This window comes from Nocardioides sp. NPDC054178, assembly GCF_055585005.1.
The window spans coordinates 339,367-394,880 of record NZ_JBVJKY010000005.1 but is presented as its reverse complement, the minus strand read 5'-3'; the positions used below and the strand labels follow the sequence as shown (position 1 = coordinate 394,880).

General features: G+C 69.6%; 57 protein-coding genes, 1 other RNA gene and 1 riboswitch (2 of these 59 only partly in view). Of the genes, 37 read left to right on the top strand and 21 right to left on the bottom strand.

Annotation, left to right across the window (positions count from 1 at the left end):
- Both ACZ6WN_RS20400 and metX read right to left on the bottom strand, forming a co-directional pair.
- Positions 1-232, bottom strand: partial view of an O-acetylhomoserine aminocarboxypropyltransferase/cysteine synthase family protein gene (locus ACZ6WN_RS20400; RefSeq protein WP_465867118.1) — the beginning only. 1,064 nt of this gene lie to the left of the window's left edge; only the first 232 of its 1,296 coding nucleotides appear in the window; it begins with the start codon at positions 230-232; the stop codon falls past the left edge of the window.
- 7 nt (positions 233-239) lie between these two features.
- Positions 240-1,304 (bottom strand): homoserine O-acetyltransferase MetX, encoded by a 1,065-nt coding sequence (gene metX, locus ACZ6WN_RS20395; RefSeq protein ID WP_465867117.1) that lies wholly within the window; start codon positions 1,302-1,304, stop codon positions 240-242.
- A gap of 122 nt (positions 1,305-1,426) precedes the next feature.
- Here metX and dapE point away from each other — a divergent pair, with 122 nt between their 5' ends.
- The 6 genes from dapE (at position 1,427) to ACZ6WN_RS20365 (ending at position 7,260) form a co-directional block, all read left to right on the top strand.
- The gene (gene dapE, locus ACZ6WN_RS20390; protein WP_465867115.1) at positions 1,427-2,512 is read left to right on the top strand and encodes a succinyl-diaminopimelate desuccinylase; all 1,086 of its coding nucleotides are present in this window, start codon (positions 1,427-1,429) and stop codon (positions 2,510-2,512) included.
- Positions 2,509-3,228, top strand: coding sequence for an LOG family protein (locus tag ACZ6WN_RS20385; protein ID WP_357338850.1), 720 nt, complete (start codon positions 2,509-2,511; stop codon positions 3,226-3,228). The genes dapE and ACZ6WN_RS20385 overlap by 4 nt, the downstream gene beginning before the upstream one ends.
- Complete coding sequence (locus ACZ6WN_RS20380; protein WP_465867113.1) at positions 3,221-3,571, top strand: DivIVA domain-containing protein; 351 nt, start codon at positions 3,221-3,223, stop codon at positions 3,569-3,571. The genes ACZ6WN_RS20385 and ACZ6WN_RS20380 overlap by 8 nt, the downstream gene beginning before the upstream one ends.
- A gap of 15 nt (positions 3,572-3,586) precedes the next feature.
- Positions 3,587-5,416 carry a hypothetical protein gene (locus ACZ6WN_RS20375; RefSeq protein ID WP_465867111.1) on the top strand — a complete coding sequence of 610 codons (1,830 nt, stop codon included), beginning with the start codon at positions 3,587-3,589 and terminating at the stop codon, positions 5,414-5,416.
- 146 nt (positions 5,417-5,562) lie between these two features.
- Entirely contained in the window at positions 5,563-5,736 is a 174-nt protein-coding gene (locus tag ACZ6WN_RS20370) for a DUF3117 domain-containing protein (protein ID WP_008358749.1), read from the top strand.
- Entirely contained in the window at positions 5,737-7,260 is a 1,524-nt protein-coding gene (locus ACZ6WN_RS20365) for a leucyl aminopeptidase family protein (protein WP_465867109.1), read from the top strand.
- A gap of 132 nt (positions 7,261-7,392) precedes the next feature.
- On the opposite strand, the gene ACZ6WN_RS20360 is transcribed toward ACZ6WN_RS20365, so the two are convergent.
- A complete protein-coding gene (locus ACZ6WN_RS20360) occupies positions 7,393-7,644 on the bottom strand; it encodes a hypothetical protein (RefSeq protein ID WP_465867247.1) in 252 nt (83 codons plus the stop codon).
- A gap of 261 nt (positions 7,645-7,905) precedes the next feature.
- Positions 7,906-8,541, bottom strand: a complete 636-nt coding sequence (locus ACZ6WN_RS20355) for an O-methyltransferase (RefSeq protein ID WP_465867108.1) — start codon at positions 8,539-8,541, stop codon at positions 7,906-7,908.
- Between the two features lie 178 nt (positions 8,542-8,719).
- Here ACZ6WN_RS20355 and sigE point away from each other — a divergent pair, with 178 nt between their 5' ends.
- The 3 genes from sigE (at position 8,720) to ACZ6WN_RS20340 (ending at position 11,281) form a co-directional block, all read left to right on the top strand.
- Complete coding sequence (gene sigE / locus ACZ6WN_RS20350) at positions 8,720-9,316, top strand: RNA polymerase sigma factor SigE (protein ID WP_222118728.1); 597 nt, start codon at positions 8,720-8,722, stop codon at positions 9,314-9,316.
- The gene (locus ACZ6WN_RS20345) at positions 9,313-9,804 is read left to right on the top strand and encodes a hypothetical protein (RefSeq protein ID WP_465867106.1); all 492 of its coding nucleotides are present in this window, start codon (positions 9,313-9,315) and stop codon (positions 9,802-9,804) included. Before sigE ends, ACZ6WN_RS20345 begins: the two co-directional genes overlap by 4 nt.
- A 70-nt stretch (positions 9,805-9,874) precedes the next feature.
- Positions 9,875-11,281: a S1C family serine protease gene (locus tag ACZ6WN_RS20340; protein WP_465867105.1), complete on the top strand. Its 1,407-nt coding sequence runs from the start codon at positions 9,875-9,877 to the stop codon at positions 11,279-11,281.
- A 102-nt stretch (positions 11,282-11,383) separates the two neighbouring features.
- Here the strand turns inward: ACZ6WN_RS20340 and ACZ6WN_RS20335 are convergent, their stop codons facing one another.
- The 3 genes from ACZ6WN_RS20335 to ACZ6WN_RS20325 all read right to left on the bottom strand — a co-directional run bounded on the left by ACZ6WN_RS20335 (position 11,384) and on the right by ACZ6WN_RS20325 (position 13,482).
- Entirely contained in the window at positions 11,384-11,644 is a 261-nt protein-coding gene (locus ACZ6WN_RS20335; protein WP_465867104.1) for a helix-turn-helix domain-containing protein, read from the bottom strand.
- 123 nt (positions 11,645-11,767) lie between these two features.
- A complete protein-coding gene (locus tag ACZ6WN_RS20330; RefSeq protein WP_465867102.1) occupies positions 11,768-13,111 on the bottom strand; it encodes a hypothetical protein in 1,344 nt (447 codons plus the stop codon).
- Positions 13,108-13,482 carry a hypothetical protein gene (locus ACZ6WN_RS20325; protein WP_465867100.1) on the bottom strand — a complete coding sequence of 125 codons (375 nt, stop codon included), beginning with the start codon at positions 13,480-13,482 and terminating at the stop codon, positions 13,108-13,110. The genes ACZ6WN_RS20330 and ACZ6WN_RS20325 overlap by 4 nt, the downstream gene beginning before the upstream one ends.
- A 162-nt stretch (positions 13,483-13,644) precedes the next feature.
- On the opposite strand from ACZ6WN_RS20325, the gene ACZ6WN_RS20320 reads away from it, so the two are divergent.
- Together ACZ6WN_RS20320 and ACZ6WN_RS20315 are read left to right on the top strand one after the other, a co-directional pair.
- Positions 13,645-15,129, top strand: a complete 1,485-nt coding sequence (locus ACZ6WN_RS20320; RefSeq protein ID WP_465867098.1) for a wax ester/triacylglycerol synthase family O-acyltransferase — start codon at positions 13,645-13,647, stop codon at positions 15,127-15,129.
- A gap of 4 nt (positions 15,130-15,133) precedes the next feature.
- A complete protein-coding gene (locus ACZ6WN_RS20315) occupies positions 15,134-15,475 on the top strand; it encodes a DUF6912 family protein (protein ID WP_465867097.1) in 342 nt (113 codons plus the stop codon).
- A gap of 1 nt (position 15,476) precedes the next feature.
- On the opposite strand, the gene ACZ6WN_RS20310 is transcribed toward ACZ6WN_RS20315, so the two are convergent.
- From ACZ6WN_RS20310 to ACZ6WN_RS20300, 3 genes are all read right to left on the bottom strand, one after another.
- The gene (locus ACZ6WN_RS20310) at positions 15,477-17,054 is read right to left on the bottom strand and encodes a lysyl oxidase family protein (protein ID WP_465867095.1); all 1,578 of its coding nucleotides are present in this window, start codon (positions 17,052-17,054) and stop codon (positions 15,477-15,479) included.
- A 122-nt stretch (positions 17,055-17,176) separates the two neighbouring features.
- A complete protein-coding gene (locus ACZ6WN_RS20305; RefSeq protein ID WP_465867093.1) occupies positions 17,177-17,653 on the bottom strand; it encodes a DUF2505 domain-containing protein in 477 nt (158 codons plus the stop codon).
- A gap of 50 nt (positions 17,654-17,703) precedes the next feature.
- Positions 17,704-18,177, bottom strand: coding sequence for a DUF2505 domain-containing protein (locus ACZ6WN_RS20300; RefSeq protein ID WP_465867091.1), 474 nt, complete (start codon positions 18,175-18,177; stop codon positions 17,704-17,706).
- Between the two features lie 185 nt (positions 18,178-18,362).
- On the opposite strand from ACZ6WN_RS20300, the gene ACZ6WN_RS20295 reads away from it, so the two are divergent.
- Positions 18,363-22,313, top strand: coding sequence for an NAD-glutamate dehydrogenase (locus ACZ6WN_RS20295; protein WP_465867090.1), 3,951 nt, complete (start codon positions 18,363-18,365; stop codon positions 22,311-22,313).
- Here ACZ6WN_RS20295 and ACZ6WN_RS20290 read toward each other — a convergent pair.
- Positions 22,273-24,261, bottom strand: a complete 1,989-nt coding sequence (locus ACZ6WN_RS20290) for an MSCRAMM family protein (RefSeq protein WP_465867089.1) — start codon at positions 24,259-24,261, stop codon at positions 22,273-22,275. The two genes, ACZ6WN_RS20295 and ACZ6WN_RS20290, sit on opposite strands and share 41 nt — an antisense overlap.
- 138 nt (positions 24,262-24,399) lie before the next feature.
- Complete coding sequence (locus tag ACZ6WN_RS20285; RefSeq protein WP_465867088.1) at positions 24,400-25,698, bottom strand: MFS transporter; 1,299 nt, start codon at positions 25,696-25,698, stop codon at positions 24,400-24,402.
- Between the two features lie 82 nt (positions 25,699-25,780).
- Here ACZ6WN_RS20285 and ACZ6WN_RS20280 point away from each other — a divergent pair, with 82 nt between their 5' ends.
- From ACZ6WN_RS20280 to ACZ6WN_RS20270, 3 genes are all read left to right on the top strand, one after another.
- Complete coding sequence (locus tag ACZ6WN_RS20280) at positions 25,781-26,368, top strand: helix-turn-helix domain-containing protein (RefSeq protein WP_465867086.1); 588 nt, start codon at positions 25,781-25,783, stop codon at positions 26,366-26,368.
- 108 nt (positions 26,369-26,476) lie between these two features.
- A complete protein-coding gene (locus ACZ6WN_RS20275) occupies positions 26,477-27,385 on the top strand; it encodes an HpcH/HpaI aldolase/citrate lyase family protein (protein WP_465867084.1) in 909 nt (302 codons plus the stop codon).
- Positions 27,386-27,498: 113 nt separating this feature from the next.
- Complete coding sequence (locus ACZ6WN_RS20270) at positions 27,499-28,419, top strand: methylenetetrahydrofolate reductase (RefSeq protein ID WP_465867082.1); 921 nt, start codon at positions 27,499-27,501, stop codon at positions 28,417-28,419.
- A 102-nt stretch (positions 28,420-28,521) separates the two neighbouring features.
- On the opposite strand, the gene ACZ6WN_RS20265 is transcribed toward ACZ6WN_RS20270, so the two are convergent.
- The 7 genes from ACZ6WN_RS20265 to ku form a co-directional block, all read right to left on the bottom strand.
- Positions 28,522-29,322 carry a tryptophan 2,3-dioxygenase gene (locus ACZ6WN_RS20265; RefSeq protein WP_465867080.1) on the bottom strand — a complete coding sequence of 267 codons (801 nt, stop codon included), beginning with the start codon at positions 29,320-29,322 and terminating at the stop codon, positions 28,522-28,524.
- Entirely contained in the window at positions 29,319-30,575 is a 1,257-nt protein-coding gene (gene kynU, locus ACZ6WN_RS20260) for a kynureninase (protein WP_465867079.1), read from the bottom strand. Before kynU ends, ACZ6WN_RS20265 begins: the two co-directional genes overlap by 4 nt.
- The gene (gene kynB, locus ACZ6WN_RS20255) at positions 30,572-31,213 is read right to left on the bottom strand and encodes an arylformamidase (protein ID WP_465867078.1); all 642 of its coding nucleotides are present in this window, start codon (positions 31,211-31,213) and stop codon (positions 30,572-30,574) included. Before kynB ends, kynU begins: the two co-directional genes overlap by 4 nt.
- Positions 31,214-31,341: 128 nt before the next feature.
- Positions 31,342-32,157 carry an alpha/beta fold hydrolase gene (locus tag ACZ6WN_RS20250; RefSeq protein WP_465867076.1) on the bottom strand — a complete coding sequence of 272 codons (816 nt, stop codon included), beginning with the start codon at positions 32,155-32,157 and terminating at the stop codon, positions 31,342-31,344.
- Positions 32,154-33,479 (bottom strand): RNA polymerase sigma factor, encoded by a 1,326-nt coding sequence (locus ACZ6WN_RS20245; RefSeq protein WP_465867074.1) that lies wholly within the window; start codon positions 33,477-33,479, stop codon positions 32,154-32,156. The genes ACZ6WN_RS20250 and ACZ6WN_RS20245 overlap by 4 nt, the downstream gene beginning before the upstream one ends.
- Positions 33,476-33,835 carry a YciI family protein gene (locus ACZ6WN_RS20240; RefSeq protein ID WP_465867072.1) on the bottom strand — a complete coding sequence of 120 codons (360 nt, stop codon included), beginning with the start codon at positions 33,833-33,835 and terminating at the stop codon, positions 33,476-33,478. The genes ACZ6WN_RS20245 and ACZ6WN_RS20240 overlap by 4 nt, the downstream gene beginning before the upstream one ends.
- A gap of 188 nt (positions 33,836-34,023) precedes the next feature.
- Positions 34,024-34,866, bottom strand: coding sequence for a non-homologous end joining protein Ku (gene ku, locus ACZ6WN_RS20235; RefSeq protein ID WP_357338884.1), 843 nt, complete (start codon positions 34,864-34,866; stop codon positions 34,024-34,026).
- Between the two features lie 155 nt (positions 34,867-35,021).
- Here ku and ACZ6WN_RS20230 point away from each other — a divergent pair, with 155 nt between their 5' ends.
- The 6 genes from ACZ6WN_RS20230 to ACZ6WN_RS20205 all read left to right on the top strand — a co-directional run bounded on the left by ACZ6WN_RS20230 (position 35,022) and on the right by ACZ6WN_RS20205 (position 40,855).
- Positions 35,022-35,990 (top strand): ATP-dependent DNA ligase, encoded by a 969-nt coding sequence (locus tag ACZ6WN_RS20230; RefSeq protein ID WP_465867070.1) that lies wholly within the window; start codon positions 35,022-35,024, stop codon positions 35,988-35,990.
- Positions 35,990-36,907 carry a non-homologous end-joining DNA ligase gene (gene ligD / locus ACZ6WN_RS20225; protein ID WP_465867068.1) on the top strand — a complete coding sequence of 306 codons (918 nt, stop codon included), beginning with the start codon at positions 35,990-35,992 and terminating at the stop codon, positions 36,905-36,907. The genes ACZ6WN_RS20230 and ligD overlap by 1 nt, the downstream gene beginning before the upstream one ends.
- A gap of 14 nt (positions 36,908-36,921) precedes the next feature.
- Positions 36,922-37,602 (top strand): response regulator transcription factor, encoded by a 681-nt coding sequence (locus ACZ6WN_RS20220; RefSeq protein ID WP_176884042.1) that lies wholly within the window; start codon positions 36,922-36,924, stop codon positions 37,600-37,602.
- A 232-nt stretch (positions 37,603-37,834) separates the two neighbouring features.
- Positions 37,835-37,991: riboswitch (cyclic di-AMP (ydaO/yuaA leader) on the top strand.
- 2 nt (positions 37,992-37,993) lie between these two features.
- Positions 37,994-38,812 carry a C40 family peptidase gene (locus tag ACZ6WN_RS20215; protein WP_465867067.1) on the top strand — a complete coding sequence of 273 codons (819 nt, stop codon included), beginning with the start codon at positions 37,994-37,996 and terminating at the stop codon, positions 38,810-38,812.
- 140 nt (positions 38,813-38,952) lie between these two features.
- Positions 38,953-40,071, top strand: a complete 1,119-nt coding sequence (prfB, locus tag ACZ6WN_RS20210; RefSeq protein WP_465867066.1) for a peptide chain release factor 2 — start codon at positions 38,953-38,955, stop codon at positions 40,069-40,071.
- Between the two features lie 4 nt (positions 40,072-40,075).
- On the top strand, positions 40,076-40,855 hold the full coding sequence (locus tag ACZ6WN_RS20205; RefSeq protein WP_465867064.1) for an alpha/beta fold hydrolase: 780 nt from the start codon (positions 40,076-40,078) through the stop codon (positions 40,853-40,855).
- 136 nt (positions 40,856-40,991) lie between these two features.
- Here the strand turns inward: ACZ6WN_RS20205 and ACZ6WN_RS20200 are convergent, their stop codons facing one another.
- Positions 40,992-41,609 (bottom strand): hypothetical protein, encoded by a 618-nt coding sequence (locus ACZ6WN_RS20200; protein WP_465867062.1) that lies wholly within the window; start codon positions 41,607-41,609, stop codon positions 40,992-40,994.
- Between the two features lie 75 nt (positions 41,610-41,684).
- Between ACZ6WN_RS20200 and ftsE the strand changes: the two genes are divergently transcribed.
- From ftsE to ACZ6WN_RS20140, 12 genes are all read left to right on the top strand, one after another.
- Positions 41,685-42,374: a cell division ATP-binding protein FtsE gene (gene ftsE / locus ACZ6WN_RS20195; protein WP_357338891.1), complete on the top strand. Its 690-nt coding sequence runs from the start codon at positions 41,685-41,687 to the stop codon at positions 42,372-42,374.
- A gap of 56 nt (positions 42,375-42,430) precedes the next feature.
- On the top strand, positions 42,431-43,339 hold the full coding sequence (gene ftsX / locus ACZ6WN_RS20190; protein WP_465867061.1) for a permease-like cell division protein FtsX: 909 nt from the start codon (positions 42,431-42,433) through the stop codon (positions 43,337-43,339).
- Positions 43,340-43,392: 53 nt separating this feature from the next.
- Entirely contained in the window at positions 43,393-44,658 is a 1,266-nt protein-coding gene (locus ACZ6WN_RS20185; protein ID WP_465867059.1) for a peptidoglycan DD-metalloendopeptidase family protein, read from the top strand.
- Positions 44,659-44,715: 57 nt separating this feature from the next.
- Positions 44,716-45,195, top strand: a complete 480-nt coding sequence (gene smpB / locus ACZ6WN_RS20180) for an SsrA-binding protein SmpB (protein WP_008358688.1) — start codon at positions 44,716-44,718, stop codon at positions 45,193-45,195.
- A 95-nt stretch (positions 45,196-45,290) separates the two neighbouring features.
- Positions 45,291-45,661: a transfer-messenger RNA gene (gene ssrA, locus ACZ6WN_RS20175) on the top strand.
- A gap of 323 nt (positions 45,662-45,984) precedes the next feature.
- On the top strand, positions 45,985-46,866 hold the full coding sequence (locus tag ACZ6WN_RS20170) for a phenylalanine 4-monooxygenase (RefSeq protein WP_465867058.1): 882 nt from the start codon (positions 45,985-45,987) through the stop codon (positions 46,864-46,866).
- Positions 46,867-46,903: 37 nt separating this feature from the next.
- Positions 46,904-47,731, top strand: a complete 828-nt coding sequence (locus ACZ6WN_RS20165; RefSeq protein WP_465867057.1) for a hypothetical protein — start codon at positions 46,904-46,906, stop codon at positions 47,729-47,731.
- Positions 47,728-48,135, top strand: coding sequence for an HIT family protein (locus tag ACZ6WN_RS20160; protein WP_465867056.1), 408 nt, complete (start codon positions 47,728-47,730; stop codon positions 48,133-48,135). The genes ACZ6WN_RS20165 and ACZ6WN_RS20160 overlap by 4 nt, the downstream gene beginning before the upstream one ends.
- A gap of 117 nt (positions 48,136-48,252) precedes the next feature.
- Positions 48,253-49,164: a glycerophosphodiester phosphodiesterase gene (locus ACZ6WN_RS20155; RefSeq protein ID WP_465867054.1), complete on the top strand. Its 912-nt coding sequence runs from the start codon at positions 48,253-48,255 to the stop codon at positions 49,162-49,164.
- A 76-nt stretch (positions 49,165-49,240) separates the two neighbouring features.
- The gene (locus ACZ6WN_RS20150; RefSeq protein ID WP_465867053.1) at positions 49,241-50,392 is read left to right on the top strand and encodes a glycerophosphodiester phosphodiesterase; all 1,152 of its coding nucleotides are present in this window, start codon (positions 49,241-49,243) and stop codon (positions 50,390-50,392) included.
- Positions 50,393-50,499: 107 nt separating this feature from the next.
- A complete protein-coding gene (locus tag ACZ6WN_RS20145; RefSeq protein WP_465867052.1) occupies positions 50,500-51,267 on the top strand; it encodes an SDR family NAD(P)-dependent oxidoreductase in 768 nt (255 codons plus the stop codon).
- Positions 51,268-51,366: 99 nt separating this feature from the next.
- Positions 51,367-52,407 (top strand): DUF3048 domain-containing protein, encoded by a 1,041-nt coding sequence (locus ACZ6WN_RS20140; protein WP_465867051.1) that lies wholly within the window; start codon positions 51,367-51,369, stop codon positions 52,405-52,407.
- Between the two features lie 9 nt (positions 52,408-52,416).
- On the opposite strand, the gene ACZ6WN_RS20135 is transcribed toward ACZ6WN_RS20140, so the two are convergent.
- Positions 52,417-53,106 carry a TetR/AcrR family transcriptional regulator gene (locus ACZ6WN_RS20135; RefSeq protein ID WP_350664140.1) on the bottom strand — a complete coding sequence of 230 codons (690 nt, stop codon included), beginning with the start codon at positions 53,104-53,106 and terminating at the stop codon, positions 52,417-52,419.
- A gap of 124 nt (positions 53,107-53,230) precedes the next feature.
- Here ACZ6WN_RS20135 and ACZ6WN_RS20130 point away from each other — a divergent pair, with 124 nt between their 5' ends.
- The 4 genes from ACZ6WN_RS20130 to ACZ6WN_RS20115 all read left to right on the top strand — a co-directional run.
- The gene (locus ACZ6WN_RS20130) at positions 53,231-53,761 is read left to right on the top strand and encodes a hypothetical protein (RefSeq protein ID WP_465867049.1); all 531 of its coding nucleotides are present in this window, start codon (positions 53,231-53,233) and stop codon (positions 53,759-53,761) included.
- A gap of 154 nt (positions 53,762-53,915) precedes the next feature.
- The gene (locus ACZ6WN_RS20125; protein WP_465867047.1) at positions 53,916-54,482 is read left to right on the top strand and encodes a YqgE/AlgH family protein; all 567 of its coding nucleotides are present in this window, start codon (positions 53,916-53,918) and stop codon (positions 54,480-54,482) included.
- Positions 54,483-54,503: 21 nt separating this feature from the next.
- Entirely contained in the window at positions 54,504-54,782 is a 279-nt protein-coding gene (locus ACZ6WN_RS20120; protein ID WP_465867045.1) for a DUF3039 domain-containing protein, read from the top strand.
- A protein-coding gene (locus ACZ6WN_RS20115; RefSeq protein ID WP_465867043.1) for a DEAD/DEAH box helicase crosses the window boundary here: on the top strand, positions 54,779-55,514 show its 5' end (the start). It continues 1,046 nt past the right edge of the window; the window shows 736 of its 1,782 coding nt (coding positions 1-736); it begins with the start codon at positions 54,779-54,781; its stop codon lies off the right edge, out of view. Before ACZ6WN_RS20120 ends, ACZ6WN_RS20115 begins: the two co-directional genes overlap by 4 nt.

Genomic DNA, 55,514 nt, shown 5'->3' with positions numbered 1-55,514 from the left:
CGCCTTCCAGGGAGGCCACACGCTCCTCGAACGCGGCCACGGTCGGGTTGCCGACACGGGTGTAGATGTTGCCGTACTTCTGCAGTGCGAACCGCGCCGCGGCGTCGGCGGTGTCGTCGAAGACGAACGACGCCGACTGGTAGATCGGCAGCGCCCGGGCGCCCTGGGCGGCGTCGGGGATGTTGCCGGCGTGGATCGCACGGGTGTTGAAGCCGTACGCGTGGTCGGTCATGAATCTCCTAGGCGGTATCGGACAGGAAGGTTCGGACGAGATCGAGGTAGCCCGGTGGGTCGAGCAGGAAGGAGTCGTGACCCCAGGTCGAGGCGATCTCGTGACGCTCGACGTCGACACCGGCGCGACGCAGCTCCTTCTCGATCAGGACCGAGTGGGAGGTGCCGAAGCGCCAGTCGGAGTCGAAGGAGATCACCTGGAATCGGGTGTCCCGGATCGCCTGCGCGAAGCCGTGGTCGGCGAAGGGATCGAAGTAGTCGAGGAGTCGGGAGAGGTAGAGGTATGAGAGCGCGTCGAAGCGGTCGACGAACGAGGTGGCCTGGTGGTCGAGGTAGCTCTCGATCTCGAAGTCGATCCCGAAGCCCGGAGCCGAACCCTCCCGCCGGGACCGGCCGAACTTCGCCTCCAGCCCGGGCTCGGAGACGTAGGTGACATGGCCGAGCATGCGTGCCACCGAGAGCCCGTTGACGGGGACGACGCCGTCGTCCGGGTAGCGCCCGCCGCGGAAGTCGGGGTCGCGCAGGATCGCCTGCCGGGCGATGTGCGAGAGCGCGATGTTCTGCGTGCTCAGCCGGGCGGAGGCGGCGACCAGAACCGCTCGCTCGATCTGGCCGGGCGCGTCGGCGGCCCACTGCAGGACCTGCATGCCGCCGAGCGACCCGCCGACGGCGGCGTACAGCTTCTCGATGCCGAGGTGGGACAGCAGCCGGCGGTGGACGGTGACCAGGTCGGCGGCCGAGATCATCGGGAAGTCGAGACCCCGAGCCCGGCCGGTGGCGGGGTCGACCGAGGCCGGTCCGGTGGTGCCGCGGCAGCCACCGAGGAGGTTGGCGCAGACGACGAAGAACCGGTCCGTGTCGACCGGCCTGCCCGGCCCCACCATCGTCGGCCACCACTGCGCGGCCTCGGCGTCGCCGGTGAGCGCATGGGCGATGAAGACGACGTTGTCGCGCGCGGGGGCGAGCTCGCCGTAGGTCGCGTAGGCGACCTCGACGGGCGCCAGCGTGCCGCCACCGGAGAGACGCAGCGGGTCGGACTCGTCGAAGAGGAGCGTACGCAGCACCACGCTCATCAACCCCTCTCTCCATTAAGTCGAGTCGTTAACTCCAGAATCTAGCGTGTGAGTCGAGCGTCCGGGCGGATGTCCGGGATCCAGGCGTCGAGTTCTCATGGAGGGCTGGTTGACTAACGCCTGTGACAACCAGTCCTGACACTCCCGAGATCGACCTGACGACCGACGTGGTAACGCTGACCCGGCAGCTGATGGACATCAACTCGGTGAGCCTCGACGAGCTGGAACTGGCCGACGCGGTGGAGCGCGCGCTGACGGCGTACGACCACCTCGTCGTCGAGCGGCGGGGCAACTCGATCGTGGCGCGCACCGACCTCGGCCTCCCCGAGCGGGTGGTCATCGCGGGTCACCTCGACACCGTGCCGGTGAACGGCAACTTCCCGAGCCGCCTCGACGAGGCCGCCGGCATCCTGCACGGCCTCGGCGCCTGCGACATGAAGTCCGGCGACGCGGTCATCCTCAAGCTCGCCGCCACCCTTCAGGCGCCCAACCGCGACGTGACGTACGTCTTCTACGACGCGGAGGAGATCGAGGCCGTCCACAACGGTCTCGGCAAGCTCGCGGCGAGCGAGCCCGACCTCCTCGCGGGAGACTTCGCGATCCTGATGGAGCCCTCCAACGCCGGCGTCGAGGCCGGCTGCCAGGGCACGCTGCGGGTCGAGGTGCGCACCACCGGCGAGCGCTCCCACAGCGCCCGCTCCTGGCGCGGCGTCAACGCCATCCACAAGGCCGGCGAGGTGCTGCGCCGCCTGGAGTCGTACGTCCCGCGCAAGCCGGTCATCGACGGGCTGGAGTATCACGAGGGCCTCAACGCGGTCTTCGTCGCCGGGGGAGTGGCGGGCAACGTGATCCCCGACGAGTGCGTCGTCACGGTCAACTACCGCTTCGCGCCGGACCGGAGCGAGGAGGAGGCGCTGGCGTTCGTGACCGAGTTCTTCGAGGGCTACGACGTGACCCTGACCGACTCCGCGCCCGGGGCGCTGCCGGGCCTGGACCGGCCGGCGGCCAAGGCCTTCATCGAAGCGGTCGGAGGCGAGGTCGGGCCCAAGTTCGGCTGGACCGATGTGGCGCGGTTCACGGTTCTCGGCATACCGGCGGTCAACTATGGTCCAGGGGACCCGATGTTCGCCCACAAGGCCGACGAGCACGTGCGGATCTCCGAGATCACCACCTGCGAGCAGGCCCTTCGTGATTGGTTGACCGCATGACCCGACGCAGCGGCTCCGGCCCACGCCCCACCAAGTGGCGCCCGGCCGGAAGCACCACCGACCAGCGACTGCTGGACAGCTCCGGCCACGGCGACTGGGTCCACACCGATCCGTGGCGGGTCATGAAGATCCAGGCCGAGTTCGTCGAGGGGTTCAACGACCTCTCCGAGATCGGCCCGGCGATCAGCGTCTTCGGGTCGGCGCGCACGCCCCAGGACCACCCGACCTACGCCCAGGCCGAGGCGATCGGCCGCGGCCTGGCCGAGGCCGGCTTCGTGGTGATCACCGGCGGCGGGCCGGGCACGATGGAGGCGGCCAACAAGGGCGCTCTGGAGGCCGGTGGCGAGTCGATCGGCCTCGGCATCGAGCTGCCCTTCGAGGCCAGGCTCAACGACTACGTCAGCTTCGGGCTCAACTTCCGCTACTTCTTCGTGCGGAAGATGATGTTCGTGAAGTACTCCCAGGGCTACGTCGTCATGCCCGGCGGTCTCGGCACCATGGACGAGCTCTTCGAGGCGATGACGCTGTCCCAGACCAAGAAGATCACCCAGTTCCCGATCGTGCTCATGGGCGTTGAGCACTGGCAGGGGCTGCTCGACTGGATGCGCGAGACGATGCTGGCCGACGGCCGGATCAAGCAGAGCGATCTGGACATGATCACCCTCACCGACGACGTGGACGAGGCGGTCGAGCTGATGTTGAAGGCGCGTGACTGAGGCGATGGGTTGGATCTTCGCGGCACTCATCGTGCTGGCTCTCGGCGGAGTCGCGCTCGTAGCCGCCGGCGCGGGCGCGCCGATGGGGGAGGAGTACGGCGACCAGCCCGACGCTCTGGTGCCCCGCGACCGCGTCCTGGAGGCGGCAGACCTACGCCGCGTACGTTTCTCGGTGGCCCTCCGCGGCTACCGGATGGACGAGGTGGACGCACTGATCGCCCGCCTTGCCGAGGAGGCAGAATGGCGTGAGTCGACCGCGGCCGGCGATGCCGGTGCCGAGGTCGGAGTCGGGGGACTCACATCACAAACGCCCGAGCCCGATTCGGGCTCGCCCGACGTCTAGGACAGAATCGCTGCCGTGAGCTTCGCTGCCGTACTCGTCTACGCCGTGACCGCCCTGGTCGCGGTCATCGTCGCGCTCACCTACCTCAAGCCACATCTTCTGCAGCCGCAGGAGCCGGGGCTGCCGCCCAAGATCCACCTGTACGCCGGCGCGGCCGGTCTGCTCGTCTGGGTCCTCTTCCTCGCCTCGCCGTCGTCGTTCTTCCTCGGCGGCGACGTCCCGGGCGTGATCGGTCTCTTCGGGATCTGGCTCGCCGCGATCGCGGGCATCTACCTGCTCGCGCGTCGGCTCAAGGAGCAGCGCGCCGCAGCCGGCGCCCATGACGACTACGGCTACGACGAGGGTTACGAGGAGAGCTACGACGACGGCTACGGCTACGGCGACGAGGAGTACGCCCAGGGATATGCCCAGGGATACGCGGAGGACGGCTACGGCTACGACGAGACCGGCTACGCCGACTCGGCCGAGTATCCCGAGCCCGGTGGCCGGTCGGGCTACGCCGACCCGCGCCGACCGGTCCAGCAGCCTGTTCAGCAGCCCGTCGTCCCGCCCGCGGCTCCATCCGTGGCCCCGCGCGTCGCCCAGCCCGCTCAGCCCGCCGCCCGGCCCGCCGCTCAGCCCGCCGCTCAGCAGGGACGCCCGGCCGAACGCCGGCCCGAGCCTCGGCGAGCAGCGTCCGGTGTCGACGAGACCGCCGTGATGGCGCCGGTCGAGCGTGACCCCTCACCTGCTCCGGCGCCCGCACCTGCCCCGGCACCCGCCCCTGCACCCGCCCCGGGGCGCGAGGGGCAGATCGGTCGACGGGTGGCCGGCCGCCAGACACCGCCGCCGCCCGCCCCGCAGCCTCAGCCTTCCCCGCAGCGACCCCCGCGACGGGCGGCCGCACCTCAGCCGCCGGCACCTCAGCAGCCCGTACGTCACCAGCCCGAGCCTGCGCCTGAGCCTCCGGCTCGGCCGAGGCAGGACCGTGCGGCTCCGGCGCGACCCGCGCAGGAGCGGCGAGCCCCGGAGCAGCCGATGCGCGAGCGTCCGGCATCGCAGCGTCCGGCTCCCCAGCGTCCGGCCCCGCAGCGTCCCGCCCCGCAGCCTCCCGCGCCCGAGCAGCCTCAGCCGGGTCAGGGTGGTCCGGGCCGCAGCCAGGGCGGCCAGGACCCGTGGGGCCGCCGCCAGGAGCCGCCGCAGCGCCGCTCACGGGGCTACGACGATCGCTATGACGACCGTCGCAACGAGAGCCACGACGAGTTCGCCGACCGTCGCTTCCGGCGTGACAGCAGCTACTCGGACTACCCGGGTCAGCAGCAGCCGAGCCCGCCGCGCGCCCCGCGCCCCGCGCCCCGGCCCGCCCCTCAACCCGCACCCCAGCCTGCGCCGGCTCCCGCGCCGGCTCCCGCGCCGAGCCGAGAGTCCGGCCGGCGGGTGGAGCAGCGGCCCGAGACGTACGATCCCTACTCCTTCGAGTCCTACGGCCCGCAGGACCGGGACCGGGCCGAGCCCCCTGCCCAGACCCCGCCCGCGCCCGAGGCGCGGCCGCGTCGACGTCAGCGGGACGCAGGCTACGACGAGCCAGCCTACGCGGGCTACGACCAGGGCCACGACCAGGGGTACGACCCGGCGTACCCGCAGGGTTATGACTACCCTCCGGTAGGCTCGGGTCATCGCGACGAGGCGTACGACCGAGGCTATGACGAGCGCTACGACGACGCCTACGATCGGCCCGTCGAAGGTGGCCATCGCGACCACGACGGCGCGTTCCACGAGTCTTCCGGAGCGGCCATCGTGGTGCACATCACGCTGGTGATCCTCGCGATCTGGCTGACCTGGGCCTACGGGACCTCGGTCATCTGACAGGTTCGAAGGCAGGTCAACCCGCCGAAACTCCCACCTTGCCGTCAGGTCTGCTGACCTGATGAGGGATAATGGACGTGCAATGCGCGCTCCGAGGCCATCCGGCAGGTGAGCGCCGACACGCGAGACACGGAAGAAGGTGCCGCATGGCGGCGATGAAGCCGCGGACGGGAGACGGTCCGCTGGAGGTCACCAAGGAGGGTCGGGGCATCGTGATGCGGGTCCCGCTCGAGGGTGGTGGCCGGTTGGTCGTCGAACTGAACGCCGAAGAGGCCGCTGCGCTCGGCGAAGAGATCAAAGGTCTTGGGCTGAACGCGTAGATGACCACAACGCTGCCGTCACCGGCTCTGCCGTCCCAGGTCACGCCGCCCACCTTCACGCTCAGCCCGCTCGGTCCGGAGAGCCTCGATGCCGAGATCATCGCGCTGCCGGTCATCCCCGGCGAGGACGCGTTGGTCATCGGCCCCGGGGCCGCCGCCCTCGGCGACCACCACGACCTCCTGGGTCATCTCGAGTTCGAAGGTGCCACCGGCAGTGCCGGTGAGGTGACGACGTACGCCGTCACCGGCTCCGGCACCCTGCGACAGATCCTCCTGATCGGCGTCGGCGCGCAACGGCGCGACGACTTCCGGCGGGCGGGGGCGGCGCTGGCACGCGCCGTGAGGGATCGGTCCGAGGTGGTCACGACCGTTCCGGCGGTCGACCCGGAGGTCGGGCTGGAGCCGTTCGTGGCCGGCGCGACGCTGGGGTCCTTCCTCTTCCACTGGCGCTCCGAAGGCGCGCCGTGGACACCGGTGGAGACGATCACTCTGGCCGACCTCGGCGATGACCAGGCGGCAGCGTTGGCCCGGGCCCAGGCGATCGCGCGCGCCAGCTGGCGCGCGCGGTTCTTCTCCTCGGTCCCGAGCAACCTGAAGAACCCTGCCTGGCTCGCCGAGCAGGCGACGTCCCTGGCTGCCGAGAGCGCCTTGAAGGTCACCGTCTGGGACGAGAACGAGCTCGCGGCGGAGGGCTTCGGCGGCATCGTCGCGGTCGGTCAGGGCTCGGCGACCCCGCCGAGACTGATCCGGCTCGACTACACCCCGCGCAAGTCCGGGCGGAAGACCCCGACGGTGGTGCTGGTCGGCAAGGGCATCACCTTCGACACCGGCGGGCTCAACATCAAGCCCGGTGACGGCATGCTCAACATGAAGCGCGACATGACCGGGGGCGCGGTGGTGCTCGCGGTGATGTCGGCGCTGGCCGAGATCGGCTGCCCGGTCAAGGTGGTCGGGCTCATCGCCGCCGCGGAGAACGCCATCTCCGGCTCGGCGCTGCGCCCCGGCGACGTGGTCATCCACTACGGCGGCCGCACCTCCGAGGTCACCAACACCGACGCCGAGGGTCGCCTCGTGCTGGCCGACGCGATGGCGTACGCCGTGGACAAGCTCAAACCGGCCGCCCTGGTCGACATCGCCACCCTCACCGGTGCGATGCGGGTCGCGCTCGGGCAGACGATGGCGGGTTACTTCGCCGACGACGACGCGCTGGCCACACTGCTGGCCGAGGCCTCCGAGGTCTCCGGCGAGACGTTGTGGCGGATGCCGTTGGTCGCCGACTACGAGGACAAGCTCGCCTCGAAGGTGGCCGACGCCGACAATGCCCCCGGTGGGCCCGGTGCCATCACCGCCGCGCTCTTCCTGCACCACTTCACCGGTGGCATCCCGTGGGCCCACATCGACGTCGCCTGCGGTGATGCGTACGCCGACGTCCACGACCTCACCCCCGGCCCCACCGGCTTCGGTGCCCGGGTCCTCCTCACCTGGCTCGCCGACGCCGACCCTCTGGCCGGCGTCAGCTCCTGACGAGCCGTCACCCCCGTCGGCCGAGCCGTCACCTAGGTCGGTCGAGGGGTCGCCTAGGTCGGCCGAGCCGTCACTAGGTCGGTCGAGGGGTCGCCTAGGTCGGTCGAGGGGTCACCTAGGTCGGCCGAGGGGTCACCCATCGGTCGAACCGTCGCATGGGTCGGTCGAGCCGTCACCTGGGTTGGCCGACAGGTCGCCTAGGTTGGTCGAGCCGTCACTTAGGTCGGCCGAGCCGTCACTTAGGTCGGCCGAGCCGTCACTTAGGTCGGCCGAGCCGTCACTTGCGCTGACCGAGAGGTCACTCGCACTGGCCGAGTTGGCAGGTACGTGACGTCTCGGCCAGCGCGGTTGACGTCTCGGTCGACGGGGCGACGTCTCGGCCAGCGCGGTTGACGTCTCGATTGACGGGGGCGACGTCTCGGCCAGCGCGGGTGACGTATCGGCCGGCGCGGTTGACGTCTCGGCCGACGGGGCTGACGCCTCGACCGACAGGGCTGACGCCTCGGCCGACGGGGGCGACTTCTCGGCCGACGGGGCTGACGTCTCGGTCGACGCGGGTGACGCCTCGGCGGATCGGGCGGCTACTCACGTGCTCGACGCGCACGGACGAGCAAGCGACCGTGGACTCTGCTGCGGTCGACTCGGCTAGCTCTTGCGGGCGAGCAGGAGGCCGTCGCCGACGGGGAGAAGCAGCGGGATCAGGCCGTCGTGGTCGGCGACCTGCTGGTTGAGCTCGCGGATGGTGGCGGTCTCCTCGTCGCGTACGGACGGGTCTGCCACGCGGTCGTGCCACAGCGCGTTGTCGAAGGCGACGACGCCGCCGGGGCGGAGCAGGCGCAGCGCCTCCTTGAGGTAGGCGGAGTACTCGGTCTTGTCGCCGTCGACGAAGACGATGTCGTAGTGGTTGTCCGTCAACCGGGGGAGGACGTCGAGGGCGGCGCCGGCGATGCACCGAGCCTGGCGCTGGCCGAAGCCGGCCTCGGTAAAGCTCTGGCGGGCCAGCCGCTGGTGCTCGGTCTCGATGTCGACGGTGGTCAGGACGCCGTCGGGACGCATGCCGCGCAGCAGCCACAGCCCGGAGACACCGGTGCCGGTGCCGACCTCGACGACGTTCTTGGCATCGAGGACGGAGGCGAGGAAGCGCAGCGCGGCGCCGCCGCCCGACCCGATCGGCGCGACGCCGACCTCCTCGGCCCGGGATCGGGCGGCAGCGAGGAGGTCGTCCTCCGCGACGAACTCGTCGGCGTAGGTCCAACTTGCGGTCGAGACAGGGCTGGTCACACCGCAAAACCTAACCTGTTTCGCGCAACGGTGCGGGAACGCCTGATCCAACTTGTGCGTTGGAAGAGCACAGGAAGAGGAAAAATAGGAGCCTCACAGGCAACTCTCAGCCCTTCCGGTCCCAGGCGATCTACCGTAGGAGATGTCAGCGATCAGCGAGACAGTCGACAGGAGCACCATGACCGCGGAACCCACGCAGGCCCCGACCGTAGAGCCGGGTGTTCCGACGTGGGACGAGATCGTGGAGAAGCACTCCGACCGGGTCTACCGGCTCGCTTACCGTCTCACCGGCAACCGCCACGACGCGGAGGACCTCACCCAAGAGGTCTTCGTACGCGTCTTCCGCTCTCTCGACACCTACAGCCCCGGCACCTTCGAGGGCTGGCTGCACCGGATCACCACCAACCTCTTCCTCGACCAGGCCCGTCGTAAGCAGCGGATCCGCTTCGATGCCCTCTCCGACGAGCGCGCCTCGCGCTTGACGAGCAGCGGCCCGACGCCGGACGTGGCCTACACCGACCAGCGCTTCGACGACGACATCGAGCGCGCGCTGGCTACGCTGCCGCCCGACTTCCGGGCCGCGGTCGTGCTCTGTGACGTGGAGGGGCTCTCCTACGAGGAGATCTCCGAGATCCTCGGTGCCAAGCTCGGCACCGTCCGCTCGCGTATCCACCGCGGCCGGGCGATGCTCCGTGACGCTCTCGCCCACCGCGCCCCGCGCGGCGGACGGCTGCGTCACTCCGGGCCCAAGGTGTTGTGGGGCGGGGCTTCATGAGTCTTCTGGGCAACCACCTCGGCGCACGCACCAGCGCCCTTCTCGACGGACAGCTCCCTGCGGCGGAGGAAGAGCGGGCCTGGTCGCACGTGCACGAGTGCTGCGCCTGCCGCCGCGCCGTGGAGCGCGAGGGCTGGCTCAAGCGACGCCTCGCGGGTCTCGGTGTCGACCCCGGGGTCACCGCACCGGCCGACCTGAAGGGCTCGCTCCGTGGCGGCGCCCTGGCCGCCTCGATGCAACGTCCTGAGCTTGTCGACGGGTGGCCGGCCGACGACCTCGACCAGCCCTACCCCGACCCCCGGTCGATGCGGCGTACGTTGGTGATGGTCGCCGCCGGTGGTGGTGCCGTCGGCGCCGCTGTCTTCGGCATGTTCACCTTCGCCGCCGCGCCGGCCGACGCGCCGGTGCCCAGGAACCTTCCGGTCACCGCGGTCACCCAGCTCCCGGGCGCCCCGGGCGCTCCCGTCGTCGCCCACGTACGCCGCTGAGCCTCGGCCCGGCGACGCGACACGAGACCCGGGCTGCCCATTGTTGGGGCGAGTGGGAAGAATGGGTGTCGTGACGCAGGAACCACAAGACGACCAGTCGCGGCCGATCTCCCGCTGGGCACCACCGTCCAACGTGCCCCCGGCCGGACAGTCGTCCCCTGACGACCTTGTCGAGGACGAGCGGGACACGGCCGAGGTGCCGTTGCCGGGGATGCCCGGGCCTGCCGCCGCGCCGGCTCCGGCCGCCGACACCGCCCCACTGCCGCCCACGGCGCCGCCCATGGTGCCGCCACCACCGGGCGGGTCCCTGCCCGGGTTCGAGGGCCCGCCTGCGCCACCACCGTCCTCACCCCGGACCGACTCCTCGCAGCGACGCCGCGTCCCCGGCCCGATCTGGGCGCTCGCGGCCGCGGTCGCGTTCCTGCTCGGAGTGCTGGGAGGCTACGCGGGCGGAGTGCTCGAGGACCAGGACGACATGTCGAGCCTGGCCGGCGGTGGGCTCGACCCCGGCTCGATCGAGACCGACGCGCCCCTGGCGGGCGACGACGCCAGCATCGTGAAGGTGGCCGCGACGCTGCTGCCCTCGACGGTCCAGATCTTCGCCGAGTACCAGGGTGTGGAGGACGCCGCGACCGGCTCTGGTTTCGTCTTCGACCGAAACGGCCACGTGGTGACCAACAACCACGTGGTCGCCGACGCGGCCAAGGCCAAGGGCAGCATCGAGGTGGTCGACCACAAGGGTCGCCGCTACCAGGCCGACGTGATCGGGCGCAGCGCCGTCTACGACCTCGCGGTCCTCGACGTTCCCGAGGTCAAGGAGCTCGAGCCGGCCTCGCTCGGCAGCACAGCACGGCTGAGGATCGGTGAGGGCGTCGTCGCCATCGGCTCGCCGCTGGGCCTCAGCTCCACGGTGACCTCGGGCATCGTCAGCGCGCTCCAGCGTCCGGTGAGCACCGGGCAGACCGAGGACGACACCTCCTACATCAACGCCGTCCAGACCGACGCGGCGATCAACCCCGGCAACTCCGGCGGTCCGTTGGTCAATCTCGTCGGCCAGGTGATCGGGGTCAACTCGGCCATCGCGACCGCGGGCGGCGGCGAAGGCGGAGAGAGCGGCAGCATCGGCGTCGGCTTCGCGATCCCGATCGACCAGGTCAAGGTGACCGCTGCGCAGATCCTGAAGACCGGCAAGGCCACCTACCCGATCGTCGGCGCCTCCGTCGACGTGCAGGCCGTCGACCACAACGGGGCTCTGATCTCGGTGGTCGATGCCGGCTCGCCCGCGGCCGCCGGTGGGCTCAAGGACGGCGACCGGGTCACCAAGGTCGGAGATGTCACCGTCACCGACGGGATCGGCATGATCGTCGCCATCCGCGCCCACCAGCCCGGGGAGACGGTCGAGTTCACGGTGATGCGCAACGGCGCCCGTCATCAGCTCAAGATCAAGCTGGAGGCGCAGACCGAGAACCTCGCCTGACAGACACGGAAAAGACGCGAAGAGCTGCTCGGCACCATGCCTGGCAGCTCTTCGCGTTGTTGTGGGGAAGGTTTAGTTGTGGGGGTTTGAGGTTGCTGTGACTCAAGAAGCGTCCGGCGTGGCAGCGGGCGCAGCGGCCTCTGCCTCGACGAACGGGTGGTCGGCCACGAAGGCCTTGGTCTGCGAGTACATGTCATCGATGAACTTCTCGAGGACGCTGGACTCAACGCGCCACTGGCCGCGTCCGCCGATCTTGATGGCAGGGAGCTCACCACGGCGGACAAGGGCATAGACCTGTGCGCTCGAGGTGTTGAGCACCTCGGCGACGTCGGCAAGAGTCAGGAAGCGGGGGGTACCAGACATAAGGATCAGTCTCCCAGACTCTGCAAGCGGCCGTAAACCATCGAGCCAACCTGTTAGTCCGCATTAGGTACTGTTGCGCTGCTTTGTGGATGCGTGGTGGGTGAACCGTGAAGCAGTGAGGCGCTAGGCGGCGAAGAGCAGGTACAACCCACCGACAGTGAAGCCGACCATCGTGAGCAGAAGCGGGATCTGCCCGGTCACGAGGTGCTGCTTGGGGAGCACCTGGAGCGCCCGGATGTGCGCCGACCAGACTCCCAGCACGTGTCCGGTGATCACCGCGGCCACCTTGATGACGGCCAGCAGCGTGGCGTGGAAGGCGAAGAAGTAGGAGACCGGCAGGTCGGCGGTTCCGAACCAGTCGCTTCCGTTTCCGAACGGATCCGAGGCGTTGCGCAGCGTCGCAAGCCCGCTCTCCCAGAAGTAGCTGAGGTAGTGGGCCACGACGTAGCCGACGATGATCGGCACCAGCGAGGGCGCCAGCTCCCCGGGCAGCGCCCGGCGGGGCACGTCACCGACGCCGGTCAGCATCGTGCCCGCGCAGTAGAACCCGGCCACGAGCAGCGGGAACGCGATCAGGGCGATGTTGCTGATCAGGTAGGCGGTGCCGGCTGACATCTCCGGGTTCTGCACGAACTGGAGCCACGTCGGCGACTCCCGGTACGAGTCGTAGACGATGGTGCCGAAGAGCACCGAGACGACCGCGACCAGCCCCGGGGTCGGACGCAGGGTGTCCAGGTTGCCGAGCGGGGTCCGCAGGACCAGGTTGCCGGCCGGCGTACGTCCCCACACCGACAGGCGCGCGGTCAGCGAGGAGTAGACCTCGAACGGGTCGCAGCGCTCCAGGAACTCCTCGCCGAAGAGCACGCCGCCGAGGATCATCACGGCCAGGTAGACCGCCAGCCACAGGCGTACGGGGCCGAGGTAGTTGTTCTCCGGGTAGACGAGCTCGAGCCAGGCGAAGGCGAGCAGCGCCAACGCTGCGGGCCAGTAGCCGAGGCGCTCGGGCAGGCGCAGCGGCGGGTCGCCGGCACCGCGCAGCCAGGTCAGTCCGGCCACGATCGTGCGCGCCGGGCTGATCGCCCTCCAGACCCGCCCGAAGAGCAGGGAGAACGGGACGATGCCGACCCACAGCCAGACGTACGTCATCCCGAAGATGGGGTTGTTGGCGTTGTCCGAGCCGGCGAAGGCGACCAGCACGAAATAGGCGAAGATCAGCAGGCCGACGACGCGCCACAGGGCGATCCAGGCGGGGGAGTCGACGACACGCCCGAGACGGGGCAGCGGCCAGCCGCGTGGATTGCGTACGCCAACCACTTGGCCCTCGGCGGCGCGCTTGGTGGTCAGCACCAGCAGCCCGAAGGAGAGGAGGAGGGCGAGGACCGCGCCCGCGATGACGTACTCGAGTGGCAGGGGGAGGTCCTGGCGACCACCCACTCCGTGGGTGAGGAGCCCCGAGAAATGGTTCACTGCACCTCGAGGGTGACGATGGTCTTGCCGAGGGTGTGGGACTCCACCTCGTACTGACCAGGGATCTCGAACGAGCCCAGGCTGATCCGGGTGGTGCCCACGCCGTAGGCGGCGGACTGCTCGGGGTCGGAGTGCACGTGGATCTCGCCGGCGGCGTCGGCGGTCACGTCGAGCTCGACCCCGTGGCCGACGGGGACGTCGATCTGGGTCCCGTGCGGGTCGACCGAGTCGCCGGAGAAGTTGATCTCGACGACCACCGGGTCGCTGTCTTTGCTGGGCTCGGTGGCGACGTCGTTTCCGCAGGCTGTCGCGATGGACGCGATCCCGCAGATTGCTGCCACGACCGCGATGATCCGGGTCGTGAGGCGCATTACTCCCCCGTTTCGTGGGCTAAGTTCAAGCTGGCTTCTGCCACAATCGCACATGAACCAAAGAGGGGGCTGAGAGGGCATGAGCGAGCGCCAGCGAGCGAATCATGGGACCGACACGGCGCTGCGTCCGGACCTCGGCGCCAGCGCTACGGAGGTGGCGGCATGAGCGATCGGCTGAAGGCGCGTGATGTGGCCTTCCTGGACGGTGAGACGCTGTCGGTGCCGCACCAGGTGGCGAGCATCGAGCTGCTCGAGCCGAAGCGGAGCTCGAGGCAGCCGGCGGATCCGAAGGCGGAGGGCTTCGACTACGGCGCCTTCCTCGAGCACGTCGAGGACCGGCTCGCGTTCGTGCCGCGCTACCGCCAGCGGGTCCGTGTCGTTCCCGGCCGCATCGCCTACCCCGTCTGGGCCGACGACGACCGGTTCGACCTCACCTACCACGTACGCCGCTCCGCGCTGCCCCGCCCGGGCTCGATGGATCAGCTCCTCGACCTCGCCGGCAGGATCGTCTCCCGGCCCCTGGACCGCTCCCGGCCGTTGTGGGAGCTCTACGTCATCGAGGGCCTGGCCGGGGACCGGGTCGCGCTGATCACCAAGACCCACCAGGCGCTGGTGGACGGCGCCGAGACCGTCGACCTGGTCCAGCTGCTGCTCGACGACAAGCCCGAGGTCGGACCGGTCGTGCCCGACCTGTGGGAGCCGCCCGAGCCGCAGTCGAGCGCGCGCCTGGTCGCGGGCGCGGTCTTCGACGCGGTCACCTCGGTCAGCGGCCTGAGCGGCACGGCACGCAGCCTGGGCGGCTTCGCCCTGGGGCGGGTCACCGGTGTGGCCAAGGACGTCCAGAACGCGGGCGCCGGCATCGCCCGCGCGCTCACCCGCCGGGCCCCGGAGCGGCCGACGCCGCTGAAGGGGACGCTCTCCCAGCAGCGGCTCGTGGTCACGCTCCAGGCCGACCTGGCCGACTTCCGCCGCATCCGGGACACCCACGGCGGCACCGTCAACGACGTCATCCTCGCCGCCGTCACCGGCGGTCTGCGCGCCTGGCTGATGACCCGGCAGCAGTCGCTGTCCGGCGTACGCCAGGTGCCGGCGCTGGTGCCGGTCTCGGTGATCGACGAGGAGCTCGACCCGACCCAGCTCGGCTCCGCGGTGGCGCCCCACTTCGTGGTGCTCCCGGTCGCGGAGCCGTCGCCGGTGGTCCGTCTCCACCAGGTGTCCTACTCCTTCGAGCAGCACCAGGCCAACGCCCGCACGGTCAGTGCGCAGCGGCTGGCCGGGATCAGCGGCTTCGCCCCGGCGACCTTCCACATGGTCGGCTCCCGGCTGGCCGCCGAGAGCGAGCACGACTACCTGCTCTCGGTGTGCAACGTGCCCGGCCCGCAGGAGCCGCGCTACGCGGCCGGCTCGCGGCTGGTGGCGTCCTACCCCATCCATCCGCTGGCCGAGGGGCACACCCTCGCGATCGGGATGACCTCCTACGACGGCCAGGTCTTCTTCGCGATCACTGCCGACCGTGACCTGGTGCCCGACGCGTCGCTGGTCGGACAGTGCATCACCGAGGCCCTCGACGAGCTGCTCGACACCGCCTCGGGACGCCGCTTCCGTGCGCCCCGAGGTCTGCGTGTCGTCAAGAACACCGGAGAATGAACCCGTGACCCGCATCTACGTACCCGCCACGCTCGAGCTGCTCGCTGACTGGTACGCCGCGGGCGAGCTGCCCGGCACCGCCGACGGCTACGCGGCCCCCGACGACAGCGAGGAGGCCGAGTACGCCGCGCTGATGAGTGCCGCCGACGACTCGGCGGCACTCCTGGCCGGCCCCGGGCGACGGGTCGTGGTCGTCGTCGACGCTCCCGCTGCCCTGGGCGACCAGGTCGTGCCGCTCAAGCTCGTCGCCGCGGTCCACGCCGACCTGGCGGATCGCCCGGCCGGCGCGGACCCCGATGAGGATCTGGGCTGGTTCGCGACCCAGGAGATCCCGAACCTGATCTAGGTCACTCCTCGTTCCACCAGGTCTCGGTGTCGATGCCCTGGTAGGGAGGGACCTTGACCGTGCGGGCGCCGGCCTTGCCGCCGATGGTGATGGTGCGGTAGCTGATGTTGTTCGACCGGGTCCGCTCGTAGAGGTTGCCGTCGGGGTTGACGGTGACTTTGATCCGGTAGGTGCCGTTCTTGACCTTGCTCAGGTCGAAGGCCTGGGTCTGGGACTGGTTGTAGGTGTCGCCCCAGCCCGTCGGCATGCTCTCCCGCAGCCAGAGCGCGGACTTCTCGCCACAGGCCGACTCCAGACCGGTCTGGCCGGGCCGCATCGTCGCGCCGGGCACGGTCAGGTCCACGGGGTCGGTGGGCGCGAGGCACCACGACTGCTTGCCGCTGGTCGAGACCACCTTGTCCTTGGCGTCGACCAGCTCGTACTTGGCGAAGTCGAGGAAGTGCCAATGGTTGTGCTCGGGCGCCTCGTGGAACTCCATGGTGCCGGTCTTCTTGACCCCGACCTGCTTACCGTCGCGGTAGAACATCTGGTAGGCGTCCATCACCGGCGTGGTGCCGCGGCGGAAGCCCTCGACGATCATCGGTGCGGGGCCGGCGTTCCACTCGTTGGCGGCGAAGTTGAGACGGTCGGTGCCGCCCTCGTCGACCTCGGTCGTGATCTGCCAGGCGGGCAGCGAGATCAGGTCGGGCAGGGTGTCCTTCGTGGGCTTGCCCGGCTTGATCACGCCGAGAGCGCCGCCCAGGGGGAGTCGGCCGCGGCCGTTCTCGCCGCCCTCCAGCGACTCTCGGGGCACCACGGTGCGGGCACCCTGGTCCTCCTCGGCTCCGTGGGCCGAGCGAGCGCCCATCCCGCCCTCACCCTCGCAGCCGCCCTCCGGGCACCCGTCGACGATGACCAGGTTCTGCTTGGCGCTGCGGCTCGCCTTGGGCAGGCCGAGGAAGTCGGCGACGGGCTTGCTGACGCTCATCGTCATGGTGAGCGCGGTCTCGCCCTTGGTCTCGAACTCGAGGTCGGAGACGGTCGGGACCGCCATGCCCCGCTCGATCCCGTACAGGACGCCCTTGGTGAACCAGTTGCCGCCGCAGAACTCGGGATAGACGGGGCCGGTCGCGCCGTCGGTCTGCACCCGCTGCCGGTCGTAGCCGCCGGGACACAGCGGCCGGCGCTCGTCGAGGACCACCTTGCCGGCCTTGTTCTTGAGCGTGACCCGGAGGCCGTCCTTGAAGCCCTTCATCCCGTCGACGATCGAGCCGGGCGCGGTCGTGGTGGTGCGCTTCTTGCCCCGGATCACGGTCTTGGTCAGCTTGACCGGCTTGTCGTAGGCCGCGTGGCTGGCCCGGAACTCGAAGGCCGCGTCATAGGCGGCCAGCCAGACCGAGGGCTGGACGTACGCCACCCCTTCGTAGGCCTCCACCTCGACGGTGTCGGCAGCGGCGACGAGCTTCAACGTTCCCTTGCCGGTGGTGCCGCTGGCGGCACCGTAGTTCGCCGTCACCGTCGTGGTGACGAGGAGCGCGGCTGCGACCAGTCCGATGCCGGCCGAGACCAGCTGCCGGGCGCGAGTGCGAGGTTTGACCATCGAGTTCCCCTTTGAACGGCCTGGATCCCTCCCGATCCGAGGCGCCGAGTGGCCGGCAAAAGTGGTGCCCGCCGCATAGGGGACGGCTGGTTCTCCGGTTCGGTTGCACCGAACCAGAAAGATCAGCGAGAAAGGTACGCCGCGCCGACCGCCTGCTCGAGGTCGAAGGCCTTGAGCATCAGCTCCTCGACGTACGCCTCGAGCTTGGCCCCGACCAGCGGCACGGGCACCTTGATGTTCAGCCGCACGCTCTCGGTGGTGCGTCCGTCGGACTCGGACAGCGAGATGTTGCCGCGCAGGGTCGCCAGGCCGCCGGGGACGGTGATGTCGACGACGGCGACGGTGTCGGAGGACCAGACCTCGCTCTGGTGGACGGTGAGGTCGCCGGAGACGATGCGCTTCGCGAAGGAGGGTACGCCGACCGTCGACTGCACCCGGTCGATGCGGACCTCCCGCGGTGCACCGCCGATGGTCACCCGGCGGCGGAGCGCGCCCTGGGCGTCGGCGACGCGCTCGCGGAAGCCCGGATCAGCGAGCATCGCGGACACCTCACCCATGCGGGCGTCGTAGACGAGCTCGTGCTGAAGGGTCGTCGTCATTGCCGAATCCTTTGGGGCTCTTCTGCGGGTTGGGACGGGGATGAGGTGGCTCAGGCGGCGAGCCAGCGGGTGCCCACCTCATGCTCCTTCTCGAGTGCCTTCTTGAAGATCGAGAGGATGAGATCCTCCAGCTTTCCGCTGACCAGGGGCACATTCACCGTAGCGGTCAGGGTGACCGTCTCGATGGTCTTCGTGCCGTTCTCGGCCAGTCGGGCGATGCCGGAGAGCGAGCCCGGCTTGCCCGGCAGGGTGAGCTTGAGGTCGCCGGAGGTGAAGTCGGCCGACCAGATCTCGTCCTGGTGCACCTCGATGGTGTCGCCGACGAACTTCTTCGCGAACCCGGGCACCCCGTTGACCTTCTGGGCGTAGCGGATGCTCACCGTGGACCCGGTGATCGCCACGCTCCTGGACAGCGCGTGCTGGGCGTCGCAGACCTGCTCGCGGAACGCCGCGTCGGCGAGCATCCCGGAGACGGCTGCGATCGGGGCGTCGTAGGCGAGGTCGACCGACAGCTTTTTGCTCATGACCACACATCATGACGCCTAGGTGGGCCGGAGTCATCAGTGAAGCGGCCGAGAGAACCGACACATTCTTTGAGTATGCTCTTTACCGCGGCGCGTGCGGCTGGGCGATCGGCCTATGACTCACATCGGCGATTCCTTCGGATGGGGCCGCCTATCCGGTGCCCTGCCGGGATACCGTGACAGGCGTGTCAACGGAGACGCATATCAAACCTGTCCAAGCTCAGCAGAACGTCCAGCAGAACCGCCTGCCGAGCACCACCTACTTCCGCCACGTAGCCCCCGAGGAGCTCACCGGCCGCAGCGAGGCTGATCTCGCCGGCGCGGTGGGATCGCATCTTGCGCTGGCGGCGAGCCGCCCGCAGGGCACCGCCGCCGTGCGCATCCTCACCCCGACCACCGCCGCAGACGGCTGGTCCGCCGGAGGCCGCAGCGTCGTCGAGATCGTCGTCGACGACATGCCCTACCTCGTGGACTCGGTCAAGACCGAGCTCTACCGCCGTGGCCTCGACGTCCACCTCGTCGTCCACCCCGTGATCGACGTCGCCCGTGACGTGACCGGTGCGCTCGAGGGGGTGAACGAAGGCGACATCCGCGAGTCGTGGATGCACATCGAGATCGACCGTCTCGCCCCCGACGCCGCCAAGGAGATCGTCGCGGGTCTGGAGGGAGTCCTCGAGGACGTACGCGAGGTCGTCGAGGACGAGCCGAGGCTGCACCGCCGGCTCGCGGAGATCGCGGCCGGCCTGCGCTACACCCCGCCCAACAGCGTGCCGCGCGAGGAGGCCGCCGAGGCCGCCGAGCTGCTGGCCTGGCTGGCCGAGGACCACTTCCTGCTGACCGGCTACCGCGAGTACCGCCTCGATGGCGACTACCTGCGCGGTCGCTCCGGCACCGGGCTGGGCATCCTGCGCGCCGACCCGCCGCAGGCCCCCGACCACGGCAAGATGCCGCCCAAGGTCGCCGCCCACGCCCGCGACAAGGTGATGCTCGTCCTGGCCAAGGCCAACTCCCGCTCGACCGTCGGGGAGCCCGCCTACCTCGACCACGTCGGCATCAAGATCTTCAACGGCGCCGGTGAGGTGATCGGCGAGCACCGTTTCCTCGGGCTCTTCACCACGAAGGCGGCCCGGGAGTCGGTGACCCGGATCCCGGTCGTACGCGGCAAGGTCGCCGCGGTCCTCGACCACACCGGCTACGACACCCGCAGCCACACCGGCAAGGCGATGCTCGACGCGATGGAGTCCTACCCGCGCGAGGAGCTCTTCCACGCCTCCACCGAGGAGCTGACCGCGCTCGCCGAGGCCGCGCTGGGATCGATCGAGCGTCGCATCCTGCGCGTGGCCGTCCGGCCCGACACGTACGGACGCTACGTCTCGGTGCTCGTCTCGCTCCCGCGTGACCGCTACAACACAACGGTCCGCGAGCGGTTCTCGAAGGTGCTTCTCGACGCGCTCGGCGGCACCGACCTGGAGTTCACCGTACGCATCAGCGAGTCGACCACCGCCCGGGTGCACTTCGTCGTCCATGGCACCACCGAGTCGCTGGGGAAGGCCCTGGACACCCCGGGGCTGGTCGACAGCCTCGAGTCGCGGCTGCGCAAGGCGGCCCGGAGCTGGCGCGACGACCTGGTCAGCGCGGTCATCGCCCACGCCGGCGAGGAGGGCGCGGCCCGCCTCTCGCACGTGCTGGACGCGTTCCCGGAGGCCTACAAGGAGGACTTCGACGCCGACACCGGCGCCGCCGACCTGACCCGGCTCGAGATGCTCTCGCACCAGGGCGAGGCGGTCGACTTCTCCTTCTACAAGGACCCGGAGAGCGCCGGCGGGTTCCGGATCAAGATCTACCGCACCGGTGGACCGCTGTCGCTGTCCCTGATGCTGCCGATCCTGTCCTCGTTCGGCTTCGAGGTCACCGACGAGCGGCCCTACGACCTCGAGGGCGTCGGTGCGTCGGGTTCGGAGGAGTGGTTCATCTACGACTTCGGCCTCGCCTACGCCGGCACCCCGGTGGGCACGCCCACCCAGCTGGTCGCCGCGCTGCACCAGGCCTGGTCCGGCCGCAGCGAGATCGACGGGCTGAACGCGCTCGTCCTCGAGGGGCTCGACCACGGTCAGGTCAGCATGCTGCGTGCCTACGCCCGCTACCTTCGCCAGGCCGGCACCCCGAACTCGTTCTTCTCGATCGGCAACGCGCTGTGCACCAACCCGGGCATCGCCCGGCAGATCGTGGAGCTGTTCGAGACCCGTTTCGACCCCTCGCTCACCACCCGTGACGAGACGAAGCGGGCCGAGGCGATCATCGAGGCTCTCGACGACGTGGCGAGCCTGGACCAGGACCGGATCCTGCGCAGCTACGTCACCGCGATCCTGGCGACGACCCGGACCAACTACTTCCGCGGGCGTGACTACCTGTCGTTCAAGTTCGACCCGCAGCAGCTGCCCGACCTGCCGCTGCCGCGGCCGGCGTACGAGATCTTCGTCTACTCGCCCGACGTCGAGGGCGTGCACCTGCGCTTCGACGCCGTGGCCCGTGGCGGGCTGCGGTGGAGCGACCGGCGCGACGACTTCCGCACCGAGGTGCTCGGGCTGGCGAAGGCGCAGCAGGTCAAGAACACCGTGATCGTGCCGGGTGGCGCGAAGGGCGGCTTCGTCCCCAAGGGGGTGGCCGGTTCGGACGCGTACGTCACCTTCCTGCGTGGCCTCCTCGACATCACCGACAACCGGGTGGACGGCGAGATCGTGCCGCCGGCCGACGTGGTGCGCCACGACGGCGACGACTCCTACCTCGTCGTCGCCGCCGACAAGGGCACCGCGACCTTCTCCGACCTGGCCAACTCGGTCGCGGCGGAGTACGACTTCTGGCTCGGCGACGCGTTCGCCTCCGGTGGTTCGGCGGGCTATGACCACAAGGCCATGGGCATCACCTCGCGGGGCGCCTGGGTCTCGGTGCAGCACCACTTCAAGCGGCTGGGCATCGACCCGCAGACCGACGAGATCACGGCGGTCGGCGTCGGGGACATGTCCGGTGACGTCTTCGGCAACGGCATGCTGCGCTCGGATCGCATCCGGCTCGTCGCCGCCTTCGACCACCGGCACATCTTCATCGACCCGACGCCCGACGCGGCGGTGGGTTTCCAGGAGCGGAAGCGGCTCTTCGAGATGCCCCGTTCGACCTGGGAGTCCTACGACACCTCACTGATCTCGGCGGGCGGCGGCGTCTGGTCGCGGCAGCTGAAGTGGGTGCCGATCAGCCCCGAGGTGCGGCAGGCGCTCGGTCTGGCGACCGACGTCAAGCGGCTCACCCCGCAGGAGCTGATCAGCGCGATCCTGCGCGCGCCGGTCGATCTGCTGTGGAACGGCGGGATCGGGACGTACGTCAAGGCGTCCAGCGAGACCGACGCCGATGCCGGTGACCACGCCAACGACGGGGTCCGGGTGGACGCCGCCGACCTGCGGGTGCGGGTCGTCGGTGAGGGCGGCAACCTGGGCATCACCCAGGCCGGCCGCGTCGAGTTCGCCCGCAAGGGTGGGCTGATCAACACCGACGCGATCGACAACTCCGCCGGCGTCGACACCTCCGACCACGAGGTCAACCTCAAGATCCTGCTGGCTCGGGAGGTGCGTGCGGGCTCGCTGACGCTGGCCGCGCGTGACGAGCTCCTCGAGGAGATGACCGACGAGGTCGCCGCGCTGGTGCTGGCCGACAACGAGGCCCACAACGAGACGCTGACCCGGGCGGTCGCCTCGGCTCCGCAGCTCCTGGAGGCTCACGAGCGCCAGATCTCGGAATGGGTCACGGCCGGCCTGCTCGACCGTGAGGTGGAGGGCCTGCCCTCCTCGGCCGAGGTTGCACGCCGTCTGGAGGCGGGGGAGGGTCTGACCGCCCCCGAGCTCGCCGTCGTGCTCGCCTGGACCAAGATCGAGCGCCGGCGCGAGCTGGTCGCCGAGGGCGTTCCCGACCCCGCCGCGGACCCGGAGATGAGGAAGCGCCTGGTGGCGTACTTCCCCACCCCGATCCGCGAGCGGTTCCCCGAGGCCATCCTGGATCACCCGCTGCGGTGGGAGATCTGGGCGACCTCGGTGGTCAACGAGGAGGTCAACCGCGAGTTCGGGACGCTCGACGCGCGGTCACGGTGAGCACGGTGCCGGCGAGCAGGAGCGAGACTCCGAGCGCGGCGAACACCCACGACGGTCCGCCGGTGTCGGGGAGCGAGCTCTGAGGTGAGATGTCCGTCGGCGGTCCCGGGTTCGGGGCCGTCGGCGGATTCTCGTCTCCGCCGGGCGTCGGCACGACGGTGGGCTCCGGCGTGGGCTCCGGTGTGGGCTCGGGCGTCGGAGTCGGCGTCGGCGTGGGAGTCGGCGTCGGAGTCGGTGTGGGCGTCGGGGTCGGGGTCGGAGAGGTGACCTCGTCGATCCGGAAGTCCTGCCCGCCGCGGATCTCGCCGGCCGAGGTGATCGTGACCGTACGCGAGGCCTCACCCACCACCTGCGTCCCGTCGGGCGCGGTGACCGTGATGGTGTAGTCGCCCGGCGGGAGGTCCTCGACGAAGTAGGCGCCCGCGTCGTCGGTGGTGGCGGTCACCGGACCGTCGGGCCCGTCGACGGTGATGGTCACGCCGGCGACCGGGTCGCCGGTGGAGGCGTCGGTGACCCGCCCGCCGATGGCGCCGGGGCGAGTGAGGTCGAAGTCGACCCCGGTCACGTCGCCGGTGGCCACGGTGACCGGCCGCGTGGTCGGGCCCGTGTAGCCCTCGGGCGCGTCGATCTCGGCGGTGTAGTCGCCGGGAGGTACGCCGTCGAACGTGTAGTTGCCGTCACCGTCGGTGACGGTGGTGATCGGGTCGCCGCCGTCGGCGGGGATCAGGCGCACCTGGACGCCGCCGAGACCGTCGCCGCCGCCGGTCACCGTGCCCGAGACACCGGCCAGCTGGTCCACCACGAAGTCCTGGTCGGTGACCGGAGTGTCGTCGACGGTGATGTCGGAGCGGGTCGTCCCGTCGGGGCCGGCGGTGTAGCCGTCGGGCACCGTCAGGGTCACCGAGTAGCCCGTGCCGGGCTCGTTGTCGTCGAAGAGATAGCCGCCCTCGGTGTCGGTGGTCGTGGTCGCGGTGGATCCGTCGGGCCGGGTGAGGGTCACGGTGGCGCCGGGCACCGGCGTACCGGCGCCGTCGCGTACGGTCCCGCTGATGGCCTGCGGGATCACCTGCCGGACCTCGAAGTCGGCCCGGGAGGCGGGGTCGTCGTCGTTGCCGCGGTTGCTGACGCTCGCCTCGGTCTGCCCGACGGTCGCGCACCCCTCGGGCCGGCTCAGCCGGACGGTGTAGCCGTCCTGGGTGGCGAGCTCGCCGAAGGAGTAGGTGCCGTCGGGGGCGGGGCTGGTGGTGGCCAGCGTCTCCCCGTAGGGCGAGACGAGGGTGAGCACCGAGCCCTCGACCGGGCACGACCCGGAGGTGGACACGTCGGTGACCGTGCCGCCGATCGGTCGCGCCCTGCTCACGAACCAGGTCTGGTAGACCGGGAACCCGGCCCGGCGGGTGAAGACGAAGCTCAGGCTGGTGAGCCGGATGTCCGGCTCGTACCAGCCGCTGGCGCCGTTGGTGTCGGTGGCCGTCGGGTTGCCCGTCAGCGTCGAGGTGACCGGGTTCCAGGTCGGCTGGTCGGCGCCGCCGGCGTAGTTGAACGAACCCTGGAACCACGAGGAGATCTCCGTCGCCGAAACGGCCTCGCCGTTCTCGTCGGTCGCCTGGATCTGGACCTGGTCGGAGTCGATGTCACCGAGCACGAACGCCCAGCCGGTGTCGGGCGTGGGGTTCTCGAAGGCGTACGTCGTGGTCGAGGCGCCGCTGGGGGTGTCGGCCTTCGGACGCAGGTTGATGTAGGCCGACCCGCGGCTCGAGCCGTACTTCGCACCCGGTGGCGTGCCGGCGTCGAGGAACGTGCTCGCGCCGCTCGGCAGGGCGACGTTGGCGCGGGAGTCGCTGGCCATCTGAGCCGCGGGGAAGCCCGCCGACCGCTGGGTCATCGTCGTGGAGTAGTCGTTGGACGTCCCCGAGACGGGCGCCCACTCGGCCCACGAGTCGGTCATTGCGTGAGCCGGTGCCGGCGACAGCACCGTGACGAACACTCCGGCCAGAAGTGCCAACGCCAGACAGGCCCGCTTGAACATGGGAGGGGATCCTTTGCTTCCGAGGAGCAAAACGTTGCGTTGGGGGACTTCAGAAGGTTATCCCTGCGGAACTGCATTTTTACGCTCTGAAGCGCGTGTGTGGCCGAGGTTGTCGCCGTTCGAGGGCGCCGACTGCCAGTCCGTGGGGCGCGGGATCGACCGCACCGACCGGGCGAGGGTCGGGATGAGGGCCGCTGCGGCGGTCAGCGCGGCGACCGCCAGAACCGCCACGGCGCCGTCGACGCCGGCGAGCAGGGCCCCGGCCAGTGCCGGCGCCAGCGGGATCGAGAGCATCGCGACGAACTGCGCGGCGGCCTGCACCCGCCCGATCAGCTCCGGTGGGGTGGTCGCCATCCGATAGGCGGCGATGCCGGCGTTGCCCGCCGGGTTCAGGAAGAGCCCGACCGAGGCGGCCAGAGCCATGACCGCAGGGTGGGTCCAGAACGCCAGCGGGATCGAGAGCGGCACGAAGCTCCAGGCGACGAGGATCGTCAGCCACCCGGTCGGCAGCCGGTCGATCAGCCAGGGCGCGGCCAGGGCCCCGAGGATCCCGCAGGCACCGATGGCCGCCTCCGCCAGCCCGATCTGCCAGGCAGGGAAGCCTGCCTCGACCAGCCGCAGCAGCGCGAGGAAGAAGAGCGCGTTGATGGTGAGGTTGATGGCGGGACTGAAGAGGAGCAGCGTACGCAGGAACGGCTGCCGCCAGCTGTAGCTCAGCCCCGCCAGCAGGTCGGCCAGAGGCTTCCGGGCCTCCGGTGTCGTCGTCAGCGGCGCCGAGAGGTCGGCGCGGACACGTGCGAGCAGCAACCAGCCGGCTGCGTACGCGATCGCGTTCCCGGCGAAGGGCGCCCATCGGGAGATGCCGAGAAGTACGCCGCCCAGCGGTCCGCCGAGCAGGCCGGCGATGTGCTGGCGGGCCTGCTGCTGGGAGAGCGCCGTGGGCAGGTCCTCGGCCGGGACCACCGATCGGATCGCCGAGTTCTCGGCGGGCACGAAGAGTCCGTTGAGCGCGCCGGTGAGCAGGGCGACGAGGAGCAGGTGGGGGAGGGTGAGTGAGCCGAGCAGGCCGGCGATCGCGAGGGAGGCGTACAGCATTGCGCCTGAGCCGTGGGCGAGCCGCATGATCCGCAGCCGATGACGGCGGTCGGCGATCACCCCCGCGGGGAGCAGCATGCCGACCATGCCGACGAGGTGGGCCGCCTCGGCCGTGGCCGCCCAGAAGGCCGACCCGGTCATCGCATAGGCGACCAAGGGCATCGCGAAGAGGCTCACCCGGGTCCCGAGCTCGGCGACGGTGGCACCGACCCACAGCGCGGTGAAGTCGTGGTTGCGGGCGAGAGCGCGATAGGAGGGCATATCCGCACCGTATGATGCGCAACATATATTGCGCAATAGTTCTTGCGCACCAAATGGTGCGAGATTCGACTAGGGTGGCGCCATGGCCACCTACGACGACCCGCGGATCCTGCGGGCGATCGCCCACCCGACGCGCAACCGGGTGCTGCACGAGCTGTCCGCGGCCGGCTCCCTCCGCGCCGCCGACATCGCCAAGCGCACCGGCATCCCGGCCAACCAGGCCAGCTTCCACCTGCGCCAGCTCGCGAAGTACGGCCTGGTGGAGGTCGCGCCCGATGCCGGTCGCGACAAGCGCGACCGTGTCTGGAAGCTCGTCGACGACGACATCACCCTCAGCCCCAGGGAGATCGTCGAACAGCCCGGGGGCGAGGCCGCCTACACCGTGTTCCAGCGCAGCTCCGTCGCCTGGGGCCATCACCTGGTCGACCAGGCGTTCCAGCTCGCCGCGCCGGACGATCCGGCCAAGCGGATCGTCTCGGAGACGTCATTGCGGCTGTCCAAGGACGATGCCGAGCAGCTGCAGCGCGACCTGAACGAGGTCGTCGCCCGCTACCGGGAGGCCGGTCGTCGGTCCGGCGGCGACCTGGACCTCTACTCGGTCTACCAGCTCATCCAGCCGATGCCGGACCTGGCCGGCGAGCACGACCCGGTCGAGCCCGATGTGGGTTAGGTCTCAACACCCGCGGCCCGCTGCCTCCCTACTCGCGAGTCACCGGCGCGTTGGTTTACCGTCCAAATCGCGCCCAGCCCAGGACGCCAGTAGGGAGATACGCGAACGATGAGCACAACCCAGATCGCCGAGAAGCGCGAGGCGCGCGAAGCCAACCGAGTCGAGGGTCACAACGCCAGGTCCTGGCTGCTGGTCTCCGCGATGCGTACCGAGATCTTCGACGACGCGCAGCTGAGCCGAGCCGACCAGATCATCCTCGACATGGAGGACGCGATCGACACCTCCCTCAAGTCGCAGGCGCGCGAGAACGTGACCAGCTGGCTCAAGGGTGGCGGACGTGCCTGGGTACGCATCAACGACTGGACCACCGAGGACTGGAGCGAGGACATCGCGGCGCTGGCCGGGATCGAGACGCTCGCCGGTGTGATGCTCGCCAAGACCGAGTCGCCCGACCAGGTGACCGACACGTTCCAGCGACTGGGCGGCAAGACCCCGGTGATCCCGCTGCTCGAGTCGGCGCTGGGGATCGAGGACGCTGCGACGATCGCCCGGGCCCGCGGCGCCTACCGGCTCGCCTTCGGCTCCGGCGACTACCGCCGCGACACGGGTGCGGAGAACGACCCGCTCGCGATGGCCTACCCGCGCACCAAGCTCGTGCTCGCCTCGCGGATCGGCAACCTGTCCGGTCCGATCGACGGCCCGACGGTGGGCAGCAGCCACCCGCTGCTGCGTGAGCAGTCGGCCGACGGTGTCGCGATGGGTATGACCGGCAAGCTCTGCCTCGACATCGAGCAGCCCTCGGTGATCAACGAGTCGTTCAGCCCGTCCCCGTCCGACGTGACCTGGGCCTACGAGTTCCTCCACAAGTTCGAGGAGGGCGGCCGCGTGATCCGCGACGGCAGCGACAAGCCGCGCCTGGCTCGCGCCGAGACGATCAAGCGCCGTGCCGAGCTGTTCAAGATCAAGCCGGACACCGAGGCGTACGACGCCCCGGGCTCCGGCCCGAGCGTCTACTGACCCGACACCGAGTCGGCTCGTCATGACGAGCCGACTCGGCTGCGATCCTGATCACTCGGCGCCCCGATGGGACAGGTGCGCCGAGCGGGCGTGGCTCGGCTAGCGTTGATGTCGTGGATCTGCAGCAGCGCATCAATGACCGTGCCGGTGAGATTCTTCTGTTCGCCGTCACCCCGCCGAGGGTGACGACGGCGCCCGAGAGGGTGCAGCAGATCGCGGAGATCACGCTCGAGCGGATCCGGCCCCTCGAGGTCGACGGGCTGATCCTCTACGACATCGACGACGAGTCCGACCGCAACCCCGAGGAGCGGCCGTTCCCGTTCGTACGCACCCTCGACCCCGCCGAGTTCCTCGAGCGCAACCTCACCGGCCTCGACGTACCGGCCGTGGTCTACCGGGCCACCGGGAAGTACGACGAGCCCGCGCTGCGCGACTGGGTCAAGACCCAGGACCCGGCCAAGGCGCTGTCGGTCTTCGTGGGGGCCTCCTCGGGCGAGAAGCGGGTCGCCACCAGCCTGCGTCGCGCCCAGCAGATCCGCAACGAGGCCAACCCCGACCTGCTCCTGGGCGCCGTCGCGATCCCCGAGCGACACACGGCCAAGGGCGACGAGCACCTCCGGCTGATCGCCAAGCAGGAGGCGGGCTGCTCCTACTTCGTCACCCAGGTCGTCTACGACGTCAACGCCGCCAAGAACCTCGTCTCCGACTACCGCTACGAGTGCGAGTCCCGCGGCCTCCAGCCGGTACCGATCGTGTTCACGTTCTCCGTCTGCGGCTCGATGAGGACCCTCGAGTTCCTCCGCTGGCTCGGCGTCGACGTCCCGCGCTGGATCGAGAACGAGCTGCGCCATGCCACCGACACCCTCGACGCCTCGCTCGAGCAGGCCGAGGCGACGGCGATCGAGCTGATGTCCTTCTGCCGCCAGCTCGGCGTACCGTTCGGCATCAACATCGAGTCCGTCTCGATCCGCAAGGTCGAGATCGAGGCCTCCGTACGTCTCGCCGAACGGCTTCGGGGGAAGCTCGAGCGCTGAGTCGGCCGGGATGTTCGTCTAGGTATGCAGCCGAACCGTCACTTCCCGTGCGGAGTTCCGCCAGGGATGTGACGGTTGCCCTGCATACCTAGACGAACAGACTCACAGCCCCGTACGCATCGCCCACAGCTCGGGGAACAGGATGATGTCGAGCTGCTTGCGCAGGTAGGAGACCCCGGAGGTGCCGCCGGTGCCGGGCTTGAACCCGATGATCCGCTCCACCGTGGTCACGTGCCGGAACCGCCAGACCCGGAAGGCGGTCTCCAGGTCGGTGAGCTCCTCGCCGAGCTCGTAGAGGTCCCAGTGCTTCTCGGGGTCGCGGTAGACCTCGCCCCAGGCGGCCTCGACAGCGTCGGAGGCTGCGTACTCCTGCTTCCAGTCCCGGTCGAGATGGTCGGCCGGGATGTCGAAGCCACGCCGGGCCAGCAGCCGCAGCGACTCGTCGTAGAGCGAGGGCCGACCGTACGCAGCCAGCACATCCTGCTCGTGCGGCCGTCCCTGGTGGACGCGGACGGTGTAGGCGGCCTTGTTGCCGAGCGCGAACTCGATGCAGCGGTACTGCCACGACTGGAACCCCGAGCCGGTGGCCAGGTAGGGGCGGAACTTGTCGTACTCGGTCGGGGTCAGCGTCGAGAGGACGTCCCAGGCGTGCACGAGCTGCTCCATGATCCGCGAGACCCGGGCCAGCCCCTTGAACGCCGGACGCACCTCGTCGACCGAGATCAGCCGCTGCGCCTCGACGAGCTCGTGCAGCGCCAGCCGCATCCACAGCTCCATCGCCTGGTGCTGGACGATGAAGAGCATCTCGTTGTGGTCGCCCGAGAGCGGGTGCTGGGCGCCGAGCACCTCCGGCAGGTGGAGGTAGTCGGAGTAGTCCATCGGAAGGTCCTGCGTGCTGCTCATGTCACTGCTCCTCGGGTCCAGAAGCGCTCCGCGCGCCATTCGTCGTTGTCCATCACCGAGACCAGGTGGTCGACGGCGTCCCAGACGTCGACGTAGCGGGTGTAGAGCGGGGTGACGCCGAAGCGCAGGATGTCCGGCGATCCTGCGCGGAAGTCGCCGACCACACCGCGTTCGATGAGCGCCTGCACGATCGCGTACGCCCCGTCGTCGGCGATGCTCAGCGACAGCTGGCTCCCTCGTCGCGCGTCGTCGAGCGGGGACTCGATCGTGAACCCGGGAAGCCGGGAGGTGACCAGGTCGGCGAAGAGCCGGGTCAGCGCCAGCGACTTCTCCCGCAGAGCCGGCAACCCGCCGTGGGGCTCGGCGGCGAGCAGCGTGTCGACGCCGCACTCCAGCGCGGAGATGCCGATGACGGCGGGAGTGCCGGACAGGTAGCGCGAGACTCCCTCCGCCGGCCGATAGCCCGGCGACATCTCGAACGGCGCCGCGTGCCCCATCCAGCCCGACAGCGGCTGCTCGAAGCGGTCGACGTGGCGCGGGTTGACCCACAGGAACGCCGGCGAGCCGGGCCCGCCGTTGAGGAACTTGTAGCCGCAGCCGATCGCGAAGTCGGCGTCGGCGCCCCGAAGGTCGACCGGCACCGCGCCCGCCGAGTGGCACAGGTCCCAGACGGTGAGCACGCCGTGCTCGTGCGCGAGCGCGGTCACCGCAGCCATCGAGTGCAGGTAGCCGGTGCGGTAGTTGACCTCGGTCAGCATCAGCACCGCGGTCCGGTCGAGCAGCCCCTCGATCTCGTCGGGGGAGTCGATCAGCACCAGCTCGTAGCCGCGGTCGCGGCACAGCGAGGAGGCGATGTAGAGGTCGGTCGGGAAGTTGCTGCGCTCGCTGACCACGATCGTGCGATCGGGGGATTCGGCAGCGGCGATCGAGAGCGCCGAGGCGAGCACCTTGTAGACGTTGAGCGAGGTCGAGTCGGCGACCACGACCTCGCCCTGACCTGCGCCGACGAGCCGAGCGATCTTGTCGCCGACGCGCTGGGGCAGGGTGATCCAGGAGGCGGTGTTCCAGGACTCGATCAGCCCCTGCCCCCACTCTTGGGTGACCACCTCGGCCACCCGTGCGGCGGTCGCGCGGGGGAGCGCCCCGAGCGAGTTGCCGTCGAGGTAGATCGTCCCCTGGGGCAGCTCGAAGAGATCCCGCAGCGGGGCCAGCGGGTCGGTCCGGTCGAGAGCGACGGCGTCGTCGCGGTTCATGCGTTGATCTCCTTGAGGGGCCTGAGCACGGCCCGTACCGGGGCGGCGTCGGCGGTGGTGAGCTTGAGGGGGAGCGCGATCAGCTCGTAGTCGCCCGCGGGCACCTCGTCGAGCAGCAGGTTCTCCAGGATGCGTACGTCATGACGGTGGGTCGCGAAGTGCGCCGGCAGATCCTTCGACGTGGCCGGGTCCAGGCTGGCCGCGTCGGTTCCGACCAGCCGGACCCCGTTCGAGGCCAGGAGCTCGATCAGCTCAGGGTCGATGGCACAGAAGTCGTCGTCCCAGGTCGCCGGCTGGGTGGCGTACGTCCGGAACAGCACGCGCGGCGGCAGGTCGGTGACATCGATGTGGCCGAGGTGATCGACGGTGACCAGCGGGCGCACCCCGGAGACGTCGATCACCCGGCACGGGCCGAGGAACGGCTCGAGCGACATCTCACCCGCGGTCGCCCCGGCCTCGGCGAAGTGCAGCGGCGCGTCCGCATGCGCCCCGACGTGCGCCGAGACCGAGATCTCGGCGACGTTGACCGGGCAGCCGGGGCCGATCCGGAACGTCCAGCCGACCTCGGTCGCGTGGTCGCCGGGGAAGACCGGCGAGTCCGCGTGAACGGGTGGTGAGATGTCCCACAGTTGCGCCATGCTCCGCAGCCTAGATGACCCGATTTCCCGTCGAGTCGGCGCGTCTTGACAGGACATCCCGTCGAGTCGGCGCATCGTGACCGATCATCCCGCCGAGTCGGCGCGTCATGACGAGCCGACTCGACGTTTCAGTCGGTGAAGAACTCCGCCGCCACCGGAGCCAGGGCCGACGCCTTGACCATGTGGTTCTGCCCGTCGAGGACGACGTAGCGGCCGTCCGGCACCGCCTTGGCGATGGCCTGCTGGGCGTTGGTCATGTAGGTCGGGCTCTTGCTGCCCGCCACCGACAGCACGGGCACCGACACGTTCTTGAAGTAGCCGCCCGGCAGCGGCACGCCCTGCTGGAACGGCACGCACATCCCCAGGTCGTAGACCAGCGTGTGCGCGATCGGAGTGAGCTTCTTGAAGGCCGGGGTCAGCCGCATGATCTTGACCGCGACCAGCGGCATCCCGACGGTGCGCATGAAGAGCTCGACCGCGGCGGCCCGCTTGCCCTTCTCCACCAGCTTCTCGACCTGCTGCGCGAGGTCGGCGTCGTTGGGCCGGTGGGAGTCGTCGAGGATGAGCGGAGCCTCGTAGGCCACGATCTTGTCGATCGACAGCCCGGCCCGCGCGGCCTCCAGGGCGAGGAACGCACCCGAGCTCTGACCCAGCAGGTGGGCGTGCCCGCCGGCGGCCTCGATCACCGCTCCCAGGTCGGCGACCTCCTGCTCGACCGCCTCCATGGTGCCGGCGGCAGCGGGTTTGGCGATGTTGCTCTCGCCACGGCCGCGGCGGTCGTAGCGGTAGACGGTGAAGCGGTCCGAGAGCGCGGCGGCGAGCTCCTTCGACGGCCCGAAGTCGCGGTAGCACATCGCGCCGTCGACCAGGACGAGCGCCGGGCCGGTGCCGGTGACGTCGTAGGCGATCGTGGTGCCGTCGGCGGAGGTGGTGGTTGTGGTCATGATGGGTGCTCCTCGAAAGACTCGGTTGATACTGGCGCGTCGGACGAGACCTCGTCGCTTCGACACGCGGCCGCACGTCTTTCCAGAAGCTCTCGTTCCCCGTCGTTGCCGGTCAGCGAGGCCGCCTCGTCGAAAGCCTCCGCCGCCTCGAGGTGCCGCCCGGCACGCTCCAGCAGGTCCCCGCGTACGCCGGCAGGCAGATGCGACCCCGCGAGCGCTCCCTCGGGGAGGGCCGCCAGGATCGACAGCCCGGCGTCGGGACCGAAGGCACGTCCGTGCGCCACCGCACGGTTGACCTCGATGACCGCGCCCGGGGCCCCCGTGGCGAGCAGGTCGTAGAGGCGTGCGATCTCCGCCCAGTCGGTCTCCTCGGCCCGCCGGGCCCGGCCGTGACAGGCGGCGATCATCGCCTGCACCAGATAGCTCCCGCCGGGGGTGCCGGAGGAGGCGAGCGCCGTCGCCCGGTCGACCGCGGCCAGCCCACGTCGCAGCAGCAGCTGGTCCCAGCGGGTCCGGTCCTGGTCCTCGAGCAGCACCGGGTGCCCGTCCGCGTCGGCCCGGGCCGCCAGCCGCGAGCCCTGGATCTCCAGCAGCCCCTGCAGCGCCTGGGCCTCCGGGTCGCCGGGGGCCAGCGCGGCCAGCATCCGGGCCAGCCGCATCGCCTCCAGGCACAGCTCGGGCCGGGTCCACGACGGTCCCGACGTCGCCGCATAGCCCTCGTTGAAGACCAGGTAGATCGTCTGCATCACCTCGCGCAGGCGAGCCGCCCGCTCCTCGCCGGTCGGCAGTTCGAAGGAGGCCCCCACCTCCGCGAGGGTGCGCTTGGCCCGGGATATCCGCTGCCCGACAGCCGACTCCTTGGCGAAGTAGGCCCGGGCGATCTCCGCGGTCGTCAGCCCACCGACGAGCCGCAGCGTCAGCACCGTGCGGGAGTCGGGCGCCAGGACCGGGTGACAGGAGAGGAACATCAGCCGCAGCACGTCGTCCTCGATAGGTCTGAACGCAGTGGCCTCGACCTCGGCAGCCAGGTCAGGCATCTCACCCTCCTCCAGTTCGTGGCCCAGCAGGGCGACCTTGCGGCGCAGCACCTCGTCACGGCGGAACCCGTCGATCGCGCGCCGCTTCGCGATCGACATCAGCCATGCCCCGGGGTTGCGAGGGATACCCTCGCGCGGCCACTGCTCCAGGGCCGCGACGAGGGCATCTTGAGCGAGGTCCTCGGCCAGGTCGAGGTCGTGCGTCATCCGCGCCAGACCGGCGAGGAGACGTACGGACTCGTTGCGCCAGACCGCGACGATCGCGTCTTCGGTGGGCGAGCTCATTCAGCCGGGGTCGGCGGACCGAACAGCGGCCGCATCTCCACGGCCACGTCCTGGCCGGGCCAGAGCTCCTCGTGGAGCTGGATCATCCGGCGGCCGAGCTCGATCGCCTCGTCCTGCGAGCGGACCTCGAAGAGCGAGAACCCGCCCGCGACCTCCTTGGCCTCGGCGAAGGGCCCGTCGACGTGGGTGACCTCGCCGGCGGTCAGCCGGATCTCCACCGCGGGACCGAGCCCGTCGGCGTCGAGCAGGATGCCGTCGGCGTACTGCTGCTTGATCTCGGACTCCACCGCCTCGATCAGCGCGGCCGGGGGCGGCCCGGCGTTCGGGTCCATCTTCACGAACATCATGTAGCGCATCGCGTCTCTCCTCTGAGGTGCTGTCGCGCCGCCTGGTGCAGCGCGCTCACACGTACGCGTCGCACTGATCCTGCCGGTTTCGACATCACCCGGCCAGAAACTTTTCCGGAAGACCGCTGAACCCACGCCGAGTCGGCTCGTCATAACGAGCCGACTCGGCGTCCGAAGCGCCGTCGGCCAGCTACTCCCTAGGACGCCTTCGACTTCTTCGTCTTCTTCTCCTCGGCCTCCTCGGGGACCTCCTCGCCGCGCGACTTCTTGGCCGCGGCGACCGAGCGCTGCAGGGCGGCGAGCAGGTCGACGACCTCGCCGGAGGTCTTGGTGGAGGTGGGGGTCCGCTCGACCTCGCCACCCTCGATCTTGGCCTTCACCATCTCCTCGACGGCACTGGCGTAGTCGTCGGAGAACTCCTCGGGGTGGAAGTCGCCCGCGAGCGTCTCGACGAGCATGTTGGCCATCTTGATCTCGGAGTCCTTGATCTCGCCGGCCTCGACCTTGAAGTCGGGCACCCGGATCTCGTCGGGCCACATCATCGTCTGCAGCACGATCACGTCACCGTTGTCGGTCGGCCGCACCCGCAGCGCCGCGATCGTGGTGCGCTGGCGCAGCGCGACGGTCACCAGTGCGACCCGGTCGGCGTCGAGCAGGGCCTGGCGCAGCAGCGCGTACGGCTTGACCCCGGTGTTCTCCGGCTCCAGGTAGTAGCTCTTCTCGAAGAGCATCGGGTCGATCTGGTCGCTCGGCACGAACTTCTCCACCGCGATCTCGCGGGAGGAGGTGGTCGGCAGGTTGGCGAAGTCGTCGTCGGTGAGCACGACCATCTCGCCGTCCTCGGTCTCATAGCCCTTCGCGATCTCGGAGTAGGGCACCTCCTCGCCGTCGATCGAGCAGATCCGCTGGTAGCGGATCCGGCCCCCGTCGGCCTGGTGCACCTGACGGAACGAGACGTCGTGCGACTCCGTCGCCGAGTAGAGCTTCACAGGCACGCTGACCAGCCCGAACGAGACCGCGCCCTTCCAGATCGCACGCATCGTGAATCCCCTCATCAAAATGGCATCTGATAAGCCAGTATCTGCCGGTATCCGAATTTGGGGAAGATCATTCCCCCGCACGACCTCGATGAGACGGCGGCGCGATCGGGCCGGATCTGCGCGGCGTGAGGCCTCCGCCGGGGCAAGATGGAGGCATGCGTCCCATGCTGGCCACCCCCGGCGCCCACGTGCCACCGGGGGAGGAGTGGGTGCACGAGGTCAAGTGGGACGGGATCCGGCTCGTCGGAGAGTCCGAGCCAGGACGTACGCAGACCCGGCTCGCCACGCGCAACGGCAACGACGCCACCCCGGCCTGGCCTGAGATCGCGACGGGCCCGGAACGCGACATCGTCGTGGACGGCGAGGTGATCGCGCTCAACGACGCCGGGCTGCCCGACTTCCGGGTGCTCATGGACCGGATGCACAACCGCGACGCCCGCCGGGCGGCACGGTTCGCGGAGCGGATCCCGGCGACGTACATGGTCTTCGATCTCCTCCGTCTCGACGGCCGGCTGCTCATCGAGGAGCCGTGGACCGCGCGCCGCCAGCTCCTCGAGGACCTCTTCGAGAGCGGGGAGCTGTCGAGCTGGCAGGTGCCGCCGACGTACGACGACGGCCGGATGCTCCACGAGGTGACGCGGGCGCAGGGGCTGGAGGGGATCGTGTCCAAGCGGCGGAGCAGCCGCTACCGGCCCGGCGAACGCAGCAAGGACTGGGTGAAGCTGGCCCACCGCTACCGGGCCTCCCTGGTGGTCGGCGGCTGGCGGCCCGAGGTGGGCACCGAGGGCGGCACCGAACGTCTCGGCGCCCTGCTCGTCGGGCAGCCGACGCCCGAGGGTCTGATCTACCGCGGGCGGGTCGGCAGCGGCATCACCGGCAAGCGCGCCCAGCGGCTCGGGGAGCTGCTCCGCGAGACCGGCCACAGCCCCTTCGCCGGCCCCGACGTCGACCCCGACGGCGGAGTGCCGTCGATCGACGCCCGGGGCACCCACTGGGTCGAGCCGCTCCTCGTCGTCGAGGTGGAGACCCACGGCAGCGCCGTCGCGGCGTCGAGCTACAAGGGCCGGCTGCGGCAGCCGAGCTTCATCGGGATCAGGGACGACGTCTCACCGGAGGATCTGTGATGGTCGAACGAGAAGAGGTACGCGTCGAGGTCGACGGGCGCGTCCTGACCCTGACCAGTCTCAGCAAGGTGCTCTATCCACGCACCGGCATGACGAAGGGGGAGGTGCTCAACTACTACGCCCAGGTCGCCTCGGCGCTCCTTCCCCAGCTCGCGGACCGTGCGGTGACGAGGATCCGTTGGCCGCACGGCGTCGGCGACATGTCGTTCTTTGAGAAGAACGCCCCGGCCGGCACCCCGAGCTGGGTCCGCACCGTCACCGTCCCGACAACGGGTTCGCGAACCGCCGACCACAAAGAGGGAACACTCACCTTTCCGATCCTCGACAGCCTCGCCGCTCTCACCTGGGCCGCGAACCTCTCCGCGCTGGAGCTGCACGTCCACCAGTGGACGGTCGGCGCCGACGGCACTCCGGCCGGGGCCGACCGGATCGTGATCGACCTCGACCCGGGCGAGCCGGCCGGTCTGCAGGAGTGCTGCGAGGTGGCGCTGCTCGTGCGCGAGGCGCTCGGCGCCCGAGATCTCTCCGCGACCCCGGTGCTGAGCGGAAGCAAGGGCCTGCACCTGTACGCCGCCCTGCCGGAGCCCGTCGAGCCGGACGTCGCCACGGCGCTGGCCAAGGAGGTCGCCGAGGAGCTCCAGAAGGCCCACCCGCGCAAGGTCACCGCGACGATGACCAAAAGTCGCAGGTCAGGCAAGGTTTTCCTGGACTGGTCGCAGAACTCGGGGTCGAAGACGACGATCTGCCCGTACTCGCTGCGGGGCAAGGAGATCCCGACGGTCGCGGCCCCGGTCACCTGGGACGAGGTCACCGAAGGGGCCGAGGATCCGCTCGGCATCGATCAGCTGGGACCTAACAATGTGATCACGCGCTTATCTGAAAGGGGGGATCTCTTCACAAGCCCTACGGGGCTGTAACTATTGTTCTCTTCATGTCGAACTCCGTGCTTGTCGTAGAAGACCAAGAGGACATCGCTGCTCCCCTGGTGCGCACGCTCCAGCGTGAGGGCTATGACGTCACCTGGGTCGACTCCGGCAAGAAGGCGCTGGAGCTGCTGGCGCCTCCCTACGACGCCGAGCTGGTGCTGCTCGACCTCGGCCTTCCGGACATGGACGGCCTCGAGGTCTGCAAGGCCGCCCGTGACAACGGCTACGAGGGCGGGATCATGATCCTCACCGCCCGTGACGCCGAGATCGACCTGGTGGTCGGTCTCGACGCCGGTGCCGACGACTACCTGGCCAAGCCGTTCGCGCTGGCCGTCCTCCAGGCGCGGGTCCGCGCCCTCCTGCGCCGCTCGGGTCCGGTCGAGCCCGGCGCCGACGACGACGCTCTGCGCATCGACGTGGCTGCCCACCGGGTCTACGCCGGCGAGCGCGAGGTGACCCTGACCGGCAAGGAGTTCGCGCTCCTGGCCGTCCTGGCCGCCTCCCGCGACAAGGTCGTCTCCCGTGACCGGCTGATGGCCGAGGTCTGGGACGAGAACTGGTACGGCTCGACCAAGACGCTCGACGTCACCGTCGGACGCCTGCGCCAGAAGCTCGAGGCGGCCGGTGTCCAGGAGAAGGTCGTCGCGGTCCGCGGCGTCGGTTTCCGTCTCGAAGCAGCGGAGTAAACGCAAGTCCGACACGGCGTCATATGCGGGTTCAACGCGTGAGATGACTCACAAACGACGGCAAAAACACGCGTAACCACGCGGAATGTGCTCGAGGAGCGAGCATGCGGGATTGGATCCGTCCCAGATCGCGTGTCACCTTGGTTGAGCCGTGCAGAACGCACGACCGGCCCCGGTACACGCCGAATCCTGTCCCTCCGGAAGCCGGCCCCTACGACTGAACCCCCATCACCCTCACATTCAGCAGTACGTATGGGACAGGAGCGGGGGACCCAAGTTCCACGCGACTAACTCGGACGGTCGCTTGGGGTGAAGCCATCGCACGATGGCCGGGCAACCTTCTAGCCCGAACCCGACAGCTCACCTCGCAGGCGTGGGAAGGAACTCACGCATGTCCAAGTCCGTATCTCCTCCTGCCCATCGAGGCACGCCGCGCCCGCTCCGGTCGCCGAACGCCTCGATCGCCCGGACGATCGCAGGATCCATCAGCGGCCACAGCAAGCTCATCGGCCGCATCACCCTTGCCAGCGGCATCGCCGCCGGCGCCCTGGTGGCGGTGCCCGCCGCCAACGCAGCAGCCCCCGTCTCCCACGACACGACCACCGTCGAGTCCACCGTCGAGGCGGCCAAGGTGGTGGAGGCTCCGACCCTGGAGGCCTCGGCCACCCCCACGGCGATGCTCACCGACATCAAGCAGCTCGAGAGGGCTGTCGAGGTGCAGGAGCGCAAGGCCGAGGCAGCCCGCAAGGCGGCCGAGGCGAAGCGCAAGGCGGCGATCGCCGCCAAGAAGGCCGCCGAGGCGAAGAAGAAGGCCGAGGCCGAGGCGAAGGCCTTCGCCGCGAGCCGGGAGGGCAAGATCGAGCGCGCGATCAGCGTCGCCTCGGAGCAGATCGGCGACCCGTACGTCTGGGGTGCCACCGGTCCCAGCTCGTTCGACTGCTCCGGCCTGACGCAGTACGCCTTCAGCGCCGCCGGCATCGAGCTTCCCCGGGTCTCCCGGGACCAGGCCGCTGCCCTGCCGACGGTCCCGAACGACCAGATCCAGCGCGGCGACCTGATGTTCTGGGGGAGCCCCGTCTACCACGTCGGCATCTTCCTGCGGTGGGAGAATGGTCAGGCGATCATGCTGCACGCCCCCAAGCCGGGCGCGTCCGTTCGTGAAGAGGCCGCCTGGGACGGCTGGTTCGCCGGTTCGACCCACCAGGCCTGAGGTTCTCGGGGTCCTCACCCCACATATCCCCCTGGCGCTCGCCCTCCGGTCCCCGTACCGGAGGGCGAGCGCATAACTCGGGGAGGAGGAGTGGGTCGGCGAATCGGGTGCGGCACCAGGCGTCAAGTAACCTGTAAGACGTGGCAGGCCCCGAATTCGACACCGAGATCAAGCAGCTCCAGGCAACGATGCAGACCATCGGCCAGGTGCTGGACCTGGACGCGATGCGCAAGGAGATCGCCGACCTCGGCGAGCAGGTCGCCGCGCCCGACCTCTGGGACGATCAGGACAACGCCACCCGCGTCACCGGACGTCTCTCCCTGCTGCAGGGAGAGCTCAACAAGTTCACCGAGCTCGCCACCCGCATCGAGGACCTCGGCCTGATGGTCGAGATGGCTCAGGAGGAGGGCGACGCCGACACGCTCGCCGAGTCCGAGGCCGAGCTCGGCCGGGTCAAGAAGGCCGTCGAGAGCCTGGAGATCCGCACCCTGCTCTCGGGGGAGTACGACTCCCGCGAGGCCCTGGTCACGATCCGCTCCGGCGCCGGTGGCGTCGACGCCGCCGACTTCGCCGAGATGCTGATGCGGATGTACGTCCGCTGGGCCGAGCGCAACAAGTACCCCGTGGAGGTCTTCGACACCTCCTACGCCGAGGAGGCCGGGCTCAAGTCCGCCACCTTCGCGATCCACGCCCCCTACGCCTACGGCACCCTCTCCGTCGAGGCCGGCACCCACCGCCTGGTGCGGATCAGCCCCTTCGACAACCAGGGTCGTCGGCAGACCTCCTTCGCCGCGGTCGAGGTCGTGCCCGTGCTGGAGCAGACCGACGAGATCGAGCTCGACGAGAACGACATCAAGGTCGACGTCTACCGCTCCTCGGGCCCCGGCGGCCAGTCGGTCAACACCACCGACTCGGCGGTGCGGCTGACCCACATCCCCACCGGCACCGTGGTCTCCTGCCAGAACGAGAAGTCGCAGCTGCAGAACAAGGCCGCCGCGATGATCGTCCTCAAGGCCAAGCTGCTCGCGCTGAAGAAGGCCGAGGAGGAGGCGCACCTCAAGGAGCTCAAGGGCGACGTCGCCGCATCCTGGGGCGACCAGATGCGCAACTACGTCCTCAACCCCTACCAGATCGTCAAGGATCTGCGTACGTCCTACGAGACCGGCAACCCCCAGGCGGTCTTCGACGGGGACATCGACGGGTTCCTCGAGGCCGGCATCCGGTGGCGCCGCGGCGCCGAGAAGGCCGACCAGAACTGACCTGATGGTTGCGCTGACGCGCACCAGGCTTCCACTCCCGGGCCGCGGGGCGGCGTACGTCTATGACGCCTGCGGCCCCGAGGACGGGGTGCCGATGGTGCTGTTGCACGAGCTCGGAGGCAGTGCGAAGAGGTGGCAGGGGGTGGTGCCGCCGTTCGCGGTCGGGCACCGGGTCCATGCCTTCGACCTGCGTGGTCACGGGGACTCGGACTGGGCCTCGGAGTACTCCCACCGGCTCATCGCCGACGACGTCATCGTCGCGATGGACGCGCTCGGGATCTCGGGTGCCGTGGTCGTCGGCCACTCGACCGGCGGCAACGTCGCCCTCCTGGTCGCGATGCACCGACCCGACCTGGTCTCCCGGCTCGTCATCGAGGACGTCGTGCCGCCCGCGCCGCGCGAGCGCCGGTCGCCCGGGCGCGCGGCCAGGCCGACGCCCCACGACTGGGAGTGCATCGCGTCCCTGCTGGTCGAGGCGACGACGTATGACGCCTGGATGTGGGCGCAGCTCGAGCTGCTGCCCATGCCGACGCTGATCGTGGCCGGTGGCGGCAACAGCCACATCCCGCTCGCGGACCTCGAGAAGGTCGCCCGGCGGATCCCGAAGGCCGATCTCGTCCACTTCGACGTGGGTCACTTCGTGCATCGCAACCAGCCTGCCGAGTTCGCCGACACCGTCCTGGCCTGGCTCGCGTCGCGGGCTGGAGGCGACGAGCCCCGCGTCGCGGGTGGGGTCCCCATCCCTAAGGACCCCACCCGCTCTCGCCAGCCGGCTCTGCTCTGACTCAGTGCCCGCGGCGGCGCACGCCGCCCGGTGAGGTGCCTACCCGGCCCGAGCGACTAAGTCGATTAAAGCACTCGACTTTGGGTCGATGCAAACGACGCGCCGGTTTCGCAGGCCCGATCGGCGCGGGCAGGAGTCAGGCGGCGGCCGCGGTGAGGGTGACCAGGCACCAGCGGGAGGCGCGCTTCTGCAGCGTCGCGGTCGGCTCGCCGGCCTTGCCGGTGAGCTCGCAGGAGAGCCAGGCGTCGCCGAAGAGGCCGCGGTAGACCACCTTCGGCTGCTTCTTCGCGTCGGTGCAGGTGAGGGTCACCGACGGCTTTCCGTACGCCGGTGTGGAGGCGGCCTTGCAGCCCTTGGGCACGCTCTTGGTCATCTGCGTGGCCCAGTCCAGGGTCACCGGCGGGGCGAAGACCCAGGCTCGCGCCGAGGTGGCCGAGCCCTCCGGGCCGGTCCAGATGCAGCCGTACTCCTGGGCGACGTCGCTGACCTGGCTCGAGATGGCGGTCTGGTCGCCGTCGCCGTAGGCCTTCTTCTCGGTGGCCGCGCCGCCGAGGGCCTCGGTCGCGTCCTCGGTCGGGACCCGGTCGCAGAACGCGCCGCGGCGTACGTGCATCGTGGTGGTGTCAGCGGTGCTGAGGTCGCCCTTCACCTCGGGGACCTCGGGCTCGTCGTCTTTCAGGGTGAGCACGCCGACCCCGACCGCGATCGCGGTGAGGACCACGGCACCGATGAGAATCCGGACTGCAGAGCGCACGCCGTCAGAGTACAGGGGCAGGTATCTCAGAGCCGAAGTGTTGAGCCCACCCACCGTTGCACTACCCTCGGTGCGGTGATCCGCTTCGAGAAGGTCAGCAAGGCCTACCCAGGGCAGGCGCGCCCCGCCCTCAACAGCCTTTCGATCGACATCCAGAAGGGGGAGTTCGTCTTCCTCGTGGGCCAGTCCGGCTCGGGGAAGTCGACGGCGCTCAAGCTGATGCTGCGCGAGCAGCGACCGACCACCGGCCGGGTCTACGTCGCCGGCAAGGAGATCAACCGGCTCGCCGGCTGGAAGGTGCCGCGGCTGCGCCGCCAGGTCGGCACGATCTTCCAGGACTTCCGCCTGCTGGCCAACAAGAACGTCGCCGAGAACGTCGCCTTCGCGATGCAGGTGACCGGTCACTCCAACCGCGAGATCCAGCAGCGCGTCCCGGAGACGCTCGAGCTGGTCGGTCTCGACGGCAAGGGCGACCGGATGCCCGACGAGCTCTCCGGTGGCGAGCAGCAGCGCGTCGCCGTCGCCCGCGCGTTCATCAACCGGCCGATGATCCTGATCGCCGACGAGCCCACCGGAAACCTCGACCCCGGCAACACCGTCGGCATCATGCGTCTGCTCGACCGGATCAACCGGTCCGGCACCACCATCGTGATGGCGACCCACGACGTCCAGATGGTCGACCAGATGCGCAAGCGCGTCATCGAGCTCGAGCACGGCCACCTCGTACGCGACCAGGTGCAGGGCGGGTACGGCGCTCAGTTCTGAGCCCGCCCCCTCACCCCGACCAGGCTCAACGCCCAGAAAAGGTTTCTCGACCCGTCATGCAGCTGCGCTATGTATTCACCGAGCTCCGCCAGGGGCTACGCCGCAACCTGTCGATGCACGTCGCGGTGGCCCTGACGCTGCTCGTCTCGCTCACCCTCGCCGGCGTCGGCCTGCTGCTTCGTGAGCAGGCCCAGCTGACCGAGGAGGTCTGGGGTGACGAGCTGCAGATCACCTTCTACATGTGCAACGGCGCCAACGACCGCAACCCGCAGTGCGCCGGCGCCGTCGACGACAGCCAGAAGAAGGTCATCACCGACGCCCTCGACGACAACCGCTACGTCGACAAGATCGAGGAGGAGAGCCAGGAGCAGGCCTACAAGCGGCTGCAGGCTCTCGACGTCGAAGGCGTCAGCGGTCCGGACCCGGTGGTGAAGTCCAGCGACATGTGGGAGTCCTACTGGGTCACGATGACCGACCCGCACCACTCCGCCGAGATCATCGAGGCGGTCGCCGGCCTGGACGGCATCGACCACGTCGGCGACGTCCACGAGGTCACCGGGCCTATCCTGGCCGCGGTCGACGGGCTGCAGAGCGCGGCCCTGGTCGGCGCGATCGTGCTGGTCATCGCGGCGCTGCTGCTGGTCGCCAACACCATCCGGCTGGCCGCCTTCGCCCGCCGCCGCGAGATCGGGATCATGCGGCTGGTCGGCGCCTCGACCCTCTACATCGCGCTGCCGTTCCTCCTGGAGTCGCTCGTGGTGGCCCTGGTCGGGATCGGGCTGTCCGGGATCGCGCTGGCCGCGGTGATGTACTTCGGCGTCGAGCAGCGGCTCTCCGCCACCGCGGTGACCCAGTGGGTCGGCTGGGAGGAGTTCTTCAGCTCCTTCGCGATCGTCGCGATCCTCGGCATCCTGCTGACGCTCGTCCCGACACTCTTGCTCACGAGGAAATACATCAAGGTCTGATCCGGATCCCCTACCGTCGTTCGGTAACACTTCCCACAGACCGAGGTTGATCCGTGCGCGCCTTCCCCCGTGCCGGTCGGCTGGCTGCTGCGCTCAGCTGCGCAGTGGTGGCTACCGTCCTGCTCTCGCCGTCCTTGCCGTCCTCAGCGGACGAGAAGGACCGGCTCGAGCAGGAGCAGCGGGAGGTCCAGCGGGACCAGAAGGCCGCTGCCGAGGACCTGGAGCACTCCAGCAAGGGGCTGCGCGAGGCATCGGCGACGTACGACGCTGCCCGGAAGAAGCTCGACCGGGCCCAGAGCCGTCTCGACGAGCTCAACGCCAGGCTCGCGGAGGCACAGGCCGCCCATGCCGAGCTCGAGGCCGAGCTCGCCGAGCAGAAGCGGCTGCTCGCCGAGGCGAAGCGGGAGCTCGCCGAGGGCCAGGCCGAGGTCAAGGTGCAGCGCGAGGAGATGCGTGACGAGATCCTGACCCGGTTCACCGGGGGAGACCCGCGGCTCGCCCAGGCGGCGGCCCTGCTCTCCGGAGGCTCGCTCGAGGACCTGATGCGCCAGCAGACGTACGTCGAGGCGGCTTCCGCGGGCCAGGACGCCACCCTCCAGCGGATGGAGGCGACCGAGACGATGCTCGTGGTCCGCGAGGGCGAGGTGCAGGAGGCGACCGACGCGATCGCGGCCAAGGAGAAGAAGGCCCGGGAGCTCGTCGCCGAGGTCGACTCGCTCCGGGACCAGGCCGCCGCGGCGCACGCCGAGATGTCCACGCTCGCCGACCAGGCAGCCACCGCGAAGCGGTCGGCCGAGGCGGCCAGGGCGGCGGACGCCGCCGAGCTGCGCAAGCTCGAGGCCGAGGAGTCGGCGCTGCGTACGAAGATCCGCTCGCTCGCCTCCGCCGGGTCCGGGGCCGACCGCAACGTCGGCTCGGTCGGCGGTCTCTTCACGATGCCGGTGAGCGACACCTACGTCACCTCGCCCTACGGCATCCGCAAGCACCCGATCTACGGCTACGTCTCCCTGCACAACGGCACCGACTTCCACGCGCCGTGCGGTGTCCCGCTGCGCGCTGTCGACTCCGGGCAGATCATCTCGACCTCCTACTCGAGCGTGTGGGGCAACCGCCTGCACCTCTATCTCGGCCAGGTCAACGGCCACTCCTACACCGCCGTCTACAACCACATCTCCAGCTACGCCGCGCGCTCGGGGACCGTCGGGCGCGGTGACACCGTGGCGTACGCCGGCACCACCGGCTGGTCCACGGGCTGCCACCTGCACTTCACGATCCTGCGCGACGGGACCCCGGTCGACCCGATGCCGCTCATCGGCTGATCGTTGGGCCGGCTAAACGTTTCGCGGTCGTGACCGTCCTCCTGAGAGAATGGACGAATGGCGAAGGAGCAGGGGCGCAAGATGATCGCGCAGAACAAGAAGGCGCGACACGACTACCACATCGAGGACACCTACGAGGCCGGCATGGTCCTGCAGGGCACCGAGGTGAAGTCGCTGCGTGAGGGTCGCGCCTCCCTGGTCGACGGCTTCGTCGACATCGACCGCGGCGAGGCCTGGATCCACGGGATCCACATCCCCGAATACCTCAACGGCACCTGGACCAACCACGCCGCCCGGCGCAAGCGCAAGCTCCTCCTGCACCGTGCCGAGATCGACAAGATCGAGCGCAAGGTCGCCGAGAAGGGCCTCACCGTCGTCCCCCTCGCGCTCTACTTCCTCAACGGCCGCGCCAAGGTCGAGATCGGCGTCGCCAAGGGCAAGAAGTCGTGGGACAAGCGCAACACGATCGCCGAGCGTACGGCCAAGCGGGAGGCCGAGGTCGAGGTCGGGCGCAAGCTCAAGGGGATGAAGGGGTAGCGGTCGCCTGCGGCGGCAATAACCGAGTGGGGAATGCGGGCAGGGGCCTGTAGTGTTCTCTTACTGCCTGGACAACGGGCATTGAAAACTCAAAAGGGGCTGATCGGTTTCGACTTGGGACGTTGCTCCCAGGGGAAGCGGGTCGAGGAGCCAGCGTCATCTCGTAAACGATCGCTGGAAACCAATAACTGCCAACGCTAAGCGCAGTTCCTTCGCTCTCGCCGCCTGAGCGGTGATCGAAGCGTCTGACCGAGTATCCGTCTCCGGCTCGGATCCAGGCGTCATCTAGGAGACTCCACCTCATGCACATGCCGACGGGGCATGAGGGACATCTAGTCGGCTGATCCTGTCGGGGACGTGTCTGCGTCGAGCCCCGGGGATGAGAGAACGCCACCCACAGACTGCACCCGGAGAAGACCTGGCACGGCGCTCGAGGACCGGGGTTCGATTCCCCGCAGCTCCACTCGATCGAGGGCGGCGTGTGCTCGCGGAAAACGCGAGCCACGTCGCTCTCGTCATTTGTCCGCGCTTCGCGCGGAGGCGGGGGCTTCGCCACCCGCACCCCCATCTCGTGCGGCGCGTTGCTGGAGCGTCGCGGCGGGGATGTCCCCGCTCCCGTTGGGTCCGTGTGGTCGGTTGGTTGCGCGTGGTCGGTTGGTTGCGCGTGCTCGGTGTTTCCTCGTACGGCCTCTTGAGAACGTAAGACTTCCTGCTGTTCATCTCCCTGACAGGAGGCCTTTCCTGGCATGCGCGATAGGGTTGTGAGGCGTACGTCACATGGAGGTAAGGATGTTCGAGGAAGGACAGCTCTACTCACCCGTCACCGTGGGTGAGGATGGGCAGGTCGAGGTGCATCTGGGGGACAACCACCCCGGGTTCGCAGACCAGGACTACCGGGCTCGACGCAGCGAGATCGCTGGCGCGGCGCTCGGTTGGAAGCCGGGGCAGCCAGTGCCCCGGATCGACTACACCGAGACGGAGAACGAGATCTGGCGGACGGTCTGCCGAGAGATCGCACCGCTGCACCACAAGTACGCCTGCCGCAACTACATCGCGGCGGTCGAGGCTCTCAACCTCCCCCAGGACCGGGTGCCGCAGCTCGACGAGGTGAGCGCGGGCCTGAAGCCGCTGACCGGCTTCGAGTACGTCCCGGCCGCGGGGATCGTCCCGCTGGAGGAGTTCTACGGCAGCCTGGCCGACGGGCAGTTCCACTCGACGCAGTATCTGCGTCACCACGCCGTGCCGCTCTACACCCCGGAGCCCGACATCATCCACGAGGTGATCGGCCACGGGAACCTTCTCGCCGACCCGCAGGTCGCGGAGGTCAAGCGCCTCGCCGGCGCCGCCGCGCGCCGTGTAGAGACCAGGGAGGCGCTCCAGGTCGTCGCCGACGTCTTCTGGTTCACCATCGAGTTCGGGGTGCTCCACGAGGACGGTGACATCAAGGCTTACGGGGCCGGGTTGCTCTCCTCCTACGGCGAGATCGAGGAGATGCACGAGGTGGAGGTGCGTCCGATCGACTTCGCTCAGATGGCGACCGTCGACTACGACATCACTCACTACCAGCCGGTGCTCTTCGCCGCGGAGTCGTTCAGTCACATGGTCGATGAGGTCGGCAACTTCTTCGCGACCTGCGACGACGACACGCCGCAGCGTCTCGGCGCCGTCTAGGCCGATTCGACGACATCCGAGGCGTTAGCCTCGGATGATGATCGACAGCTACCGCAACCGTGCGTTGGAGGCGGCGCTCGCTGCCGCCGACGCCGACGCGGTCGGTGCTGCGCTGCGTACGGGGCAGGTTGTCGTTCCCCAGCTCGATGAGGCCCGGATCAGGGTCTTTCCCGGGGACCGCGGCAACCGGCCGCCGTACGAGGCGATGCTCTTCTCCTCCCAGGAGGCGCTGGAGACGTTCCTGGCCGAGGACACCCGCCGGCGCGCGCAGCTGCGCAACGCCGACGGGCTGCGGGAGTTCCTCATCGCCAACATCGAGGAGATCGCGTACGTCACCTTCGACCCGGCCGGGCCGAACCGGTTCCGGGCGGGCATCAGGGACGTGCTCAAGGCGCTCGGCCCCAAGCCGCACGTCGACCTGCGGCTGCCGAAGGCGCAGGAGTGGTACGTCGTGGACATGTCCGATGAGGACGTGCGCGACTACCAGCTCGCCGACCTGGCCGACAAGGTCCTCCCGAAGGTGCAGCGGTCCAGGATCGAGCAGCCCGACTGGGCGCGGTGGATGGCGGCCGCCAAGGACGCGGCCGCCGAGCAGGGCGCGGCGTTCCTGGCCTACTGGCTGCAGCGGGTCGGGCGGCGTCCGGCCGGGCTGGCGGTCGCACTGAGCCGGCCGGCACCGTTCGGCATGGTCCGGCACCCGCTGCAGGCGGAGACCACGACCGTGGGGGAGCGGTGGGTGGCCTCGCCCGACCGGCTCTACGAGTCCCGGTTGATCTACTCCTTCCCCCACCCCGACCTCGCCGACCTCGCCCTGCCGACCGTCGACCTCGTGGTCGCCACGCTGGCGTGGGGGGATGAGTCGTGAGCTGCGTCTTCTGCGACGTGGTCGCCGGCGACCTGGCGGCCGAGATCGTCTTCGAGGACGACGGCTTCCTGGCCTTCCTCGACCACCGGCCGGTGCAGAAGGGCCACATGTTGATGGTGCCCAGACAGCATCTCGCCACGCTCCTCGATCTCCCTCCTGACCTGCACGGACGCTTCGTCGCGAACGCTCAGCGCCTCGCTGCCGCGGTCGTCGACGGACTGGGCGCCCAGGGCAGCTTCGTGGCGGTCAACAACGTGGTCAGCCAGTCGGTCCCGCACCTTCACCTGCACGTCGTCCCGCGCACCCGCGGCGACGGGCTCAAGGGCTTCTTCTGGCCGCGCCACAAGTACGGCGACGGCGAGCAGAAGGAGTACGCCGACCGGCTGCGCGCCGTGCTGGGCTGAACCAGCTGGCTGAGTTCACCGAGGCGTACGGCTTCGGCCATCGACAGGTCGGGGCGCGGTCGGCGGCGACCGATTCACTCGAGATCAGTTGTTGTCCACTGATCCCGGGAGTGCGCAATGTCGCTGTCGTCCGTCGCGTCCAAGACCTTCACCTCAACGCTGGCCGGCGTGGCGCTGGCCGCAGGCACGATGCTCGTTCCGGTGGCGGTCAACGCCGTCGAGGCCCACCGGGCCGCGGACATCACCGTCACCGCACACCGAGGGGCGAGCGCGTACGCCCCGGAGAACACCCTCGCTGCCTTCGCCGTCGGCATCGAGCAGCGCGCCGACTGGATCGAGTCGGACGTGCAGGCGACCAAGGACGGCGAGCTCGTGCTGGTGCACGACACCACCCTGTCGCGCACCACCGACGTCGAGCAGCGCTTTCCTGGCCGCTCGCCGTGGAACGTCAGGGACTTCACCCTCGCCGAGATCAAGACGCTCGACGCCGGCTCCTGGTTCGGCGAGGAGTACGCGGGGGAGCCGGTGCCGACGCTGAAGGAGATGGTCCGGCTGGTGCGTCCGACGAGGTCCGGGATCCTGATGGAGCTCAAGTCGCCCGAGCTCTACCCCGGCATCGAGAAGCAGGTCGCAGCCGAGTTCGACTCGTTCCCGGGCTACGTACGCTCCGCGGTCCGCGCCGGGAGGCTCGGGGTGCAGAGCTTCGACTTCGAGTCGATGAAGACCTACAAGTCGGTCCAGCCCGAGATGCCCGTCGGCCTGCTCGGCACCCCGGCCTACGCCGACCTGGACAGCTACACCTGGGCCGACCAGATCAACCCCCACTTCGGCTCCTTCGACGCGGGCTACGTCACCCGGGTGCATGCGCTCGGGATGCACATCCACTCCTGGACGGTCAACGACGCCGAGACCATGAGCGCCGTCCTCGACCGTGGTGTCGACGGCATCATCACCAACAACCCCGACGTGCTCCGCGAAGTGATCGGCGAGCGGCGTACGCCGTCCGTAGACTCGAGCGATGCGGCCTGAGGCGTTTCGACAGATCGTCATGCCACGTTCACCGCACACCGGCCCCAGGGACTCCCGGGGCCGGTGTGATCGGGGCATGACCACGCTGAACCCCACTCGCATGCGTACTCTCGCGCTTGCCGCCGCCGCGGCACTCGCCGCCGGGACCGTTCTGGTCCCGCACCTCGCCTCTGCGGCAGCCACCACCGAGACCGCCGTCCAGGCGGCCAAGCACAAGCACGCGGGACCGATCGTCTTCGGTCACCGTGGTGCCTCCGGCTACCGGCCCGAGCACACCCTGGCGGCGTACGACCTGGCCATCCAGCAGGGCGCCGACTTCATCGAGCCCGACGTGGTCTCGACCAAGGACGGCGTGCTCGTCGCCCGCCACGAGAACGAGATCTCCGGCACCACCGACGTCGCCGACCACCCCGAGTTCGCCGGTCGGAAGGCGACCAAGACCATCGACGGCAAGGCGCTGACCGGCTGGTTCACCGAGGACTTCACCCTCGCCGAGCTGAAGACGCTGCGCGCCAAGGAGCGCATCCCGGGCGACCGTCCGGCCAACACCGTCTACGACGGCCTCTTCGAGGTGCCGACGCTCGAGGAGGTGCTCGACCTGGTCGAGGCCAAGGAGGCCGAGACCGGCCGTACGATCGGCGTCGCCCCGGAGACGAAGCACCCGACGTACTTCGACTCCATCGGTCTCTCCCTGGAGGAGCCGCTCGCGAAGATCCTCAAGCGCCACGGCCTCGGCGGCAAGCGCGCCGCGGCGGTGATCCAGTCCTTCGAGGTCAGCAACCTCAAGGACCTCAACCGCATGGTCGACACCAAGCTGGTGCAGCTGATCGACTTCGGCGGCGCTCCCTACGACCAGGTGGTCGCCGGGACCGGCGTGACCAACGACTACCTGGTCACCGACAAGGGCCTGCGCAGCATCAAGAAGTACGCCGACCAGGTGGCGCCCTACAAGTACTACTTCATCCCGCGCACCACCGACAACACGCTCGGCGAGCCCACCGACCTCGCCCGCCGGGCCGAACGCGCCGGGCTCCCGACCGTCATCTGGACCATGCGCGCCGAGAACAAGAACCTCCCGGTCGAGTGCCGCAAGGGCACCGACCCGATCGCGATCGGCGATCTGGCCTGCGAGGTCGGCGCCTACCTCGACGCCGGTGTCGACGCGTTCTTCACCGACCAGCCCGACCTGGGCGTCGCCGCGCGCGACGCCTGGCTGGAAAATCGATAGAACCTACCAATCAGTAGACACCTCGCGACAGCACGTACGGCCCTCGCTACAGTCGGCGGGGGCCGTACGTGTTCGTGGGGCCGGTCACAACCAAAGGAGTTTGAGTCATGGGTCGTTTCGACGGACGCGTCGCAGTCATCACCGGTGCAGCGCGCGGGATCGGTTTCGGAGTCGCCACGCGTTTTGCCGAGGAGGGCGCCTCGGTCGCGATCATCGACCTCGACGAGGCCGCCGCCGCTGAGGCCGCCGCCAAGCTTCCGCTGGCCGAGGGTGCCAAGGCGATCGGCATCGGCGCCAACGTCGCCAAGGCGGAGGACACCGAGGCCGCGGTCGCGCGCGTCGTCGAGGAGCTCGGCGGCCTGCACATCCTGATGAACAACGCCGGCATCACCCGGGACAACCTGCTCTTCAAGATGACCGAGGACGACTGGGACCTGGTCATGAACGTGCACCTCAAGGGCCACTTCCTGATGTCGAAGGCGGCTCAGGCGGTCTTCGTGAAGCAGAAGTACGGCAAGATCATCAACGTCTCCTCCACCTCGGCCACCGGCAACCGCGGCCAGGCCAACTACTCCGCCGCCAAGGCCGGCGTGCAGGGCTTCACCCGCACCCTCGCGCTCGAGCTCGGCCCGTTCGGCGTCAACGTCAACGCCATCGCGCCGGGGTTCATCGCCACCGAGATGACCGACCAGACCGCGGCCCGCCTCGGGCTCGACGTGGACGAGTTCCGCAAGCTCTCGGCCGACGCCAACCCGGTCAAGCGTGTCGGCGAGCCTGCCGACATCGCCGCCGCCGCTGCCTTCCTGGCCAGCGACGAGTCCTCCTACATCACCGGCCAGACCCTGTACGTCGACGGCGGCGCCACCGTCGCCTGATCCAGCCGAGCAGGGAACCCCGGGCGCGCCCGGGTTGGGTGCAACGATTACCGTCTGACACTCGTCTTGGTACTGAGCCGAAGCAGATGGAGATCGATGATGCGTACGTCCCGCCCGGGGTTCCTCCTGCGAGCAGCAGCAACGCTGGCCGCCGCGGGTCTGGTGCTGACCGGCTGTGGCTCCTCCGAGGAGCCCAAGGAGACGAAGCCGTCGCCGTCCGCGCCGGCTGAGCCCGACCACGAGCCGCTGACCGGCGTCGAGCTCCCCGAGGGGCAGACCGCCGCGCGCAAGCACCCCGCCTACATCGTCAAGATCGACAACACCTCGGCCAGCGACCCGCAGTACGGCGTCGCCAAGGCGGACATGGTCGTCCAGGAGCTGGTCGAGGGTGGCGTGACCCGGCTGGCCGTCGCGTACTACTCCCAGCTTCCGAAGGAGGCCGGACCGGTCCGTTCGATGCGAGCGACCGACGCTGGGATCGCCGCGCCGATCGATGCCAAGATCATGACCAGCGGCGCGGCCCCGTACACCTTCGCCCAGCTGAAGAAGCACGACATCTCCTGGCTCGACATGTCCACCCCCTACGTCGTACGCGACACCAGCAAGCCCCACGACTTCCTGCACAGCGTGGTCGGCAAGGTCGCGAAGGCCGGCAAGGCCGCTGCGAAGGACGGCAAGGCCAAGCGGCCCGGCGACTTCATGCCCTGGGGTGACGCGAGCACCCAGCTGGCCGGTGGCAAGCCCGCCAAGGCCGTCGACGTGAAGTTCTCCCCGGCGCGCACGGACAACTGGATCTTCAAGGGTGGAAAGTACCGCCTGCAGAACAACTACATGGCCAAGAGCGGCCAGTTCCTCGCCGACACCGTCGTGGTCGCCCAGACCAAGACCACCATCGCCCCCTACAAGGACCCGGGCGGCGCGATCGTGCCGGTCTCCCACTTCACCGGCCGTGGCAAGGCGTGGATCATGCGCGCCGGCCAGATCGTCGAGGCGACCTGGGTGAAGAAGGGCGAGAAGGGTGCGGTGAAATTCACCGACGCCAGCGGCGCCGCGATCGAGATCCCGCCGGGCAAGGTCTGGCTGGACCTGATCCCGGAGGGCAACGGCCAGGTCGACCCCGGTGGAGTCAGCGTCAGGTAGCCGGAGGGCTCAGCGCATGTCCTCGACCTTGACGCCCTGCTTCGCCAGGGTCTGCACCCCGGTCAGCAGGTAGGTCACGGCCAGCTCGATGCGCTCGGCCGCGTCCTCGGGGTCGCTGGCCTCGGTGACGGACTCGCCGGCCGCCGACATCGCTCCGAAGAAGAGCCGGGCGAAGGTCGCGACCATCTCGTCGTCGACGGTCCGGTCACCGGCCCGCAGGACGGCGGCGACGATGTCCTCGACGACGGTGAAGGTGGAGCGCTCCTCCTGCTCGCGGTAGCGCTGGTAGCCGAGGACCGCGGGCCCCTCCTGCACGACGATTCGGCGGTAGGTGGGCTGCTGGACGGCCTCCAGGAACGTACGCAGTCCGGCTCGGGCCTGCTCCCAAGGGTCCTTCGTCTCGCGCATGGCGGCGTCGATGCTCTGCGCGGTGGCGGCCTCGACCTTCTCGAAGACGACCTCGTAGAGCGCCTGCTTGCCGCTGAAGTGGTGGTAGAGCGCGCCCTTGGTGACCTCGGCCCCGGCGACGATGGCGTCCAGGGAGGTGCTCGCGTAGCCGTGCTCGGTGAAGAGTCTCTCGGCGACCTCGACGAGCGTCTTCTTGGTCGAGGCGGAGAACTGCTGCCTCCGTGACATCCCCGGCACCGACGGAAGCGGGGGGACCTTGGGGACGAGCTTGCTCACGGACGACTTTGCCACTCACCCACTCTAACGGCCGTGTTCGGAATCACCGTCCCAGGTATTGGCCATACCGTCGGTATGTCCAATACTATAGGTACGTACTCACGGTATGTGAGTGCCCACCTTCCGCAAGGAGCCGACAATGAGCTGGACCAGCCATCACAAGCGCGGGGAGATCCTCCGCGGCGTGGTCGCCGTCATCGACGAGCGTCGAGACGGCCTGCTGCCCATGGATCTTCCCGGCGTCACCGAAACCTTCACCGACGAGCTCGACCTGCTCGCCGCCCTGCAGCTGCGCTGGCACACCCGCCTGTCCGGCCGCATCGAGACCGAGCTCGCCAACCAGCCGATGGACCTCGAGGACGCCGTCGTCCGGGCCTGGCACGGGGCTGCCGACGACCTGCCCGGCATCCGCACGGTCCTCGACCGCTACCACGCGCTCCCCGTCGACGAGGCGATGGCCAACGCACTGGCCAAGTCGCAGACCAAGGAGCACCTGACCCTCGCGGTCATGGCCGGCCGCGGCGCGTTCGCCGACGCCGAGTGCGTCCGTCTCGGCTCGATGATCGAGGCGCGCGCCCGGGCTGAGTACGTCCCGGCCGTCGAGGTCGTCGAGCGCGGCCCCTTCGCCGGCCTCGTCGACATGTTCCGGGCGGTCCGCTCGGCGGCCTGAGAAGGCGTACGGGCCATCAAGCCAGGCTCCGGGTGCCGGCGCGCTCCCTCCCGCGGACTCCCTCCGCATCTCCCTGAGCGCCGGCCCCGGAGCCGTTCCATTTGTTGGTTGCTTGTTACGTCCGACATACCCCAGGTGGTGCGATCATGGCGTCATGACGGAGGAGAGGGACGTACGCGCCGGGCGGCTGCTGGTAGCCACCCCTGAGCTTCGCGACCCCAACTTCGTCGACACCGTGGTGCTCCTGATCGAGGTCAACGACGACGGTGCGCTGGGCGTGGTGCTGAACCGTCCCTCGCCCGTGCCGGTCGCCGAGGTGCTGCATCCGTGGGCGACCTCCGTCGCCGATCCCGACGTCCTCTTCCAGGGCGGCCCGGTGAGCACGGACTCCGCGATCGCGGTCGCGCTCCTGGTCGACTCCGACGACCCGCCGCTGGGCTTCCGCCCCGTGGTCGGGCGCCTCGGCCTGCTCGACCTCGACACGCCCGTCGAGCTGGTCGACGGCACCTTGTCGCGGCTGCGCATCTTCGCCGGGTACGCCGGCTGGGGCGCCGCCCAGCTCCAGGGTGAGGTGGAGGAGGGGTCCTGGTATGTCGTCGACAGCGAGCCCTACGACTCGTTCCTCGACGAGGTGAGCTCGATGTGGGCCGCGGTGCTCCGTCGCCAGCCCGGAGAGCTGGCCTTCCACGCCACGCGACCGCCCGATCCGGAACTCAACTAGAAGACCAGTAGACTGGTCGGCATGGGCATCCTGGGATTCGGCACGAAAGAAGCCCTCAAGGAACGGGAGGACGTTCGCGAGCAGGACGTCCCCACCGAGGAGGGTGACCACGACCGCTACTCCCACTACGTGGAGAAGGACAAGCTGACCGAGGCGATGGTCATGGGCACGCCCGTGGTCGCGCTGTGCGGCAAGGTGTGGGTGCCGAGCCGCGACGGGTCCAAGTTCCCGGTCTGCCCCGACTGCAAGGAGATCTTCGAGGGGATGCCGCCGAGCGGTGGCGAGGGCGACGACGAGTGAGTAGCGCCGACCTTCCCGGCGCCCTCACACCTGCGTGGCCCAACAAGGCCGCGTGGGGCACTGCGCCCAAGCTGCGCGCTTGGCAGCAGGAGGCGCTGTCCAAATATCTGGCCGAACAGCCTCGTGACTATCTGGCCGTCGCGACGCCCGGCGCCGGGAAGACGACCTTCGCGCTGACCGTCGCCGCCGAGCTCCTAGGCCGCAGGCTGATCGACCGGGTCACCATCGTCGCGCCCACCGAGCACCTCAAGGTCCAGTGGGCCGAGGCGGCCGCGCGGGCCGGGATCGCGATCGACCCGACCTACTCGGCCGGGCAGGGCAAGACCTCGGCCGACTACGTCGGGATCGCGGTGACGTACGCCGGGGTGGCGGTCAACCCGCTCGCGATGCGGATCCGCACCGAGCGGTTCAAGACGCTGGTGATCCTCGACGAGGTGCACCACGCCGGCGACGCGCTCTCGTGGGGCGAGGGCGTCCGGGAGGCCTTCGAGCCGGCCGCGCGGCGGCTGGCGCTGACCGGCACCCCGTTCCGCTCCGACACCAACCCGATCCCCTTCGTCACCTACGCCCCCGGCGAGGACGGGATCCCGCGCTCGGCGGCCGACTACACCTACGGCTACGCCGAGGCGCTGCGCGACCACGTCGTCCGGCCGGTGCTGTTCATGGCCTACTCCGGGCAGATGCAGTGGCGCACCCGCGCCGGCGACGAGATCGCCGCCCACCTCGGTGAGC

Coding starts and splice junctions, on each gene's coding strand:
- metX (WP_465867117.1), bottom strand. CDS start 1,304: ATGAGCGTGGTGCTGCGTACGCTCCTCTTCGACGAGTCCGACCCGCTG.
- ACZ6WN_RS20385 (WP_357338850.1), top strand. CDS start 2,509: ATGACCCGACGCAGCGGCTCCGGCCCACGCCCCACCAAGTGGCGCCCG.
- ACZ6WN_RS20370 (WP_008358749.1), top strand. CDS start 5,563: ATGGCGGCGATGAAGCCGCGGACGGGAGACGGTCCGCTGGAGGTCACC.
- ACZ6WN_RS20365 (WP_465867109.1), top strand. CDS start 5,737: ATGACCACAACGCTGCCGTCACCGGCTCTGCCGTCCCAGGTCACGCCG.
- sigE (WP_222118728.1), top strand. CDS start 8,720: ATGACCGCGGAACCCACGCAGGCCCCGACCGTAGAGCCGGGTGTTCCG.
- ACZ6WN_RS20345 (WP_465867106.1), top strand. CDS start 9,313: ATGAGTCTTCTGGGCAACCACCTCGGCGCACGCACCAGCGCCCTTCTC.
- ACZ6WN_RS20335 (WP_465867104.1), bottom strand. CDS start 11,644: ATGTCTGGTACCCCCCGCTTCCTGACTCTTGCCGACGTCGCCGAGGTG.
- ACZ6WN_RS20325 (WP_465867100.1), bottom strand. CDS start 13,482: ATGCGCCTCACGACCCGGATCATCGCGGTCGTGGCAGCAATCTGCGGG.
- ACZ6WN_RS20320 (WP_465867098.1), top strand. CDS start 13,645: ATGAGCGATCGGCTGAAGGCGCGTGATGTGGCCTTCCTGGACGGTGAG.
- ACZ6WN_RS20310 (WP_465867095.1), bottom strand. CDS start 17,054: ATGGTCAAACCTCGCACTCGCGCCCGGCAGCTGGTCTCGGCCGGCATC.
- ACZ6WN_RS20305 (WP_465867093.1), bottom strand. CDS start 17,653: ATGACGACGACCCTTCAGCACGAGCTCGTCTACGACGCCCGCATGGGT.
- ACZ6WN_RS20300 (WP_465867091.1), bottom strand. CDS start 18,177: ATGAGCAAAAAGCTGTCGGTCGACCTCGCCTACGACGCCCCGATCGCA.
- ACZ6WN_RS20290 (WP_465867089.1), bottom strand. CDS start 24,261: ATGACCGACTCGTGGGCCGAGTGGGCGCCCGTCTCGGGGACGTCCAAC.
- ACZ6WN_RS20285 (WP_465867088.1), bottom strand. CDS start 25,698: ATGCCCTCCTATCGCGCTCTCGCCCGCAACCACGACTTCACCGCGCTG.
- ACZ6WN_RS20280 (WP_465867086.1), top strand. CDS start 25,781: ATGGCCACCTACGACGACCCGCGGATCCTGCGGGCGATCGCCCACCCG.
- ACZ6WN_RS20275 (WP_465867084.1), top strand. CDS start 26,477: ATGAGCACAACCCAGATCGCCGAGAAGCGCGAGGCGCGCGAAGCCAAC.
- ACZ6WN_RS20265 (WP_465867080.1), bottom strand. CDS start 29,322: ATGAGCAGCACGCAGGACCTTCCGATGGACTACTCCGACTACCTCCAC.
- kynU (WP_465867079.1), bottom strand. CDS start 30,575: ATGAACCGCGACGACGCCGTCGCTCTCGACCGGACCGACCCGCTGGCC.
- kynB (WP_465867078.1), bottom strand. CDS start 31,213: ATGGCGCAACTGTGGGACATCTCACCACCCGTTCACGCGGACTCGCCG.
- ACZ6WN_RS20250 (WP_465867076.1), bottom strand. CDS start 32,157: ATGACCACAACCACCACCTCCGCCGACGGCACCACGATCGCCTACGAC.
- ACZ6WN_RS20245 (WP_465867074.1), bottom strand. CDS start 33,479: ATGAGCTCGCCCACCGAAGACGCGATCGTCGCGGTCTGGCGCAACGAG.
- ACZ6WN_RS20240 (WP_465867072.1), bottom strand. CDS start 33,835: ATGCGCTACATGATGTTCGTGAAGATGGACCCGAACGCCGGGCCGCCC.
- ku (WP_357338884.1), bottom strand. CDS start 34,866: ATGCGTGCGATCTGGAAGGGCGCGGTCTCGTTCGGGCTGGTCAGCGTG.
- ACZ6WN_RS20230 (WP_465867070.1), top strand. CDS start 35,022: ATGCGTCCCATGCTGGCCACCCCCGGCGCCCACGTGCCACCGGGGGAG.
- ligD (WP_465867068.1), top strand. CDS start 35,990: ATGGTCGAACGAGAAGAGGTACGCGTCGAGGTCGACGGGCGCGTCCTG.
- ACZ6WN_RS20220 (WP_176884042.1), top strand. CDS start 36,922: ATGTCGAACTCCGTGCTTGTCGTAGAAGACCAAGAGGACATCGCTGCT.
- ACZ6WN_RS20215 (WP_465867067.1), top strand. CDS start 37,994: ATGTCCAAGTCCGTATCTCCTCCTGCCCATCGAGGCACGCCGCGCCCG.
- ACZ6WN_RS20205 (WP_465867064.1), top strand. CDS start 40,076: ATGGTTGCGCTGACGCGCACCAGGCTTCCACTCCCGGGCCGCGGGGCG.
- ftsX (WP_465867061.1), top strand. CDS start 42,431: ATGCAGCTGCGCTATGTATTCACCGAGCTCCGCCAGGGGCTACGCCGC.
- smpB (WP_008358688.1), top strand. CDS start 44,716: ATGGCGAAGGAGCAGGGGCGCAAGATGATCGCGCAGAACAAGAAGGCG.
- ACZ6WN_RS20170 (WP_465867058.1), top strand. CDS start 45,985: ATGTTCGAGGAAGGACAGCTCTACTCACCCGTCACCGTGGGTGAGGAT.
- ACZ6WN_RS20165 (WP_465867057.1), top strand. CDS start 46,904: ATGATCGACAGCTACCGCAACCGTGCGTTGGAGGCGGCGCTCGCTGCC.
- ACZ6WN_RS20155 (WP_465867054.1), top strand. CDS start 48,253: ATGTCGCTGTCGTCCGTCGCGTCCAAGACCTTCACCTCAACGCTGGCC.
- ACZ6WN_RS20150 (WP_465867053.1), top strand. CDS start 49,241: ATGACCACGCTGAACCCCACTCGCATGCGTACTCTCGCGCTTGCCGCC.
- ACZ6WN_RS20145 (WP_465867052.1), top strand. CDS start 50,500: ATGGGTCGTTTCGACGGACGCGTCGCAGTCATCACCGGTGCAGCGCGC.
- ACZ6WN_RS20140 (WP_465867051.1), top strand. CDS start 51,367: ATGCGTACGTCCCGCCCGGGGTTCCTCCTGCGAGCAGCAGCAACGCTG.
- ACZ6WN_RS20130 (WP_465867049.1), top strand. CDS start 53,231: ATGAGCTGGACCAGCCATCACAAGCGCGGGGAGATCCTCCGCGGCGTG.
- ACZ6WN_RS20125 (WP_465867047.1), top strand. CDS start 53,916: ATGACGGAGGAGAGGGACGTACGCGCCGGGCGGCTGCTGGTAGCCACC.
- ACZ6WN_RS20120 (WP_465867045.1), top strand. CDS start 54,504: ATGGGCATCCTGGGATTCGGCACGAAAGAAGCCCTCAAGGAACGGGAG.